This is a genomic window from Tistrella arctica (genome assembly GCF_039630945.1).
Lineage (GTDB): Bacteria > Pseudomonadota > Alphaproteobacteria > Tistrellales > Tistrellaceae > Tistrella > Tistrella bauzanensis.
Map to the genome: position 1 here is coordinate 109712 of NZ_JBBKTV010000011.1, position 56219 is coordinate 165930.

At 68.0% G+C, this 56219-nt stretch carries 54 protein-coding genes, 3 tRNA genes and 1 other RNA gene (1 of these 58 cut by a window edge); 30 read left to right on the forward strand and 28 right to left on the reverse strand.

All coding sequences use genetic code 11. The features are described 5' to 3' along the window. Positions 1-561: the 5' portion of a TetR/AcrR family transcriptional regulator gene (locus tag WG924_RS22820; RefSeq protein ID WP_345935359.1), read on the reverse strand. Its footprint begins 36 nt before the window's first position; only the first 561 of its 597 coding nucleotides appear in the window; its start codon is at positions 559-561; its stop codon lies beyond the left edge, outside the window. A 201-nt stretch (positions 562-762) separates the two neighbouring features. Here WG924_RS22820 and WG924_RS22825 point away from each other — a divergent pair, with 201 nt between their 5' ends. Both WG924_RS22825 and WG924_RS22830 read left to right on the forward strand, forming a co-directional pair. After that, positions 763-1704, forward strand: coding sequence for an enoyl-CoA hydratase/isomerase family protein (locus WG924_RS22825; RefSeq protein WP_345935360.1), 942 nt, complete (start codon positions 763-765; stop codon positions 1702-1704). A 4-nt stretch (positions 1705-1708) separates the two neighbouring features. Further along, complete coding sequence (locus WG924_RS22830) at positions 1709-2710, forward strand: alcohol dehydrogenase catalytic domain-containing protein (RefSeq protein ID WP_345935361.1); 1002 nt, start codon at positions 1709-1711, stop codon at positions 2708-2710. Between the two features lie 17 nt (positions 2711-2727). Here the strand turns inward: WG924_RS22830 and WG924_RS22835 are convergent, their stop codons facing one another. The 6 genes from WG924_RS22835 to WG924_RS22860 form a co-directional block, all read right to left on the reverse strand. Next, positions 2728-3192: a GNAT family N-acetyltransferase gene (locus WG924_RS22835; RefSeq protein WP_345935362.1), complete on the reverse strand. Its 465-nt coding sequence runs from the start codon at positions 3190-3192 to the stop codon at positions 2728-2730. Positions 3193-3419: 227 nt separating this feature from the next. After that, positions 3420-4676: a thiolase family protein gene (locus WG924_RS22840; protein ID WP_345935363.1), complete on the reverse strand. Its 1257-nt coding sequence runs from the start codon at positions 4674-4676 to the stop codon at positions 3420-3422. A gap of 66 nt (positions 4677-4742) precedes the next feature. Continuing rightward, a complete protein-coding gene (locus tag WG924_RS22845; RefSeq protein WP_345935364.1) occupies positions 4743-5774 on the reverse strand; it encodes a hypothetical protein in 1032 nt (343 codons plus the stop codon). Between the two features lie 12 nt (positions 5775-5786). Further along, the gene (locus WG924_RS22850; protein WP_345935366.1) at positions 5787-7265 is read right to left on the reverse strand and encodes an MBOAT family O-acyltransferase; all 1479 of its coding nucleotides are present in this window, start codon (positions 7263-7265) and stop codon (positions 5787-5789) included. Between the two features lie 27 nt (positions 7266-7292). Then, on the reverse strand, positions 7293-8102 hold the full coding sequence (locus tag WG924_RS22855) for an iron-containing redox enzyme family protein (RefSeq protein ID WP_345935367.1): 810 nt from the start codon (positions 8100-8102) through the stop codon (positions 7293-7295). After that, positions 8086-8943 carry a radical SAM protein gene (locus WG924_RS22860; protein WP_345935368.1) on the reverse strand — a complete coding sequence of 286 codons (858 nt, stop codon included), beginning with the start codon at positions 8941-8943 and terminating at the stop codon, positions 8086-8088. Before WG924_RS22860 ends, WG924_RS22855 begins: the two co-directional genes overlap by 17 nt. A gap of 340 nt (positions 8944-9283) precedes the next feature. Here WG924_RS22860 and WG924_RS22865 point away from each other — a divergent pair, with 340 nt between their 5' ends. Beyond that, complete coding sequence (locus WG924_RS22865; protein ID WP_345935369.1) at positions 9284-11446, forward strand: chorismate-binding protein; 2163 nt, start codon at positions 9284-9286, stop codon at positions 11444-11446. Between the two features lie 130 nt (positions 11447-11576). After that, positions 11577-12422: a universal stress protein gene (locus WG924_RS22870; RefSeq protein ID WP_345935370.1), complete on the forward strand. Its 846-nt coding sequence runs from the start codon at positions 11577-11579 to the stop codon at positions 12420-12422. A 111-nt stretch (positions 12423-12533) separates the two neighbouring features. On the opposite strand, the gene WG924_RS22875 is transcribed toward WG924_RS22870, so the two are convergent. The 9 genes from WG924_RS22875 to ssrA form a co-directional block, all read right to left on the reverse strand. After that, entirely contained in the window at positions 12534-14186 is a 1653-nt protein-coding gene (locus tag WG924_RS22875) for a GMC oxidoreductase (RefSeq protein WP_345935371.1), read from the reverse strand. Between the two features lie 234 nt (positions 14187-14420). After that, positions 14421-14497, reverse strand: a tRNA-Arg gene (locus WG924_RS22880). Positions 14498-14521: 24 nt separating this feature from the next. Further along, positions 14522-14815: an ETC complex I subunit gene (locus tag WG924_RS22885; RefSeq protein ID WP_188577115.1), complete on the reverse strand. Its 294-nt coding sequence runs from the start codon at positions 14813-14815 to the stop codon at positions 14522-14524. 71 nt (positions 14816-14886) lie between these two features. Further along, positions 14887-14963, reverse strand: a tRNA-Pro gene (locus WG924_RS22890). Between the two features lie 101 nt (positions 14964-15064). Continuing rightward, on the reverse strand, positions 15065-15403 hold the full coding sequence (locus WG924_RS22895; protein ID WP_345935372.1) for a ribbon-helix-helix domain-containing protein: 339 nt from the start codon (positions 15401-15403) through the stop codon (positions 15065-15067). Beyond that, entirely contained in the window at positions 15400-16041 is a 642-nt protein-coding gene (locus WG924_RS22900) for a LysE family translocator (protein ID WP_345935373.1), read from the reverse strand. Before WG924_RS22900 ends, WG924_RS22895 begins: the two co-directional genes overlap by 4 nt. Positions 16042-16109: 68 nt before the next feature. Further along, entirely contained in the window at positions 16110-16631 is a 522-nt protein-coding gene (locus WG924_RS22905) for a YbaK/EbsC family protein (protein WP_345935374.1), read from the reverse strand. A 90-nt stretch (positions 16632-16721) separates the two neighbouring features. Further along, on the reverse strand, positions 16722-17243 hold the full coding sequence (locus tag WG924_RS22910; RefSeq protein WP_345935375.1) for an SspB family protein: 522 nt from the start codon (positions 17241-17243) through the stop codon (positions 16722-16724). A 99-nt stretch (positions 17244-17342) separates the two neighbouring features. Continuing rightward, positions 17343-17719: a transfer-messenger RNA gene (gene ssrA, locus WG924_RS22915) on the reverse strand. A gap of 102 nt (positions 17720-17821) precedes the next feature. Here ssrA and thyX point away from each other — a divergent pair. From thyX to WG924_RS22930, 3 genes are read left to right on the forward strand one after another with little or no spacing between them, the layout of a single operon-like run. Continuing rightward, on the forward strand, positions 17822-18760 hold the full coding sequence (gene thyX / locus WG924_RS22920; RefSeq protein ID WP_345935376.1) for an FAD-dependent thymidylate synthase: 939 nt from the start codon (positions 17822-17824) through the stop codon (positions 18758-18760). A gap of 25 nt (positions 18761-18785) precedes the next feature. Continuing rightward, on the forward strand, positions 18786-19073 hold the full coding sequence (locus tag WG924_RS22925) for a YciI family protein (RefSeq protein ID WP_345935377.1): 288 nt from the start codon (positions 18786-18788) through the stop codon (positions 19071-19073). Positions 19074-19099: 26 nt separating this feature from the next. Further along, a complete protein-coding gene (locus tag WG924_RS22930; RefSeq protein ID WP_345935378.1) occupies positions 19100-20401 on the forward strand; it encodes a hypothetical protein in 1302 nt (433 codons plus the stop codon). 23 nt (positions 20402-20424) lie between these two features. On the opposite strand, the gene WG924_RS22935 is transcribed toward WG924_RS22930, so the two are convergent. Then, positions 20425-21552, reverse strand: coding sequence for an Mrp/NBP35 family ATP-binding protein (locus WG924_RS22935; RefSeq protein WP_345935379.1), 1128 nt, complete (start codon positions 21550-21552; stop codon positions 20425-20427). A 408-nt stretch (positions 21553-21960) separates the two neighbouring features. On the opposite strand from WG924_RS22935, the gene hflK reads away from it, so the two are divergent. Next, complete coding sequence (gene hflK / locus WG924_RS22940) at positions 21961-23166, forward strand: FtsH protease activity modulator HflK (RefSeq protein WP_345935380.1); 1206 nt, start codon at positions 21961-21963, stop codon at positions 23164-23166. 16 nt (positions 23167-23182) lie between these two features. After that, positions 23183-24109 carry a protease modulator HflC gene (gene hflC, locus WG924_RS22945; RefSeq protein ID WP_345935381.1) on the forward strand — a complete coding sequence of 309 codons (927 nt, stop codon included), beginning with the start codon at positions 23183-23185 and terminating at the stop codon, positions 24107-24109. Positions 24110-24213: 104 nt separating this feature from the next. Here hflC and WG924_RS22950 read toward each other — a convergent pair whose 3' ends face one another. Beyond that, a complete protein-coding gene (locus tag WG924_RS22950) occupies positions 24214-25224 on the reverse strand; it encodes an aldo/keto reductase (protein ID WP_345935382.1) in 1011 nt (336 codons plus the stop codon). Positions 25225-25441: 217 nt separating this feature from the next. On the opposite strand from WG924_RS22950, the gene WG924_RS22955 reads away from it, so the two are divergent. Then, positions 25442-25627 (forward strand): DUF2065 domain-containing protein, encoded by a 186-nt coding sequence (locus WG924_RS22955; RefSeq protein WP_345935383.1) that lies wholly within the window; start codon positions 25442-25444, stop codon positions 25625-25627. A gap of 212 nt (positions 25628-25839) precedes the next feature. Beyond that, the gene (locus WG924_RS22960) at positions 25840-27312 is read left to right on the forward strand and encodes a DegQ family serine endoprotease (protein ID WP_372045132.1); all 1473 of its coding nucleotides are present in this window, start codon (positions 25840-25842) and stop codon (positions 27310-27312) included. A gap of 96 nt (positions 27313-27408) precedes the next feature. On the opposite strand, the gene serB is transcribed toward WG924_RS22960, so the two are convergent. Continuing rightward, entirely contained in the window at positions 27409-28341 is a 933-nt protein-coding gene (gene serB / locus WG924_RS22965) for a phosphoserine phosphatase SerB (protein WP_345935385.1), read from the reverse strand. A 118-nt stretch (positions 28342-28459) separates the two neighbouring features. Here serB and miaA point away from each other — a divergent pair, with 118 nt between their 5' ends. From miaA to WG924_RS22990, 5 genes are all read left to right on the forward strand, one after another. Further along, a complete protein-coding gene (miaA, locus tag WG924_RS22970) occupies positions 28460-29404 on the forward strand; it encodes a tRNA (adenosine(37)-N6)-dimethylallyltransferase MiaA (protein WP_345935386.1) in 945 nt (314 codons plus the stop codon). Positions 29405-29678: 274 nt separating this feature from the next. Beyond that, a complete protein-coding gene (locus tag WG924_RS22975) occupies positions 29679-31430 on the forward strand; it encodes an acetolactate synthase 3 large subunit (protein ID WP_345935387.1) in 1752 nt (583 codons plus the stop codon). 104 nt (positions 31431-31534) lie between these two features. Next, positions 31535-32080 carry an acetolactate synthase small subunit gene (ilvN, locus tag WG924_RS22980; RefSeq protein ID WP_188577147.1) on the forward strand — a complete coding sequence of 182 codons (546 nt, stop codon included), beginning with the start codon at positions 31535-31537 and terminating at the stop codon, positions 32078-32080. 201 nt (positions 32081-32281) lie between these two features. Beyond that, on the forward strand, positions 32282-33298 hold the full coding sequence (ilvC, locus tag WG924_RS22985; protein WP_188577148.1) for a ketol-acid reductoisomerase: 1017 nt from the start codon (positions 32282-32284) through the stop codon (positions 33296-33298). 153 nt (positions 33299-33451) lie between these two features. Continuing rightward, positions 33452-34513 (forward strand): YihY/virulence factor BrkB family protein, encoded by a 1062-nt coding sequence (locus tag WG924_RS22990; RefSeq protein WP_345935388.1) that lies wholly within the window; start codon positions 33452-33454, stop codon positions 34511-34513. A gap of 29 nt (positions 34514-34542) precedes the next feature. On the opposite strand, the gene WG924_RS22995 is transcribed toward WG924_RS22990, so the two are convergent. Beyond that, on the reverse strand, positions 34543-35139 hold the full coding sequence (locus tag WG924_RS22995) for a DUF924 family protein (RefSeq protein ID WP_345935389.1): 597 nt from the start codon (positions 35137-35139) through the stop codon (positions 34543-34545). A gap of 752 nt (positions 35140-35891) precedes the next feature. Here WG924_RS22995 and WG924_RS23000 point away from each other — a divergent pair. The 7 genes from WG924_RS23000 (at position 35892) to WG924_RS23030 (ending at position 44002) form a co-directional block, all read left to right on the forward strand. Further along, the gene (locus tag WG924_RS23000) at positions 35892-37553 is read left to right on the forward strand and encodes a 2-isopropylmalate synthase (RefSeq protein WP_345935390.1); all 1662 of its coding nucleotides are present in this window, start codon (positions 35892-35894) and stop codon (positions 37551-37553) included. 267 nt (positions 37554-37820) lie between these two features. Beyond that, positions 37821-38861, forward strand: coding sequence for a rod shape-determining protein (locus WG924_RS23005; protein ID WP_188577151.1), 1041 nt, complete (start codon positions 37821-37823; stop codon positions 38859-38861). Positions 38862-38958: 97 nt separating this feature from the next. After that, positions 38959-39870 (forward strand): rod shape-determining protein MreC, encoded by a 912-nt coding sequence (gene mreC / locus WG924_RS23010; RefSeq protein WP_345935391.1) that lies wholly within the window; start codon positions 38959-38961, stop codon positions 39868-39870. Between the two features lie 145 nt (positions 39871-40015). Beyond that, positions 40016-40531 (forward strand): rod shape-determining protein MreD, encoded by a 516-nt coding sequence (mreD, locus tag WG924_RS23015; protein ID WP_188577153.1) that lies wholly within the window; start codon positions 40016-40018, stop codon positions 40529-40531. Between the two features lie 76 nt (positions 40532-40607). After that, positions 40608-42653: a penicillin-binding protein 2 gene (mrdA, locus tag WG924_RS23020; protein ID WP_345935392.1), complete on the forward strand. Its 2046-nt coding sequence runs from the start codon at positions 40608-40610 to the stop codon at positions 42651-42653. Next, the gene (rodA, locus tag WG924_RS23025; protein WP_345935393.1) at positions 42650-43801 is read left to right on the forward strand and encodes a rod shape-determining protein RodA; all 1152 of its coding nucleotides are present in this window, start codon (positions 42650-42652) and stop codon (positions 43799-43801) included. Before mrdA ends, rodA begins: the two co-directional genes overlap by 4 nt. 125 nt (positions 43802-43926) lie before the next feature. Next, a tRNA-Lys gene (locus tag WG924_RS23030) sits at positions 43927-44002 on the forward strand. Between the two features lie 95 nt (positions 44003-44097). Here the strand turns inward: WG924_RS23030 and WG924_RS23035 are convergent. Together WG924_RS23035 and WG924_RS23040 are read right to left on the reverse strand one after the other, a co-directional pair. Continuing rightward, complete coding sequence (locus WG924_RS23035; RefSeq protein ID WP_372045133.1) at positions 44098-45582, reverse strand: phospholipase D-like domain-containing protein; 1485 nt, start codon at positions 45580-45582, stop codon at positions 44098-44100. Positions 45583-45705: 123 nt separating this feature from the next. Continuing rightward, the gene (locus WG924_RS23040; RefSeq protein WP_345935394.1) at positions 45706-46224 is read right to left on the reverse strand and encodes a flavin reductase family protein; all 519 of its coding nucleotides are present in this window, start codon (positions 46222-46224) and stop codon (positions 45706-45708) included. A 344-nt stretch (positions 46225-46568) separates the two neighbouring features. Here WG924_RS23040 and WG924_RS23045 point away from each other — a divergent pair, with 344 nt between their 5' ends. From WG924_RS23045 to WG924_RS23055, 3 genes are read left to right on the forward strand one after another with little or no spacing between them, the layout of a single operon-like run. Further along, positions 46569-46892 carry a phage holin family protein gene (locus WG924_RS23045; RefSeq protein ID WP_188577158.1) on the forward strand — a complete coding sequence of 108 codons (324 nt, stop codon included), beginning with the start codon at positions 46569-46571 and terminating at the stop codon, positions 46890-46892. A 13-nt stretch (positions 46893-46905) separates the two neighbouring features. Beyond that, positions 46906-47511, forward strand: a complete 606-nt coding sequence (locus tag WG924_RS23050) for a glycoside hydrolase family 108 protein (protein WP_345935395.1) — start codon at positions 46906-46908, stop codon at positions 47509-47511. Next, positions 47511-48047: a hypothetical protein gene (locus tag WG924_RS23055; protein ID WP_345935396.1), complete on the forward strand. Its 537-nt coding sequence runs from the start codon at positions 47511-47513 to the stop codon at positions 48045-48047. Before WG924_RS23050 ends, WG924_RS23055 begins: the two co-directional genes overlap by 1 nt. Here the strand turns inward: WG924_RS23055 and WG924_RS23060 are convergent. Continuing rightward, positions 48038-48772 (reverse strand): XRE family transcriptional regulator, encoded by a 735-nt coding sequence (locus WG924_RS23060; RefSeq protein WP_345935397.1) that lies wholly within the window; start codon positions 48770-48772, stop codon positions 48038-48040. The two genes, WG924_RS23055 and WG924_RS23060, sit on opposite strands and share 10 nt — an antisense overlap. A gap of 139 nt (positions 48773-48911) precedes the next feature. On the opposite strand from WG924_RS23060, the gene WG924_RS23065 reads away from it, so the two are divergent. Next, positions 48912-49385 carry a DUF6362 family protein gene (locus WG924_RS23065; RefSeq protein WP_345935398.1) on the forward strand — a complete coding sequence of 158 codons (474 nt, stop codon included), beginning with the start codon at positions 48912-48914 and terminating at the stop codon, positions 49383-49385. A 130-nt stretch (positions 49386-49515) separates the two neighbouring features. Here the strand turns inward: WG924_RS23065 and WG924_RS23070 are convergent, their stop codons facing one another. The 3 genes from WG924_RS23070 to WG924_RS23080 form a co-directional block, all read right to left on the reverse strand. Continuing rightward, positions 49516-49980, reverse strand: a complete 465-nt coding sequence (locus WG924_RS23070; protein WP_345935399.1) for an anti-virulence regulator CigR family protein — start codon at positions 49978-49980, stop codon at positions 49516-49518. Between the two features lie 37 nt (positions 49981-50017). Further along, the gene (locus WG924_RS23075) at positions 50018-50365 is read right to left on the reverse strand and encodes a hypothetical protein (RefSeq protein WP_345935400.1); all 348 of its coding nucleotides are present in this window, start codon (positions 50363-50365) and stop codon (positions 50018-50020) included. 182 nt (positions 50366-50547) lie between these two features. Continuing rightward, positions 50548-51315 carry a thermonuclease family protein gene (locus tag WG924_RS23080; protein ID WP_345935401.1) on the reverse strand — a complete coding sequence of 256 codons (768 nt, stop codon included), beginning with the start codon at positions 51313-51315 and terminating at the stop codon, positions 50548-50550. Between the two features lie 314 nt (positions 51316-51629). Between WG924_RS23080 and thrS the strand changes: the two genes are divergently transcribed. Further along, positions 51630-53525 (forward strand): threonine--tRNA ligase, encoded by a 1896-nt coding sequence (gene thrS, locus WG924_RS23085; RefSeq protein ID WP_345935402.1) that lies wholly within the window; start codon positions 51630-51632, stop codon positions 53523-53525. A gap of 101 nt (positions 53526-53626) precedes the next feature. Here the strand turns inward: thrS and WG924_RS23090 are convergent, their stop codons facing one another. Together WG924_RS23090 and WG924_RS23095 are read right to left on the reverse strand one after the other, a co-directional pair. Beyond that, on the reverse strand, positions 53627-54112 hold the full coding sequence (locus WG924_RS23090) for a PaaI family thioesterase (RefSeq protein ID WP_345935403.1): 486 nt from the start codon (positions 54110-54112) through the stop codon (positions 53627-53629). A gap of 124 nt (positions 54113-54236) precedes the next feature. Next, positions 54237-54704, reverse strand: coding sequence for a MarR family winged helix-turn-helix transcriptional regulator (locus WG924_RS23095; protein ID WP_345935404.1), 468 nt, complete (start codon positions 54702-54704; stop codon positions 54237-54239). Between the two features lie 319 nt (positions 54705-55023). On the opposite strand from WG924_RS23095, the gene WG924_RS23100 reads away from it, so the two are divergent. Together WG924_RS23100 and WG924_RS23105 are read left to right on the forward strand one after the other, a co-directional pair. Next, complete coding sequence (locus tag WG924_RS23100) at positions 55024-55551, forward strand: outer membrane lipoprotein (protein ID WP_345935405.1); 528 nt, start codon at positions 55024-55026, stop codon at positions 55549-55551. A gap of 70 nt (positions 55552-55621) precedes the next feature. Continuing rightward, entirely contained in the window at positions 55622-56209 is a 588-nt protein-coding gene (locus WG924_RS23105) for a YajG family lipoprotein (protein ID WP_345935406.1), read from the forward strand. Positions 56210-56219 lie beyond the last annotated feature (10 nt).

A 56219-nucleotide genomic window follows, 5' to 3' on the forward strand; every position in this document is an offset into this window, starting at 1 on the left:
CTCGCGGCCGATCCGGGCGGGGGTTTTGTGGCCGGGGCCGGGGCGGTACCAGGTGCGGGCCCAGTTGAGCATGCCGAGCAGGCCCAGGCGGAGCATGCGGCGGTCGACATCCGGGGCCAGGGGCAGGGCGTCGACCAGGCCGGCAAATTTGCGTTCATAGGCGTCGCGCTGGGCGATCAGGCTGGCCGATGCCTGGGCGAGCTTGGTGGAATATTCAGGGGTGACCACCGAGGCGAAACCGCTATCGGCCAGCAGGGCTTCCATATGGCCGGCGGCGGCGGCTTCCAGCCGGTCCCACGGGTCGTCGATGCCGGCGATCGCCGCTTCGACCGCGTCGGTGATCTGGCGCATGCCTTCGTCATGCACCGCCACGAACAGGTCTTCCTTGGACGGGAAATGATAATAGACCGAGCCCGGCAGCATGCCGACGGCGCTGGCGATGTCGCGCATCGAGGTCGCCTCATAGCCCTGGCTTGCGAACAGATGCGCCGCCGCCTGCAACAGCTTGTCGCGCCGGTTGTTCTGCCGCTGGGCGTCGGCGGTGTCGGTATCGCTTGCCATGCCATCCCTCGCCACAGCCTTGGTCTCCTGATGGTTCGAACCGGTGTGCGGGTTCAAACACGGCTTGAACCTGTGCGGGCCTTCTGTATAGGGCGCCGGCCGCCACGGAGCAAGACGGCCGGCGGGCGGTGATCGCCCGATACTCCGGCCGGTCACGGCCTGATAGACTAGGGGGAAAGCCCATAGAGGAGATGCCCCCCGATGACAGCCGAAACCGCCACCGGCCCTGATGCCGGTTCCGTCACCGCCGCGGACGACGCGGGCCTGCCGCTGATCGAGATCGACCGGCCCGCGCGCGGCGTGGCATTGGTGCGGATCGATCCGGGGCCTGAGGGGCTGATGGATGCCGCCGCGGCCGATGCGCTGGCCGGTGCCGTCGCCGCCCTGGATGGCGATGCCGCCGTGCGGGCGGTGGTGCTGACCGGGGCGGTGGCCGGCATGTTCGTGCGCCATTACAGCCTGATCGAACTGGCCGCGACCGCCGGCAAGGTCGCGGCATCGGGCCGGCGGTTCAACGATCTGTCGCGGCCGGTGAAGCCCGCGCCGTTCAATGCCTGCCTCGATCGTATCCAGGCGAGTTCAAAGCCGTGGATCGCGGCGCTGAATGGCTGGGCGATGGGCGGCGGGTTCGAACTGGCGCTGGCCTGCGATCTGCGGATCGGCCTGGATGGCCCGTGGAAATTCGGCCTGCCGGAAGTCCGTGCCGGCCTGCTGCCCGGCGGTGGCGGCACCCAGCGCCTGACCCGGCTGCTGGGCGAGGCGCGCGCGCTCGATTTCGTGCTGCGTGGCCGCATCGTCTCTCCGGCCGAGGCCGAGCGGCTGGGCCTGCTGTCGGCGCTGGTGCCCGCGGGCGGCGATGTCGTGGCGGCGGCCGTGGCCCTGGCCGCAGATCTGGCCGCCCTGCCGGGCCTGGGTGTGGCCCATGCCAAACGGCTGGTGCGCACGGCGCTGGACGGCACGCTGGAGCAGGGGCTTGGCGCCGAGCGCACCTTGTTCGTCGACACGCTGACCGATGCCGACACCCGGGCCGTGATCGGCCGGATGGCGGCCGAAGCCGATGGCCGGATCGACGATGCGGCGCTGACCGCCGCTGCGGCCGACATCGACCTTGCGCCGCAATCGGCCGCCCCTGAAGGAGAGTGAGCCCATGCCCCGTATCGAGGTGACCGGCATCGGCCGGATCGAGGACGTCGTCAGGATCGCCGATGTCGACTACACCGCCGTGCCGGAGGCCGGCAAGGTGAGGCTGCGGCTGATCGCGGCGCCGATCAACCCGGCCGATCTGCTGACCATCGACGGCCGCTATGGCGTGATCCCGCCGCCGCCCTTCACCCCCGGATCCGAGGCCACCGCCCGCGTGGTGGCGGTGGGCGAGGGCGTCGACGGGCTGGCGGTGGGCGACGCGGTGCTGATCATGCCCGGTGGCGGCTTGTGGGCCGATCCGCTGGAACTGCCGGCCCGCCATGTGATCAGGCTGCCCGAGGGGGTCGATGCCGAACAGGCGGCGATGCTGAAGGGCACGCTGGCGACCGCCCGGCTGCTGGTTGAAGAGAGCGGCCTTGGCGCCGGCGACTGGCTGGTGCAGAACGCCGCCAATTCGGCCGTCGGCACGTCGGTCGCCCGGGTGGCGAAGCGGGCGGGCATCCGCACCCTGGGCATCGTGCGCGGCGAGGCGGCGGCCGAGGTGGCGCGCGCGGCCGGCCATGACGCGGTGCTGGTGCTGGCCAATGCCGGCGCCGATGCCGCCGGGCTGAAGGCGGCGGCCATGCCCATCCTGGGTGAGGCTGGCGCCCGGCACGCGCTGGATGCCGTGGGCGGCGGCGCCGGCGGCGCGTTGACCGGCCTGCTGGCGCCGGGCAGCCGGCTGGTGAATTACGGCCTGCTGTCGGGCAAGCCGCTGGAGGTACCGGCCGAGGCGCTGGTGTTCGGCGGGGTGACGGTGACCGGCTTCTGGCTGCTGACCTGGTTCCGGTCGCGCAGCCCGGCCGATGCCTTCGCCCTGTTCAACCGGCTGCTGAGCGATATGGCCGAGCATGGCCCGGTGCTCGATCTGGCGATCGAGGCGCGTTATCCGATCGCACAAGGGGTGGAGGCGCTGCTGCATGCGGCGCGCGAGGGCCGGTCGGGCAAGGTGCTGCTGACCGCGTGACGCTCTGATACCGGATGTCAGAGCGTCAGCTTGTAGCCGAGATGGCTGGCGGTGAAGCCCAGCCGGTCATAGAAACGATGGGCGTCCGTGCGGCTGCGGTCGGTGGTGAGCTGCACCAGCGCGCAGCCGCGGGCGCGGCAGGTCTCGATCGCCCAGCGGATCAGGGCCTCGCCCAGCCCGGTGCCGCGCGCCGATGCCGCCACGCGCACGCCCTCAACCTGGCCGCGCGTCTGGCCCATGCGCGACAGGCCGGGGATGATCGTGATCTGAAGCGTGCCGACCACGGTGCCGCCGCGTTCGGCCACGGCCTGGATCTGGTTGCCATCGGCCATCATCGCATCGAAGGCGCGGAGATAGGCTTTGGCCGGCGGCATGCCGGCATCCTCGCGCGCACGGCCCAGCACATCATCGGCCAGAAGCGCGATGATCGCCGGCAGGTCATCGGTGGTGGCGGGGCGGATGACGAAATCGGAGGACGGCATGGCGGCACCTGTGCGGGTTGGGGACGCTGACAGGCGATCCAAGCCCGGGTCTGCCCGGTGGCGCAAGCCGGAGATGCCGGTTCGTGATGAAAGAATCCGCGCAGAAAAAGCGGGGCAGCCCAAGGGGGACCGAAGGGCTGCCCCGTCAGATGGCCGCTGCTGCCAGGGACTGTGTGCGAGCGCGGCTGTAAAGCTGTGGACCTGTGGGCGATGGAGGCGGCGGCGGCTCAGGCGTCGGCGCGGGTGAGGATGGCAACCGCGCAGGCGGCTTCATCGAAACCCACCACACCGCCGCCGTTTTCGGCCAGGGCCACACGGGCATTCGCCACCTGCCGGTCGCCGGCTTCGTGGCGCAGTTGTGCCGCCAGTTCCGACACCATCGACAGGCCGGTGGCACCGACCGGATGACCCTTCGACACCAGACCGCCCGAGGTGTTGACCGGCAGCCGGCCACCCAGCCGGGTCTCGCCCGCCTCGATAAAGCGGCCGCTGGTGCCGGGTTCGCAGAAGCCCAGCATTTCCAGTTGATAAAGCTCGCAGAACGCGGTGGCGTCGTGCAGCTCCACCACATCGATATCGGCGGGGGTGAGGCCGGCGCGGGCATAGGCCTTCTGCGCCGCCACCGAACTCAGGCCCGGCTCGTCGAGGTCGCGATATTTGCCACCCGACATGGCGAGCCCGGCGATGCGGATGGCACGCGCCCGCACCGCTTCGGGCTGGCCGTCGAGATAATCTTTCGAGCAGACCAGCGCGCCGGCGGCGCCATCGCCGATCGGCGCGCACATCGACCGGGTGAGCGGGAAGCTGACCGGCCGGTCGGCCAGAACCTCGTCGGGCGACACCTCGAAACGGTACTGCGCCTTGGGGTTCATGCTGCCATGCCAATGGTTCTTCGACGCGGCGATCGCGATCTGCCGCTGCGTCGTGCCCCATCTGGCCATGTGATAGCAGGCCTGCATGGCATAGGTGTCCATGAACACCGTGCGGTCGGGGCCCATATCGAACGGCTTGTTGGCCTTCTGGCCGGCGGCGGCGTAATAGGCCTGCCATTCCTGCGGGTCGATCTGGTCGATGCCACCTTCAAAGATCTCGGCGGTGCGCGCGGCGTCGCCGGGCACGAAGGTCTTCTCGACCCCCATCGCCATGGAGAGGTCAACCTCGCCCGACGCCACGTCCTTGAAGGCGCCGGACAAGGCCATCATCGCCGAGGCGCAGCCGCCCTCGACATTGATCATCGGCACCCGTTCGGGGAACAGGCCATCCTGGACCAGCGGCGTGAAACACACCTGACCGCGGATATTGCGCTGGCCCCAACTGCCCATGCCGCAATTGCTGAACCAGCCGGTTTCGATCCCGGCGCCGGTCTCGAGCCCCGCATCGGCGAGCAGGCCCAGATAGGCTTCACGGGTGAGGCCCTTGAAGCTGGCATCGGGCTTCTTGCCGAAGGCGGTGGAGAAGGCGCCGATGATATAGACGTCGCGCATGACCGGCGGCTCCTGCGGGGGATGACGGCATGATGCCGTCTCGTTGGACAGTAACTTACCAATGGGTCATTTGTTGATCAAGCGTCGGAGCAGGGCCGGGGTGAAATGGATCGGATCGAGGAAGCCGGGGCGGCTGAGATCGTCGATCAGGCGATCGTCATCGACCGCCGCGCCAAGGTCGGTCAGGGCGACGGTGCCGCTGCGGGCAAGTCCGGACAGGTGATCGTGCCAGCGCCTGAATGCCGATCCATGGCCGGTGGCGGTGAGCGCGGCGCGTTGCACCGGATGAACCGGGGGCAGCAGCACGGCCACCGCGATGCCGCGCGCCCGTGCCACTGTCAGAACGGCATCCAGTGCAGCCATGTCCTCGGCATCCGGCAGCGCGGCGGCATCGGTCTGGCGCAGCCGTGCGGCCGGCGCCCCGGCCGCGTCCGTGCGGACGGCATCCCAGCCGCGCGCGGCGGCGGCGGCCGCGATCGACCGGCCGCGATCACCGCCCGAGCGGTTGCCGCGCGACAGGGCGCAGTCATCGGGCGAGACCAGGGCGTTGAGGCTGGCGAGGGTTGCATCTGGATGCAGCAACGCCCGCATCCAGATGGCGCCCGGCCCGGCGGGCGGTGTGGCGCCGGCGCGCCGGTCGATCCCGGCGAACATGGCATAATCCAGCCCCAGGATCAGCCGCTGCGGCGCATCGGCCCGATCGACCAGCGGGATCAGCCAGCGGGCGAGTTCGGCCATCCGCGCCCCGGCCAGACCGACGATGCGGGCCGTGCGGCCATCGGCGAGCTGGTCCAGCAGCGCCTGATCGATGCCGACCGCCACACGCGATGTGCCGGCCACCAGCACGGCCGGCGGATCCAGGCGGACCGGCAGGGTCGCGGCCACCCAGATATCGCCGCGCGGGCCTTCCGCACACAGGATCGGCGCATCCGGCCAGCGGGCATGCACGGCGCCGGTCGGATCGACCAGCGCGTTCAGGGCGGCGATGGCCACGGCCCCCGCCAGCGCGGTGGCGATGACGATACGCCAGAAACGCTGCCAGGCAGCCTCTGCTGGTCCGGACTCTGCCGCGGCCTGTTTGTCGGCGGATGACGGCAAGACCGGCCCCTTCTAGAACTGATAATAGATGAAGCGGCCGCCCTGACCGGCCAGCAGCAGACCGGCCAGCAGCAGCAGGCCGCCCGCCACGGCATGAAGCGGGGTCGGTGCCAGTTGCCAGCGCCGCGGCGCCGTCGCCGCCGGGCGCTTTGGTGCCCGGCCGCCACGCTGGTCGATCGCCCGCCAATGGCGCCCGATGATCTCGGCTGTCGACGGGCAGGCCCAGATGATCACACAGGTCGCGAGCAGGGCCAGCGCCCAGCCGGTGTTCAGCCGGTGCAGCCCGTCGAGCCCGCTGCCGTTCAATCCGATCATGCCGGCATAGACGGCCAAGGCCGCGTCGGTGTCGATGGCGCGGAACATCACGCCCATGCTGGCGGTGATGGCGAAGGTGGTCATCATCGCCGGCGCCGGCGGCAGGCGGCGGCTGCCCTTGCGGCCCCGCCACCAGTGCCCGGCCAGCATCAGCCAGGCCTGAAGCAGGCCCCAGACCAGGAAGGTCCAGCCCAGACCGTGCCACAGGCCGGACAGCAGCGTGGTCAAGGCCATGGCCAGCGGCAGCGGCAGGCGCCGCGCCAATGGCATGAACACATGCACCCGCATGAAGGACACGAACGAGATATGCCAGCGCCGATGCAGGTCGAAGCGGTCGACCGCCCGGAATGGCTTGTCGAAATTCAGCGGCAGGTCGATGCCGACCATGCGCGCGATGCCGACCGCCATATCGGCATAGCCCGAGAAATCGAAATAGAGCTGGAACTGGAAGCTGACTGCGGCTGTCCAGGCATCGAGCAGGCCGGGGGCCCGGCCGGCCGCGGCATCGGCGAAGATCGCGGTCGGCAGCGGGGCGATGCTGTCGGCCAGGATGGTCTTCTTGGCCAGACCGATGGCGAAGATCGCAAGCCCCACCGCCAGATCGGTGGCATTGAAGCCCAGAAACCGCCGGCCGCGGAACTGTGGCGCCAATTCGCGGTACTGGACGATCGGCCCCATCACCAGTTGCGGGAAGAACAGCAGGAACAGCAGGAAATCCAGCGGTCGCGGGGCCGTGAACCGCCGCCTGAGGCAATCGACCAGGAAGGCGATCAACTGGAAGGCCACGAAGGACAGGCCGAGCGGAATCAGGATCTGTGTGGCGGTGCTGAACGAGGCGGCGGAACCGTCGGCATCGGTGAACCACGGCGACAGCCGGGCCTTGTAGAAGATCAGCAGACCCAGAACGCCGGCGATCGCTGCGGCCAGGATCAGGTGTCGCCACAGTTTATGGCGGTCGTCGATCGTCAGCAGCAGCCGGCCCGCGCCATAGCTGCCGACCGCCGCCGCCAGCACCGGCACCAGATGCAGCGGGTTCCAACTGGCATAGAACAGGATCGATGCCGCCAGCAGCCACAGCATCGCCGGCACCGCGCCCAGCGGGCGGGCGATCAGATGAAAGCCCGCGACGGTCGCGGGCAGGAAGATCAGGATGAACAGCGGATCGGGAAAGATCATGCCGCCGGCGCGATCACGACGGCGTGGTCATGAGGGGCTGGTCATGGCACACCACCAGCCGGGTTGGCGGCTGGCCATGTCGGTGGCGCCGTCGCCGCCATAGCTGAGCCACCAGTCATGGGCACCCTGCATGACCGCGTCGGCGATCGCCGCCTGCCGCCGGTGGTCGCGGCCGGCAAGTCGCGCCATCAGGGCGACCGCCTGCCCGCCATGTTCCAGATCCGCCGCCAGATGGGCGGTGAAAAACACGATCCCGGCCTCATCATGGCCGCGCGCGCGCAGGCCATCGATGATCGGGCCGAAGGTGGCCGGTACCAGCGCTTCCTGCCCGACCATGAGATAGGCCATCGCCGCCAGCCAGTCGCCGGCGGCCAGATAGGCCGCGAAACGGGTGAGCCGCCGGTTGATGCCATCGGCCGATGCCATGGCCAGGGCATCGTCGACGGTCATGTCCAGGCTGTGGAGGAAGATTTCCGCCCAGCGCAGATGCACCGCCTGTGGCCGCAGGGCAAGGCCCTGGCCCGAGACGATGCGCAGGCCTTCCTCGTCGATCAGGTTCTCGATCAGCATCAGCCGGGCCTCGGGGGCGTCGGCCAGACGGATCAGCGCGGCGAGCTGGCCGGTGAAGGCGCGCGCGCCCACATAGGCGCTGACCGCCAGACGCCGTTCCAGCGCGCGCGGGCAGCGTGGCGACGCAAGCGCGCGCACCATCCGCGTCTGCCCCACCGGACAGGTTCCGACGATGTGCTGCAGCCGGGCCGCGAAGGCCGCTGTCGCATCGTCCAGGGGCTGCCTGTCGCATCCGGGGCTGTCGGCCGGATCAGTAGCGGTTCTCATTGGCCATCACATGTTCGAAGAACGGCTCGACAAACCCTTCGGGGGTGATGCGGCCGCGTTCCTCCGAGCCCAGATCCGGCCATTCCGTCAGTTGGAACTTGACGCCGTCGACGAAGAAGTCGAGATGGGAGCGGCCGCGCTCCATGCGCTGCCAGCTATCGCGGGGCCGGTCGAGTGCGGTTTCGGCAAGCCGGATCAACTCGTCCAGCCGGAAAGGGTCGGTTTCCATGAACCGGCCGATCTGGCCCACCGAGCGCAGATGGATCTCGCGCACCTGCGGGCGGCCGCGCAGATGGTTCATGAACACCGGCAGATGGCCGTCATTCACGCCCCGCACCAGGATCATGCCGGCGGTGACGAACAGGTTCTCGGCGCACATGTTGTCGAGGGCGGCAAGCTTCTTGGTGGCGCAGCGCAGATCGTCGACCGCTTCATAGAGGTCGTCGTCGAGCCCGCCATCGAAGGAGACATGCACGGTGCGCAGCCCCGACGCCTTCAGCCGCGCGACATAACGCCGGTCGGCCAGCTTCAGGGCGTTGGTCAGCAGGACCGGCAGATGACCGGTATCGCGCACCCGGGCGATCAGATCCGGCAGATCCCGGCGCATGGTCGGCTCGGCACCCACGATGCGCAGCCTGATCCGGCGCGGGAAGCGGGCGATCAGCGCGATCAACCAGTCCGCATCCAGATCGGGGACGTCGCGGTTCGGAATATAGCAATTGCGGCAGACCATGTTGCAGCGATGGGTGACATCGGCGATCACGGTCCGGAACGGGTTGTCTTCCGGGGCGAAGCGCAGGCCCGAACTCGCCAGTGCCAGTGCCGCGGCCGGATCCGACACCGTAGCAGTACCTCGGCGATGCGATGACGCCGCAGGCGCGAAGACGCGGGGCCGGGTCGCGGGGATGCCAGGGGCAGAAGCGCTCATGGGAAAGGATGCCTCATCGGCTGAACGAAGGATGCCACCGCGCGATGCGCAGACGGGGCGATACCGCAGTGCAGCGTATAGCGGATTTCACCATGGCCGGCCAGTTCCGATGCCGCCAGTGTCAGATGAGAGGCTTTTCCATGTCGCTCAGGGCCATCAATCCCTGGCCAAACCGCGCGACATGGTTATATCCAACGCGCTCTGGCCGATGCGGCCGGCGCTTCGTCCTCGACTGGCCACGGGATATCGCCGGATGCGCTGCCTGCTGATCGACAATCATGACAGCTTCACCGGCAATCTGGCCCGGCTGTGGTGGCAGGTCACCGGCGTTCTGCCGGTGATCGTGCCGCATGACGCGGCGCATTGGCGGGATCTGGCCGGCGATGGCTTCCGGGCGGTGCTGATTTCACCGGGGCCGGGGCGGCCCGATACGCCGGCCGATTTCCGGCTGGGGGCCGAGGTGCTGCGCGCGGCGCTGGTGCCCGGCAGCCGGCTTGCCGTGCTTGGCATCTGCCTGGGCCATCAGGGGCTGGCGATCGCCGCCGGTGGCGCCGTGATCCGCGCGGGCGAGCCGCGCCACGGCCGGCTGAGCCCGGTGGTTCATCACGGACACCGGCTGCTTTCAGGGCTGGCATCGCCCTTCATGGCGGTGCGCTATCATTCGCTGGTCGCGGCCGAACCGGTGCCCGATGATCTGCAGGTGCTGGCGCGGGCCGGCGATGACGGCGCGGTGATGGCGCTGGGCCACCGGACGGCGCCGGTGTTCGGCGTGCAGTTCCATCCGGAATCAATTCTGACCAATGATGGCGCGCGGCTGCTGGCGAATTTCGCCGGGATCGCGGCAGGGCACGGTGACCCGGTCTCCGCAGAGGCGGGGCAAGTCCTGCCCCCATCATCAGGCGGCGGCGTATCGTCGGCGCCGGAACACCGTGACTGGCCGGCGGGCATGCTGCCCGATCCGGGGCCGGCGGGCTGGCAGGTGCTGCGGCGGCGGGTGGGCGAGGCCGTGGATATCGAGGCGGTGGCCGATCTGGCGTGCCGCGAGGGCGGCTGGTCGCTGTGGCTGGATGCGGCCGATGGCGACCCGGCGGCGCGGCCGGTGATCCTGGCGGCCCAGGGCCCCGCCGCCCGGCGGCTGCGCTATCGGGTGGCCGCGCGGCGGCTGACCGTGGCCGATGGCGCCGGCCGCCTGCTGGGCCATGTCGACGGCCCGGTCTTCGACCTGCTGGACGACATGGCCCGCCGGATCGGCCGGGTGGCGCCGGTGGCGGGCGATGACGGCGCGCCGCTGCCCGGGCCGGGCTTCTATGGCTATCTGGGCTATGAACTGGCCGAGATCGCGACCGGCGTGCCGCATCATGCCAGCCGCCACGACGATCTGCGGCTGATTCTGGCCGACCGGCTGCTGGTGGCGGCGCCGGGGCCGGATGGCGGCCATGCGATCGAGGCGGTGATGCTGGTGCCGGCGGCCGACCCCGCCGCCATCGCTGCGGCACAGGCCTGGGCGGATGACTGGTTGGCGCGGCTGGCGGTGGCCCGCCCCCTGCCGGCTGTGGACATGACCCCGATCGCCCATCGGGTGACCGCCCGCCACGGCCCCGACAGCTATCGCCGCCGCATCCGCGCGGCGCAGCGGCTGATCCGGATGGGGCAGTCGTTCGAGATCTGCCTGACCAGACAGATGCATGTCGCCGGGCCGGTGGATGCCTGGACCAGCTATCGCCGGCTGCGGCGCATGGCGCGGGCGCCGCTGATGGCGTGGCTGGGCTTCGGCGATGTCAGCGTGCTGTCGGCCTCCCCCGAACTGTTTCTGGAGGTGGATATGAGCGGCGGCCGCGCGATCGCCCGGCCGATCAAGGGAACCATCGGCCGGGGCGCCGATCCGGCGGCCGATGCCGCGCAGATCGCCATGCTGGCCGGTAGTGAAAAGGAGCGGGCGGAAAACCTGATGATCGTGGATCTGATGCGCAACGATCTGGGCCGGATGGCACGGCCCGACGGGGTGGATGTGCCGGTGCTGTTCGGCATCGAGAGCTTTGCCACCCTGCATCAGATGGTGAGCACGGTGCGGGCCCGGCTGCGGCCCGACGCCACCGCGATCCAGGTGCTGGCGGCGTGTTTTCCCGGCGGATCGATGACCGGCGCACCCAAGCGTCGGACGCTGGAGATCATCGCCCGGCTGGAAGGCGGCCCCAGGGGGATCTATTCCGGCGCCATCGGCCGGATCGGCCTGGACGGATCGATGCGCCTGGCGATGGTGATCCGCACCGTGGTGGTGGATGAGGATGGCGCCAGCATCGGCGCCGGCGGCGCCATCACCCATCTGTCCGATCCGGACGGCGAGGTCATGGAAATGGCGCTGAAGGCAAGAGTGCCGGTGGCGGCGGTTTTTCCGCAGCGAAATGGGGTATCTTGATCCCGATCAAGGTTTCGGGCGACGCTCCGGCTAGACTTGAAACCAAGAGGACGGGCATTGCCGCTCGTCCCGGTGCGAGACGGGCCATCATGCCCGCCATCGCGGTCAGGTGCCCTCAGGAGATCCGGTCATGTCCTATAAGTCCCTGCTCGTTCATGTCGATGATCGTCCGTCGACCGAAGCCCGGCTCGACGTCGCGCGGATCCTGAAGGAGCGGTTCGACGCGCATCTGACCGCGGTGTACATGTCGGTCGACATCGTGATGCCCGGCTACATGATGGAACATGTGCCCTCCAGCGTGCTGGAGACGGCGGCGGCCGAGCGCAAGCGCCAGTCCAAGGCGCGTCTGGCCGAGATCGAGACCATGCTGAAGCGCCGCCACCTGACCGTGGAGATGCGCAGCGAAAGCGTGATCGCGACCGATTACATCGACCGCGTGGCCCTGCATGCCCGCTATGCCGACCTGACCATTCTGGGCCAGCCCGAGCCCGGCACCGACGATGCCGGCGACCTGCTGATCGAGGAGACCATGTTCGGCGCCGGTCGGCCGGTGCTGGTGGTGCCCTATATCGGCCTGCCCAAGGAGCGGACGGTGGGCGAGCATATTCTGGCCGCCTATGATGGCGGCCGCGAGGCCACCCGCGCCCTGGTCGACGCCCTGCCGATGCTGAAGGCGGCCAAGACCGTGCAGCTTCTGGTGATCAACCCCAAGCCCGGCCGCCATGGCGAGATGCCCGGCAGCGACATGGCCAGCTATCTGGCCCGCCACGGCGTGAAGGTCGAGGTGGTGGTCGAGAAGCTGTCGACCAGCGATGTCGGCATCGGCGACGCCGTGCTGAACCGGATCGCCGAGACCGGCATCGACCTGCTGGTGATGGGCGCCTATGGCCACAGCCGGCTGCGCGAACTGGTGCTGGGCGGCGTGACCCGCCACATCATGGGCCACATGACCGTGCCGGTGCTGATGTCGCACTGATCATCGGATAAGGGGCGCGCCACCCGCGCGCTGGATGTCTTGAGAGACGCAGATGGCCCGCCATGGGGAAACCCGTGGCGGGCCATCTGCGTCGATTGACGAGGCCGCCGGTCAGGTCGCCGCGACCTTGGCCGGGATCAGCGCCATGGCGCGTTCGGCCATCGCGGTGATGGTGAGCGACGGGTTGACACCGGGATTGGATGGCACGGCCGAGCCATCGACGACATAGAGCCCGTCATAGCCGAACAGGCGGTGGGCGGTGTCGATGACGCCCCGGCCGGCATCGGCGCCGATCACCGCGCCGCCCAGGATATGGGCCGTGGTCGGCTTGCCGGCCAGGGTTTCGGTGATCAGCGAGAAGGCGATGCCGTTGATCCGCCGCGCGAAGCGCCGGGCGAAGGCGCTGGCGGCCGGCACCACGGCGGTGGGCAGGGGGCCGGTGTCGGGCCGGCTGATCAGACGGCCCCGGGCGTCCAGATCCAGGCGCAGGCAGCCGCCCCCGGTCTGCATCGCCAGGATGGTGTTGCTGTGGGCGCTGCGGTCGCGGCGGAACAGGGCGCGGGCATGTGCGCGGGGGTGGCGGAGCATGCGGCCCAGAATGCCGCGCAGCCGCGCGCCGGCGGTGGCGCCTTCGCCATGGGGAAAGCTGACCGGGGCGAAGACGTTCGATCCCGGCGGATAGCGCACCAGCTCGATATGCGTGCCGTCGGCCAGGGTATAGCCGGCCGTGATCCCGATGCCGGTGGCATAGATGGTGTCGTCCAGCGACTGAACCTGGATGACCGCTTCGGAATTGGTCCGCACCGCATGCCCCAGCCTGTCGGACAAGGCCGGCAGGCTGCCCTGGCGTTTCAGACGCAGCAGCAGCGGCACGGTGCCGAGCACGCCGCCTGCAAACACCACCCGGCCGGCGGTCACCGTAGCCACCGGCAGTGGTGTCTTGCGGCCCCTGGTCGCGGTTTTCAACCCCGTGCCCGTCAGCGTGACGACATAGCCGCTGCCACCATCCCGGCTGGCGGGCAGGGGGCGGACATCGGTGACGGTGGTTTCCGCCCGGACCTCTGCACCCAGCCGCTCCGCCAGCCACAGATAGTTCCGGTCCAGCGTGTTCTTGGCCCCGTAGCGGCAGCCGAGCATGCAGGCGGCGCAGAACCGGCACGGCTGACGGTCGGGGCCGGCACCGTTGAAATACGGATCGGCGACCGCCGGCGCATCGGGGCCGGGCGGGCTGTCAGGGGCGGGCGGGCTGTCAGGTTGGGGCGGGCCGTCGCCGAAGAAGATGCCGACCTCGGTGGGGCCGGCATGATCGGCGCGGCCATCTTCCGCGGCCAGGTCATAAAGGGCGACATCGCCGGGTTCCAGGCGCGGCTGGGTGGCGACCCCCAGCATCCGGCGCGCCGTCTGGTAATGTGGTGCCAGTTCGGCCCGCCAGTCGGCGAGGCCCTGCCAGTCGCCGCCGTCATAGAAGCCGTCGCGCGGCACCGGCAGGGTGGCGCCATAGACCAGCGACCCGCCACCGACACCCACGCCCGACAGGATGGTCTGATGCTTCAGCAGGGTCATCCGGAACGGGCCGCGCCAGCCGCGCGACGGCGCCCACAGCCAGCGGCTGAGCTGGCGGTTGGTGGTGGGGAAATCGTCCGGCGCGAACCGCCGGCCCTGTTCGACCACCAGCACCCGATAGCCCTTCTCGGCCAGTCTGAGCGCCGAGACCGAGCCACCGAAGCCCGAGCCGACCACGACCACATCCCAGTCGGTCGTCATGGCTCCGGTCATTGCACCGTCAGCGGTTGTCATTGCGTCGTCCTATCCCGATCGATCTCCGGCGCCAGCGCCGGATCAACACGTGTCAGGACAGGTTATGGAGAAATAAATCGCGTGATAAGAGAATTCTGAGGGCGGCGCGGCCGTTCCGTTCGTGCCGGTTGCGCCAGGCATGGCGGCGACATGAAAACGCGCCGCAGCCGGGAATGCCCGGGCTGCGGCGCGTTTCTCATATGGCGTGCCCTGCAGGATTCGAACCTGCGACCGCCGGCTTAGAAGGCCGATGCTCTATCCGACTGAGCTAAGGGCACTTGAGGCATGGGGCCGGGGCCCGATCAGCGCACCCGGTCCCAGCGGAAACGGTCGGCATAGGCCTGGATCTTGGGCGCGCGCAGATGCGGCTCGAAGATCTCATAGGTCAGGCCCTTGCGTCTGGCGAAGGCGATGGCGGCCTCTTTGCTGTCGAAGCGCAGCACCACCTGCTGATCGGTGTCGGCCGAACTGGTCCAGCCCATCAGCGGATCGATGCGCTTCGCGGTTGCGGGTTCCATCTCCAGCACCCATTTACGGGTGTTGCCACGGCCGGACTGCATGGCGGTCTTCGCCGGCTGGTAGATGCGCGCGTCCATCGCCCTGCAAGATCCTTGATCGACCGGCCCGCGGGCGCGGGCCGTGTTGATGATCCGTGCCCGAAGAAAGATGGTCGGGGCGGCGTGATTCGAACACGCGACCCTCTGCTCCCAAAGCAGATGCGCTACCAGGCTGCGCTACGCCCCGCCCTGACGCCCCGGGGCCGGGGGCGTCACCTGTGCTTTCGGCTTTGACTTATACCACTCGGGCCCTGCTGCGCAAGCGTCGGGGCGGCGGATTGGGCGTCGTCAGCGATCACCGGGTGCGATCGCGGCCTTTTCCGGGGCCGACGGATCATGACCGGCGGCGCCGGGGGGCGCCGTGCCCCGCTCGGATTCGGCCAGCGCGAACAGGCGCAGCGCGCTCGACAGGTTCACCCGCTCCACCGCCCGCGCCGCATCGACCGCCGCGATCAGGCCGCCCAGCGACATGCCGCGGGCCCGCGCCGCCCGCTTCAGCACCTGCCAGAACGGCGTTTCCAGCGACACGCTGGTGCGGTGGCCGCGGATCGAGACCGACCGCTTTTCGACCGCCGCGTCCAGTGGCGGCAGCGCTGCCGGATTGCCGTCCGGGCCGATGCTCGTCATCCGAACAGACCTCCACCATGATCCCAGATCAGCAGCACGCCGAAGCCCATCAGGATGGCGCCGGTCAGCCGGTTGATCCAGCGTTGCACCACGGGCCGCGACAGTTGACGCCGGGCGGCTTCCGCCGCCAGCGCCACCGGCACCTGCCAGACGATGTTGATGGCCAGCAGGGCCAGGGCCAGCATCACCAGTTGCGGCGTGGCCGCGCGGGCGGGATCGACGAAACCGGGCATCAGCGCCAGAAACAGCAGGATGACCTTGGGGTTGAGCAGGTTGGTGAGCATCGCGTCGCGTAGCGCGGCCCCCGCGCCGACCGTGCGGCCGGCGGTATCGATGCGCATCAGCCCGCCGCGAAAGGATTGCAGGCCCAGCCAGCCCAGATAGCCGCCGCCGGCCAGTGCCACCAGACCGAACAGGCGTGGCGACGACGCAATCACCACCGACAGCCCCAGCGCCGCCAGCGCGGTGTGGCCCACCAGCCCCAACTGAACGCCGGCCACCGTGGCCATGCCGGTGCGGGTGCCGGAATTCAGGGTGTTGCGCAGGATCAGCAGCGTGTCCGGCCCGGGGGAGATCACGATCGCCAGGGCAACCGACAGAAAGGCCAGCAGCGTGGCCGGCGCGACGGGAAGGTCCATGATGGCCGTTCTGTGCGGGTGATGGGCGTGCGGGGGAGGCGTGCGCGGATTAGGGGCGTGCAACCAACTCAGCGGTCGGCGGCGATGGCGGCCGTGATGGCGCCGGCGATCCGCGCCAGATCGGTGGCGGTGGTCTGAAACACGGCATGCGGCGTGCCGGCGGCAGCCCAGACCGCGTCCAGCGCGAACAGCCCCTGGTCGATCACCGCAACCGGTGGCGTCGCGTGGCCGACCGGCGGCACGCCGCCGATGGCGAAGCCGGTATGGCGGCGGACGAAATCGGCATCGGCCCGCGCGACCCGGCCGCCCGCGGCCGTGGCCAGGCGGGTGGTATCGACCCGGTCGGCGCCGCCGATCAGCGCCAGCACCGGCACGTCATCATCGGCGCGGCGGAAGATCAGCGATTTCACGATCGCCTCAGGAGTGCAGCCGACAGCGGCGGCCGCCTCGGCGGCCGAGCGGGTGCTGTCGGGGAAAATGCGGATCAGCGCCGGATGGCCGGCCTGCGCCAACGCCGCCGCCACCCGGCGGCTGGCGGCGGGCAGGTCGTCTGGCATAGGGAAGGGCGCGGCGGCTTCGTGCTGGATCATCGGATCACGCTAAACCGGGGCGTGAGACAAGACAAGCCCGCACATCGGAATGCGCGGGCCTGTCTATGACGGAGAGACCGGATGTGGCGGTCAGCGCTTGCGGAAGCGGTCCAGCGCCACGACGTTGTCGCCGGCGTCGCCCTCGGCGGCGGCGGGCTTTGCCGCGGCGTCGTTGTCCTGAGCGCCGGGAAGGCGGTCTTCCAGCTCGAACAGATCGTCCTCGACATCCTCGCCGTCTTCGTCGAACACGTCGTCGGCGTCGTCGACCGCGTGGAATTGAAGGCCGAACTTGACGCTGGGGTCGGCGAAGCCGGTGATCGTGGCAAAGGGCACGACCAGCCGTTCATGACGCCCGCCAAAGGCCAGCGTCACCGCGAAGCCGTGGCTGTTGACGTCCAGGCCCCAGTACTGATGCTCGATGACGATGGTCATCTCGTCGGGATAGCGGGCGCGCAGATACTCCGGCACCTCGACACCCGGAGCCTGGGTCCGGAAGGTGAGGTAGAAATGATGACCGTCGCTGAGGCCATGTTCCGCGGCCTCTTCGAGTACCGTGCGGACCACCCCGCGCAAGGCGGTGTCGATGAGCTGGTCGTAAGCGATCTGCGGCATGCGGCGTCCGGTCTCGATGTCGGTTGCCCGGCCCGCCCCCCTGGCACTCAGGGCCCGACCCCGGGGATGGCCCCGACGACGGCAGCGGCCGGCGTATGAAGTGGGGGGCTTCTGTTGCCCGGTGCCCCCCGGACCGCGCTTACCGATTAGGCAGCGAGGGCAAAACGATTATCGTTCGCACCTGTTTTGTTGACCCGATAACGGCGGTATCATGCCGGGCGAAGACCAAACCTTTACCTCGCACGTCGATCCTGGCTCGCCCCCACAAAACACCGGCCCGGAAGCCGGTGGTCGTTCGCCGGCCCGAAGACCGGAGATCTGACCGCCGGCCCGAAAGCCGGTGGTCTGAAGCTGGTGGAGGCGCCGGGCACTGCCCCCGGGTCCGATACGATTATTCCGAGAGGCCCTGTATCGCCATAGCCGACCTTGCGGCCGGCACCTCATATATAGGCGGTCGATCGCCACATGCAAAGCCCAAGCTGCGGCAATGCGTCCTGATACCGCGCCCTACTTGCGCATCCGTGGCCCCGCGGGGTATCCAGTGGCCACCGTAGCAATGCCCCGAGGAGGCTGACCCCATGACCGTAACCCCTGAGCAGCAGGCGGAAATCGACGCTCTGCGCGCGGAGGCGGTGCCGACCCTGCGCGTGGTGGCGCCCGGCATGGAAAGCGTGCTGCACACGGCGTTTCCCGTGCTCGATCATGGCTTCATCCGCGTGGTCGATTATATGGGCGACGACGCGGCGGTGGTGCAGGCGGCGCGGGTTTCGTATGGCCGCGGCACCCGCCGGGTCAATGAAGATCGCGGGCTGATCAACTATCTGATGCGCCACCGCCACACCACACCGTTCGAGATGTGCGAGATCAAGCTGCATGTGAAGCTGCCGATCTTCGTGGCGCGGCAGTGGATCCGCCATCGCACGGCGAATGTGAATGAATATTCCGCCCGCTATTCGATCCTCGATCGGGAATTCTATGTCCCGGCGCCGGATCAGGTGGCGGCACAGTCGACCAGCAACCGCCAGGGCCGCGACCAGGTGCTGCCACCCGATCAGGCCGGTCAGGTGCTGGACATGCTGCGCGACGACGCCCGGCGGGTGTACGACAATTATCGCCACATGCTGAACGAGGCCGATGACGGCACGCCGGTGGACCCCGCCCGCGACGGGCTGGCGCGTGAACTGGCGCGGATGAACCTGACGCTGAATTACTACACGCAGTGGTACTGGAAGACCGATCTGCACAATCTGCTGCATTTCCTGTCGCTGCGCGCCGATCCGCATGCCCAGTACGAGATCCGGGTCTATGCCGATGCGATGATGGATGTTGTGCATCGCTGGGTGCCGCTGGTGGCGGCGGCCTTCGAGGAATATCGCCTGGGCGGGGCGCATCTGTCGCGTTCCGCACTGCATGTGGTGCGCCGGATGCTGGCGGGTGAGCGGCTTCTGCGCGAAGATAGCGGCATGAGCGCGCGAGAGTGGCGCGAGTTGATGGACCTGCTGGGCCGCGAGGCCTGAGCGGTCGACCACGAGGACATATCCGATGCAGTTTCTGGTCATCGCCCGTGACGGCACCGATGCCGAGGCCCTGAACCGCCGGATGGCCGCCCGGCCGGCGCATTTCGAGAATGCCCGCCGGATGAAGGCCTGCGGGCAACTGATCACCGGCGGCGCCATGCTCGACGCCGAGGGCCGGATGATCGGATCGATGATGCTGGCCGAGTTCCCCGATCAGGCGGCATTGGAGGCGGCGATCGCCGCCGACCCTTATGTCGAGGGTCAGGTGTGGCAGGATATCGAGATCAAGCCGTTCCGGGTCGCGCCGCTTTGAACTGGCGGCGATTGACGGGGGTTGTGGTGGTTGCCACCTCGCTTGGGGCCGCATCGACCGCATCTGTCGCCGCCGGCACGGCGGCGCCGGGGGGCGAGCCGCCGAGCGTGCGGTCACTGTGCCAGGTGCTGGCCGGGCGGATGGATGCGATCAACAAGGGCCAGGGCCCGGCCTTTCTGCGCAGTTGGGACAATGCGGCCGGCGAAGGCCCGCATGACGATCCGGCGCTGGCCGGCGCCGCCTTCGCCTATGACAACGCCCTGGCGGTGCAGGCTCTGATCGCCTGCGGCCGCCATGATGCCGCGGGCCGGATCGCGGCCGCCCTGGCCGATGCGGTGCTGACCGGCGCCCGCAGCCTGCCCGATGCCGATCGCAACCGGGTGCGCAACGCTTATCGCGCCGGCGCCCAGACCGAAAGCCCGCCACCGCCGAACGGCTGGTGGGATGGCAGCGCCGGCCGCTGGGTGGAAGATCCCTATCAGGTCGGCACGGCGACCGGCAATGCCGCCTGGGTGGCGCTGGCGCTGTTGAGCGTGGCCGAGCGTGGCGCCCGTGGCGCGAATGACAGCCCGCCGCCATTCAACGCCATGCTGCGCGACGAGGCCCGCAATGCCGCCCGGCTGATCGGCCGCTGGGTGATCAACGCCACGGCCGACGGCGATGATGACAACGGGCCGGGCGGCTATACCGGCGGCATCGCCGGCGCCGGCGAGGGCCGGCAGGCGATCGGCTGGAAATCGACCGAACATCACGCCGATCTGGCGGCGATGTTCACCCGGCTGGCCGCGATCGACCCCGACCAGCCCGACTGGCCGAAGGCCGCGGCGCGGGCACGGGCGTTTCTGGATGCGATGTGGGCGGCGGGCAAGGGGGATCATTTTCCCACCGGCACCCTGCCGGATGGCCGGACGGTCAACACCGCGACATCGGGGCTGGATGCCCAGCTATGGCCGTTGTTGCTGGCCGACGCGCCGGATGACTGGCGCGCGGCCTTCGCCTATGCCGAGGCAGCCCACGGCGTGGATGGCGGCTTCGATTTCAACGATGACCGCGACGGCATCTGGATCGAGGGCACGGCCCAGGCAGCCCTGGTGCTGCGGGTGCTGGACCGGCCCGACGAGGCGCGGGTGATGCTGGAGGGCCTGCTGGCCGATCAGTCGCCCGGCGGCTATCTGTTCGCGACCCGCGCGCCTTCCATCACCACCGGCCTGGCCATCGGCCCCGACAGCACAACCGATGATTTCAGGTATCACCGGTGGCCGCATCTGGGGGCGACCGCCTGGGCGGTGCTGGCGGGGCTGGGATTCAATCCGTTCATCGGGCGTTGATCGCCGTCCATGGTTGCGTGGGATCAGTCCTCGATCATGATGCGCGGCGGCTCGCGATGGGCCTTGGCGATGCTGTCGACCACGCCGGCGGCGATGGCGTGATAGGGGGCAGCCGCCTCACTGTCGGGGGCAACCGCGACCACGGGGCGACCTTCATCCGACATGATCCGCACCTCAAGGTCGAGTGGCACGGCGCCAAGGAACGGCAGGCCCAGCTTCAGCGCCTCGTCGCGGGCGCCGCCATGACCGAAGATGTCGGAGCGGCCACCGCAATGCGGGCAGGTGAACCAGCTCATATTCTCGACCAGCCCCAGGATCGGCACCTCGACCCGGCGGAACATGGCAAGGCCCTTGCGCGCATCCAGCAGGGCGATGTCCTGCGGCGTCGAGACGATCACGGCGCCGGCCAGCGGCACGCGCTGGGCGATGGAGAGTTGAACGTCGCCGGTGCCGGGCGGCATGTCGAGCACCAGGATATCGAGCGGCGCCCAGTCGGTTTCGCGCAGGAACTGGTCGAGCGCGCCCTGCACCATCGGCCCGCGCCAGATCAGCGGCGTATCCTCCTCGACCATCAGGCCGATCGACATGGCCTTCAGGCCCCAGCCGACCTTAGGGGTGATCCGCTTGCCGTCGGGGCTGTCGGGGCGCCCCGACAGGCCCAGCATCCGCGGGATCGACGGACCGTAGACATCGGCGTCCAGCAACCCCACCTTCAGGCCACGCGCCTGGAGCGCCAATGCCAGATTGACCGCCAGAGTCGACTTGCCGACACCGCCCTTGCCCGAGGCGACCGCGATGACCGCTTTCACGCCGGGCAGGGTGGGGGCCGCCGGGCGCGGCCGGCCGGCGGCTGGCCCGGGGGCGGCTGACGTGGGGGCGGCTGGCGGCCGCTGGGCGGGGCCGCGTTCGGCCGTCAGCACCGCCGAGGCGCGCTTCACGCCGCGCACGGATGCGGCGGCGGCTTCAACCGCCCGGCGCAGCGGTTCGGTGGCGCCGGCGCGTTCGGGCGTCGTCTCGACCATGATCCGCGCGACACCATCTTCGACGGCGACACCCGATATCCGGCCCGATGCGACCACGTCGCGACCACGTTCCGGATCGGCTATCCCGGCGAGCGCTGACAGAATCTGGTCGCGAACGGTCCGTGACATGGTTGAAAACTCCGGGTTCATTGCGATATAGCCCGAGGATCGGGCATTTGGACGACCGATGCCGGGCGGTCCGATATGGAGCGGCCGGCACCGGTGGACACCGCCGGGAAACCGGCGGGGCCGGCCGAAAGGCTGGCGGTGGCAGTGATATAAGCGCAACGTCGCGCCATGCACCATATGGACTTGCATCATATGGTGGGGGTGCGACGGTGTGGCACCATGTGGTGCCGGGCCCCGGCCGCGCAAGCGGCGGGCCGTGCCGATATCTCGACACCGGCCGATGATGGGGCTATGCGGCTGTGGTATCGCATGGCTCCGAGACGCCGGCGGCGGTGCGACCGATGGTCGCAAACAACCGTCCGTCGCGCGACGGGTTCGACCACGACACGAAGCGGGGATCAATCGAGCATGCCGTGGAACACGCCGGGCGGTGGACAGGGAGGCGGCCCTCAGGGGCCATGGGGGCGCGGGCCCAGCGGACCGCAGCCGCCAGACCTGGATGAACTGCTGCGCAAGAGCCAGGAACGCATGCGTCGCGTGCTGCCGGGCGGAGGTGGCGCCGGCAGCGGGCGCCTGATCGCCGTGGTGGCGGCTGTCGGTCTGGCCATCTGGCTGGGCACCGGGTTCTATCGCGTGCAGCCCGACGAGCAGGGCGTCGAACTGGTGTTCGGCCGCTGGGTCAACACCACGACGCCGGGCCTGCACTATAACTGGCCGACACCGATCGGCGAGGTCTACAAGCCCGCGGTCACCAAGGTGAACCGGGTGGAGATCGGCTATCGGTCGGGCACCGATTTCGGGCGCGCCGCCGGCGTGCGCGAGGTCAATGCCGAAAGCCTGATGCTGACCGGCGACGAGAACATCATCGATATCGACGTGACGGTGTTCTGGCGGATCAAGGATGCCGGCGCCTATCTGTTCGAGATTCAGCGCCCCGACACCACCATCAAATCGGTGGCGGAAAGTGCTATGCGCGAGACCGTGGGCCAGACGCCGTTGCAGTTCGTGCTGACCGAGGGCCGCGCGCGGATCGAGCAGCAGACCCGCGATCTGATGCAGTCGGTGCTGGACACGTATAAATCCGGCGTCGAGGTCACCCAGGTGCAGTTGCAGAAGGTCGATCCGCCGCAGCAGGTCATCGATGCCTTCCGCGATGTCCAGGCGGCCCGTGCCGACCAGGAGCGGGCGCAGAACGAGGCGGAAGCCTATCGTAACGGCATCCTGCCCCGCGCCCGTGGTGAAGCGGAACGGCTGGTCCAGGAAGCCCAGGCCTATCGCGAGCAGGTGGTTGCGGATGCCGAAGGCTCGGCCGATCGCTTCACCTCGATCCTGACCGCCTATAACAACGCCAAGGACATCACCGCCCGTCGTCTGTATCTGGAGACGATGGAGGATGTGCTGGGCGGGATGAGCAAGATCATCATCGAGCCGGGCGTGTCGGGCAATGGCGCGGGCGGCGGCCAGTCGGTCGTGCCGTACCTGCCGCTCGACCGACTGATCCGCGAGCCGCAGCCCGCGGCACGCGACGGGGCCGAGGCCGCAGGGACGTCGGGCTATTCCAGCCCGGCGGCGCCGGCATCGGCGCCGGTGCCCAACAGCAACCAGCCGCGTTGAGCGAGGAGACGACGAGATGAGAAAAGGTCTTCTCACCATCGCCGGCATCGCTGCGGTGGCCGTTGCCATCGTCGGCATCTCGGCGACCTATGTGGTCCACCAGACCGAACAGGCCCTGGTCCTGCAGCTTGGTGAGCCGCGCAAGGTGGTCAAGGAACCGGGGCTGCATTTCAAGCTGCCCTTCATCCAGAACGTGGTTTTCTATGACAATCGCGTGCTGGATTTCGACGCGGACGTGCAGGAACTGATCGCCTCCGACCAGAAGCGGCTGGTGGTCGACAGTTTCGCCCGCTTCCGCATCGTCGATCCGCTGCGCTTCTATCAGGCGGTGGGGTCGGAAGCGGTGGTGCGCGCCCGGCTGGACAGCATCGTGAACGCCAGCCTGCGTAACGTGCTGGGCTCGGTGCCGCTGGCAACCGTGCTGACCAGCCAGCGCGCCGAACTGATGGCCCAGACCGCCCAGATCGTGAATGGCGAGGCCAAGAGCTTCGGCATCGAGGTGCTGGACGTGCGCATGCGCCGCGTGGATCTGCCGGAAGCCAACAGCCAGGCGATCTTCAGCCGGATGCGCACCGAGCGTGAACGCGAGGCGACCGAGCTGCGTGCCCAGGGCGCCGAGCTTGCCCAGCGTATCCGGTCGCGGGCCGATCGCGAGCGGACCGTGCTTCTGGCCGAGGCCCGCCGGGAAGCGCAGATCGCCCGTGGTGAAGGCGATGCGACCGCCAGTAAGATCTTTGCCGACAGCTTCGGCCAGGATGCGGCGTTCTTCGACTTCTATCGCAGTCTGCAGGCCTATCGGGTGGCGTTGGGCAATTCCGACACCACCATGCTGCTGAGCCCGAATGGCGAGTTCTTCCGCTATTTCGGATCGGACGGCACGCTGAACCTGCCGGGTGGCAATGGCGCGGCGCCCGCGGCCCCGGCTCCCGCTCCGGCCGGCTGATCGCATCCGCCCGGATCACCATCGGTCCGGATCAATGGATAACGGCCGCCCGGGCAGACCGGGCGGCCGTTTCCATGTCCCGATGCCCCCCGTGGTGGAGCCGGTCAGATCACCGGGTTGGGCATCTCGCGGTGCACGGCATCGATCGCGTCGCGCAGATCGGCGGACAGATCGAGACCGGCGGCGGCCAGGATGGCATCCAACTGGTTATCGGCCGAGACCCCGGGCAGGGCCGAGGTGACGCCGGGCCGGCCGGCGGTCCAGGCAACCGCCATGGTGGTGGGGTCCAGACCGAAATCATGGGCCAGCGCCACATAACGGCCGGCGGCGGCGAGGGCGCGCGGGTGCAGATAGCGGCCGGCGAAGCGAGGCGGGAAGGTATAGAGCCGCGAGGCCGGTGGCGCGTCCTGGCCGGTGCCGTATTTTCCGGTCAGCAACCCCATGGCGAGCGGCGAGAAGGCGAGCATGCCGACGCCCTCGTTCCGGCAGACTTCCATCATGCCGTCGTCATAGACCCGCTTCAGCATGTGATAGACATTCTGGACCGACACGATCGGGGCTGTGCCCTGCGCCTCTGCCGTGGCGGCCAGCCGGGTCAGCCCCCATGGGGTTTCGTTGCTGACGCCCGCATAGCGGACCTTGCCGGCCTGAACCAGCCGGTCCAGCGCATCGAGCTGTTCGGCCATCGGCACCACCCGGTCGGGCCAGTGGGTCTGATAGAGATCGATGACGTCGGTGCCGAGCCGGCGGAGGCTGGCATCCACCGCCCGTTCGATGTGGAAGCGGTCGATGGCCGACAGGCCGCCGCGCATATGGGCGGTGATCCCCGAAAGCGGCCCCTCGCCCGGGCCGTTGACCTTGGTGGCGACGATCACCCGGTCGCGCGGCACGGTTTTGAGAAAGGCGCCGAGGATGCGCTCGCTGGCACCCTGGGTCTCGGGCGTCTGGGGGACGGCGTACATTTCGGCGGTGTCGAACAGATTGACCCCGGCGTCGTAGGCGCGGGACATGATCCGGACCGCCTCGGCTTCCGGCACCTGACCGCCGAAGGTCATGGTGCCAAGCGAGATTTCGGACACGAGCAGGCCGCTCCGGCCCAGTCGGCGGTAACGCATGGTGAGGCAGCCTCTCGACGTCTGAAGATGGGCATGGCCGGCCTGGCAGCAGGGCCGCCGCAGCGACGCCCCTGGCCAGCGCCGTTGCCGGGCGGGCGCAAGCTTGCTACAGGTGGTGGGGACTGTCCACCGCGCGTCCGCCGACCGGCTCCAACCGTCACGGCTGCCGTCTCCGTGGTCCTCAACCCGCCCGCATATCCGCCTTGAGGAGCCCGGCATGAACGACCTGCTGACCGCCATCGGCCTGGTGCTGGTGTTCGAAGGCGCGATCTATGCGTTGTTTCCGCGCGGCATGAAGCGGATGATCGTCGCCGTGCTGGCCGAACCGGAAGACCGCTTGCGGGTCGGCGGGGCGGTGATCGCCGCCATCGGCGTCGCCATCGTGTGGTGGCTGCGCAGTTGACCGTTCAAGAGCCTCAGCCATGCCAGTCCGGGGGGCACCCATGGGCCACCCCAGGGCGATCCGCGCTTGATCCGCGAGGGAGCGCCGACTACATCGACTTCCGTAGCATGCCGGCAACGTATCAGGGAGACAAACACGTGCCAGGTTCCCTTCCGCCCTCGGCGCGCATCCGGCGACCGGTCGCAGCCGTCGCGCGCGACCGTACCAGCGCCATGACCGATCCGGTCATGCGCCGCCTTTTCGCCGCGCTGATGGCCTTGACCCTTGCCGCATGTCTGGCACTGGCGGCCGGGCAGGCCCATGCCCGGCCCGCGCCCGAGAGCTTCGCCGACCTGGTCGAGAAGCTGACCCCGGCGGTGGTCAACATCTCGACCACGCAGAGCGTCGAGGTTCAGGGCCCGCAGATCCCGATGCCGCAATTCCCGCCCGGATCGCCGTTCGAAGACCTGTTCCGCGACTTCTTCGGCGATCGCGGCGGCCAGCCGGGCGCCACCCGCAAGGTTCAGGCGCTGGGGTCCGGCTTCATCATCAGTGCCGAAGGCCTGGTGGTGACCAACAATCACGTCATCAAGGATGCCGATGAAATCTCGGTGATCCTGACCGACAACACCACCCTGCCGGCCGAAGTGGTCGGGACCGACCCCAAGACCGATCTGGCGGTGCTGCGGGTGAAATCGACCAAGCCGCTGCCCTTCGTCTCGTGGGGCGACAGCGCCACCTCGCGGGTCGGCGACTGGGTGATCGCGGTCGGCAATCCGTTCGGTCTGGGCGGTTCGGTGACCGCCGGCATCATCTCGGCGCGCGCCCGCGACATCAATGTCGGGCCGTTCGACGACTTCCTGCAGACCGACGCCGCCATCAACCGCGGCAATTCCGGCGGCCCGATGTTCAACATGGCCGGCGAGGTGATCGGCATCAACACCGCGATCTTCTCGCCCACCGGCGGCTCGGTCGGCATCGGCTTTGCCGTGCCGTCGATGCTGGCGCGGCCGGTGATCGAGCAGCTTGTGGAATATGGCCGCACCCGTCGCGGCTGGCTGGGCGTGCAGATCCAGCCGGTCACCGACGACATCGCCGAAAGCCTGGGCCTGGATCGCGCCCATGGCGCGCTGGTCGCCAGGGTGATGCCCGACAGCCCCGCCGCCACCGCCGGTATCGAGGTGGGTGATGTGGTGCTGCGCTTCGACGGCAAGGATGTGGCCGAGATGCGCGAACTGCCCCGGATCGTGGCCGAAACCGAGATCAACCGCTCGGTGCCGGTGGAGATCTGGCGCGACAACCGCAAGGTCGACCTGAAGGTGACGGTCGGCGAGCTGGACGAGGCGGATGTCGCCGAGGCGGCACCCGATGCCGGCGGCGCGCCGCCCGAGCAGCAGGCCGGCACCAGCCTGGCGGGATTGGGCCTGACCGTGGCCCAGGCCGACGGCGCGATCCGTGACCGGTACGGGCTTGGCCCAGACGTCACCGGTGTCGTGATCACCGAGATCGACGCCAACGGACCCGCCGGCGACAAGCCGATCCGGGTTGGCGACGTGATCGTCGATGTCGGCCAGCGCAAGGTGGACCGGGTGGCGGATATCGAGACCGCGATCAAGGAAGCCCGTGACGCTGGCCGTAAATCGGTGCTGATGCTGGTACGGACCGGCGATGACAGCCGCTTCGTGGCCCTGCGCCTGAAGGACTGACCCGCCATTGGTCGGCCTGAACGACCAAACCCCGCACGGAGCGATCCGGGCGGGGTTTGTGTTTGATCCGGCGGCCGCGCGGCCAGTGCGGGGATGTCAGTCTTCGGCGGCGATGAAGGTGTCGCGGTGATAGCCCTGCAGATAGAGCAGGGCTGTGAGGTCGCCATGGTTGATCCGCACCGGTGCCGCCGTCGCGACCTTGGGCTTGGCGTGATAGGCGACGCCAAGCCCGGCCCTCAGGATCATCGGCAGATCGTTGGCGCCATCGCCCACCGCCAGCGCACCGCCGGTGCCGCCCGACCACAGCCCGGCATAATGGTCGAGCGCCGCGACCTTGGCATCGGCGCCCAGGATCGGTGGAATGACCTGGCCGGTCAGGCGGTGGCCCGCCACCTCCAGCCGGTTGGCGCGGTTGTCGTCGAAGCCGCACAGCGCCGCCACCCGGGCGGTGAAATAGGTGAAGCCGCCCGACACCAGAACCGCGCGCGCATCATGGGCGCGCATGGTGGCCACCAGCGTGCGCGCGCCCGGCATCAGCCGCACCCGCTCACTGAAGGCCCGCGCCAGAACGCCTTCGGGCAGGCCGGCGAGGGTGGCGACGCGGGCGATCAGCGCCGCGGCGAAATCGAGGTCGCCACGCATCGCCCGCTCGGTCACCGCGGCGACCTCGGCCTTGACCCCGGCATAATCGGCCAGCTCGTCGATGCATTCGCAGGTGATGATGGTGCTGTCCATATCGGATACCAGCAGCCGGCGGCGGCGGTCGGGACCATCCGGCTGGGCGGCCGCATCGACGGGGAGCCCGGCATCGGCCAGGGCCGCCTCGGCGGTATCGCGCACGCCCGCCACGTCGCTGCCGGCAACCGCGATATCGGCGGCGACGCCGTCCTGCAGGATGGTGACGTCGCCCACGGTGTGGCCTGCCGCATCGAGCGCCTGGCGCACCACATCGATCGCGCCCGCTCTGGTCACCGCCGCCGCGCCGTCAGCCTTGACCGGAGCACCGATCAGCGTCAACACCGTTCCCATGGATCGTCCCTTCATCCATCGACAAGCGACCCGCTGCATCGGGTCGGGTACATATATCGGGTCGGCCGCATTAAAAGCGCGAGATCGCGCGGGAGCAAGCATGGAGCCGGGCAAACCGATGCCGGGGATGCCACTGATCGTGATCACCGGCCCCACCGCCTCGGGCAAGTCGGCGCTGGCGCTGGCGCTGGCGCTGGCGCGCGACGGTGTGGTGATCAACGCCGATGCGATGCAGGTCTATGACGATCTGCGGATCGTGACCGCCCGGCCGACAGCGGCCGATGAAGCGGCGGCCCCCCACCGGCTGTATGGCGTGCGGCCGGCCGAGGCGGTGTGTTCCGCCGCCGCCTGGGCGGCACTCGCCCGCGCCGAGATTGCAGCCGCCCAGGCCGCCGGTCGGCTGCCGATCCTGACCGGCGGCACCGGCCTGTATATCCGGGCGCTGGTCGAGGGGCTGTCGGATCTGCCGGCGATCCCCGCAGACCTGCGTGACGCCGTGCGGACGATCGGCACCGAAGGCGGAGTGGCTGCGCTGAAGGCGGCCCTGCTGCCGCATGATCCGGCGGCGGCGGCGCGGCTGGCCGATCCGCAGCGCCTGGCGCGGGCCTTGGAGGTGGTGCGCGCCACCGGCAGGACACTGGCCGACTGGCAGCACGCCCATCCGCCGACGGGGGGGCATGACGGGCCGGTGTTCACCATCGCGCTGATGCCCGATCGCGCGGTGCTGGACCAGCGGATCGCCGGCCGCTTCCAGGCCATGCTGGCGGCAGGGGCGGCGGCGGAGGTGGAGGCATTGCTGGCACGCGTGCTGGACCCGGATGCCATACCGCTGATGAAGGCCGTGGGGGTGCCGGAAATCGCGCGGCTGGTGCGCGGGCAGGCGGGGCTGGCCCAGACGATTGAGCGCGGCCGCATCGCGACACGCCAATACGCCAAGCGCCAGATGACCTGGATACGTCACCAGGGCCTGATCAACCTGACCGTTTCAGAGCAATATTCGGAATGTTTGCATCCGAGAATCTTTTTGGAAATTGACGAGTTCCTGTTGACCGCGGGTCATTGAGCCGGTAGGGTCCACAAGCTCGGATCAAGAGACCGGATCGCGTCCGCCAATGCAAGGCGGATAACAACGCTTCGGGCCCCGCGAACCCGCGCCCCGCCTTCGCAGCCGCGATGGCGGGCAGGGGGCCAAGGGGCGGAACCCGCCGACGGAGTTGTCCGCCGGCGGTTCTTTTTCGGTGAGGCCTGCATGGCGCAGGCCCCGCGATCCGGGCGAAGGGCAGGGGCGCAGATGTAGCGCGGACACCCGAACCAGATACTCGCGGAGCGACCGAACGATGCAGTTCACCGGTGCGGAAATCCTGATGAAGGCCCTGGCAGACCAGGGTGTCGAGGTCATTTTCGGCTATCCCGGTGGCGCGGTACTTCCGATCTATGACGCGCTCTACAAGCAGAACCGGGTGCGTCATTACCTGGTCCGCCATGAACAGGCGGCGGTCCATGCGGCGGAGGGGTATGCGCGCTCGACCGGCAAGGTCGGCGTGGTGCTCGTAACCTCGGGCCCCGGCGCCACCAATGCGGTGACCGGCCTGACCGACGCGCTGATGGACAGCATCCCGATCGTCTGCCTGACCGGTCAGGTGCCGACGCATATGATCGGCAACGATGCCTTCCAGGAAGCCGATACCGTCGGCATCACCCGGCCATGCACCAAGCACAACTATCTGATCCGGGATGTCGAGGTGCTGGCGGGCAAGGTCCATGAGGCCTTCCATGTCGCGCGGTCGGGGCGTCCCGGCCCGGTGGTCATCGATCTGCCCAAGGACATCCTGAACACCCCGGGCACCTATCGCGCGCCCGAAGAGCTGCCACGCCCGACCTATCGCCCGCAGGTGACCCCCGAACAGAGCGGGATCGAGCGGGCGATCGAGTTGATGCTGAAGGCGGAGCGGCCGGTGTTCTATGTCGGCGGCGGCGTGATCAATGCCGGGCCCGAGGCCTGCGCCGGCCTGACCCGGCTGGTGCGTGCCACCGGTTTCCCCGTCACGATGACCCTGATGGGGCTTGGCGCCTATCCGGCCAGCGACCGCCAGTCGCTGGGGATGCTGGGCATGCATGGCACGCTGGAAGCCAATCTGGCGATGCATGACTGCGACCTGATGATCAATATCGGCGCGCGGTTCGACGACCGGGTGACCGGGCGGCTCGACGGCTTCTCGCCCGACAGCATCAAAATCCATGTCGATATCGATCCGTCCTCGATCAACAAGAACGTCCGCGTCGACCTGCCGATCATCGGCGATGCCGGATCGGCGATCGCGGCGCTGCTGGCGGCCTGGAGCCGGCGGCAGGGCGAGCACGATGCCGCGCGCATCGGCGCCTGGTGGGAGCGGGTCGCCGGCTGGCGGGCGCAGAACTCGCTGGGCTTCCAGAACAGCAGCCAGATCATCAAGCCCCAATACGCCATCCGGCGGCTGTGGGAGATGACCCATGAGCGCGAGCCCTATATCACCACCGAGGTCGGCCAGCACCAGATGTGGGCGGCCCAGCATTTCAACTTCGACACCCCCAATCACTGGATGACCTCGGGCGGGCTCGGCACCATGGGCTATGGTCTGCCGGCGGCGATGGGCGTGCAGGTGGCGCATCCCGACGCCCTGGTGATCGACATCGCGGGCGAGGCCTCGACGATGATGAACATCCAGGAGCTGTCGAGCCTGATGCAGCACCGGCTGCCGGTGAAGGTGTTCATCCTGAACAATGAATGGATGGGCATGGTCCGCCAGTGGCAGGAGCTGTTCCATGGCGGGCGCTATTCCGAAAGCTATTCGGCGGCGCTGCCCGATTTCGTGAAGCTGGCCGAAGCCTTCGGCGCCAAGGGTCTGCGCGCCCACACCCCCGACGATCTGGACGGGGTGATCCGCGAGATGCTGGCCTATGACGGCCCGGTGGTGGTGGATGTGCGCGTCGACAAGGGCGAGAACGTCTATCCGATGATCCCGGCCGGCGCCGCCCATCACGAGATCATCCTTGGCCCCGGCCAGGAACTCGATGCCTGCAAGAGCGAGGAAGGGATGGTACTGGTCTGACCCGCGCCGCCCGCGCGATCAGCCTGCCGCCCCCGGGCCGGCCCGGGCACCATGTCCCGCCGGCCCGTTCCCGACGTCTGCACCAAATCCGACGGCGAGTTTCCATGGTCATCCAGAACGAACAGATCACCCAGCACACCATGTCGGTGCTGGTCGACAATGAAAGCGGCGTGCTGGCCCGGGTCATCGGCCTGTTTTCCGGCCGCGGCTATAACATCGACAGCCTGACGGTCGCCGAGGTGGACGAGGGCCGCACCCGGTCGCGGATCACCATCGTCACCTCGGGCACGCCGATGATCATCGAGCAGATCAAGGCGCAGTTGACCCGGCTGGTGCCGATCCACACCGTCACCGACCTGACCCAGAGCGGGCCGTTCGTCGGTCGCGAACTGGCGCTGGTCAAGGTGGCCTCGACCGGCGAGCGGCGGGTCGAGTCGCTGCGCATCGCCGATATCTTCCGCGCCCGCGTGGTCGACAGCACCCATGAGAGCTTCATCTTCGAGATGACCGGTTCGACCGAGAAGATCGAGGCGTTCATCAACCTGATGCGGCCGCTGGGGCTGGTGGACGTTGCCCGCACCGGCATCGCCGCCCTGTCGCGCGGCGCCGAGCCGCTGTCGTCGGAACGGGGCAATTACGAGCCGGCCTGACGCATACGAGCCGGCCTGACGCGGCCGGCGCACCGCCTGGCGACCATCGGGTCTGCCCGCTGGTCCATATCACGACACCACTGGTCCATATGACGTCGCTTGCGGTCGATCTTCAGCGCGAGGCATGCGACGACAGGGTCAAGGGCGGCAGAGAACAGCTTGCGGACCGCCCGCGACATCAACAGAGGAAACAACAGAACCATGCGCGTCTACTACGATCGCGATGCCGACCTGAACCTGATCAAGACCAAGACGGTCGCGATCATCGGCTATGGCAGCCAGGGCCACGCCCATGCCGCTAACCTGCGTGACAGCGGCGTCAACGTGATCGTGGGCCTGCGTGCAGGGTCGGCGACCGTTGCCAAGGCCGAGGGCGCGGGCTTCACCGTCATGACCCCCGACAAGGCCGCCCAGACCGCCGATCTGGTCATGGTGCTGACCCCGGACGAGCTTCATGCCGATCTGTATGAGCAGGATCTGCGCGACAATCTGAAGGAAGGCGCCGCCCTGGCGGTCGCCCATGGCCTGTCGATCCATTTCGGGCTGATCGAGCCCCGCAAGGACATCGACGTGTTCATGATCGCGCCCAAGGGCCCCGGCCACACGGTGCGCAGCGAATACGTCAAGGGCGGCGGCGTGCCGAGCCTGGTGGCCGTGGCGCAGGACGTGTCGGGCAATGCGCTTGAAATCGCGCTGTCCTATGCCTGCGGCCTTGGTGCCGGCCGCGCCGGCATCATCGAGACCAGCTTCAAGGAAGAGTGCGAGACCGACCTGTTCGGCGAGCAGGCCGTGCTGTGCGGCGGCGTGACCCATCTGATCACCGCCGGCTTCGAAACCCTGGTCGAGGCGGGCTATGCCCCCGAGATGGCCTATTTCGAATGCCTGCACGAGATGAAGCTGATCGTCGACCTGATGTATGAGGGCGGCATCGCCAACATGCGCTACTCGATCTCGAACACCGCCGAATTCGGCGACTACGTGTCGGGCCCGCGGGTCATCACCCCCGAGGTGAAGGCCGAGATGAAGAAGATCCTTGAAGACATTCAGGGCGGCCGCTTCACCCGCGACTGGGTGCTTGAGAATGCCGCCCGCCAGTCGAGCTTCAAGGCCATGCGCCGTGGCCATGCCACCCATCAGATCGAAGAGGTCGGCGAGAAGCTGCGCGCGATGATGCCGTGGATCTCGGCCAACCGGCTGGTCGACAAGACCAAGAACTGATCTGCCGCCGCAATCGCGGCCGGTATCAGGGGCGGCGCTTCCCGAGAGGGGGGCGCCGCCCTTGATCGTTCGGGCGGGCGGATGCGGAACCAGCACTGCCGCCCTCATGTTGAGCCATCGGCCATGGCGCGACAGGAGAGCGGACCGGCAGGCATGACAGATGCAGACAGGCGACCCGAGCAGATCCCCGACGCCCGCCGGGCACCGAATGCGGGCCGGCTGCGGGATGAGGCCGAAACCCGGCTGGACCCGGATGGCAGCCCCACCGAACACGCGGCCCGCGGCCGGCAGGCGACCAGCCCGCTTCACATGCCGATCCGCGGCTGGAAGGACATCATCTGGCGCACCGCCCTGCAGGTGATCGACGATCGGGTGGAGGCGGTGGCGGCTGGTGTCGCCTTCTACACCCTGCTGGCGATCTTTCCCGGCATCACCGCGCTGATCTCGATCTATGGCCTGTTTTCGGACCCCTCGGCGGTGGTCGAGCATATCAGGGTGCTGGGCGGCATTCTGCCCGACAGCGCCGTGCAACTGATGGGCGACCAGATGCGGCGGGTGGCGGCACAGCCCCAGGACCGTCTGAGTTTCGGCCTCGCCTTCAGCCTGGGCTTCGCCCTGTGGAGCGCCAATCTGGGTATGAAGGCCATGTTCGGCGCGCTCGATGTCGCCTATGGCGAGCGCGAGGACCGGTCGTTCGTGGTGTTCACCCTGGTGACGCTGGGCTTCACGCTGGTGGCCATTCTGTTCACCGCCCTGATGCTGGCCGCGCTGGCGCTGCTGCCGGTGGCGCTGGATCTTCTCAATCTCGGCCTCGTCGCCGAACAGTTGATCAGCCTGGGGCGCTGGCCGCTGCTGATGGTGCTGGTGGCTCTGGGCACCAGCATTCTTTATCGCTATGCGCCGAGCCGTCGGTCGGCGAAATGGCGCTGGGTCACCCCCGGCGGCTGTCTGGCCACGCTGGTCTGGCTGGCGGGGTCGCTGGGATTTTCCTGGTATGTCAGCAACATCGCCGCCTATGACCGCACCTATGGCTCGCTGGGCGCGGTGGTGGTGTTCATGACCTGGATCTGGATTTCCGTGATGATCGTGCTGGTCGGCGCCGAACTGAACGCCGAGTTGGAACACCAGACCGCCTGCGACAGCACCGACGATCCGCAGAAGCCGATGGGCCGGCGCGATGCCTATGTCGCCGACACGCTGGGCCGGCTGCCCTGAACGGTGCCGTCACCGGCGGTGGCGGCCGCTCAGAACCCCGATCCGGGCTCGGTCAGGAAGCGGGCCTCGTCGGGGGTGGTATTGCGGCCCAGCACCGCGTTGCGATGCGGATAGCGGCCGAAGCGCCGCAGGATGTCGCGGTGCCTGTGTTCGAAATCCAGCGCGTTGGCGTCGCCCAGCGCTTCGTACAGCGCCACCGCCTGATCGTGGACCAGCAGACTTTCGGAATGCATGAACGGCAGATAGACGAACTGGCGGTGCAGGGGCGGCAGGCGCTGATCATGGCCGCGCGCCACGGCTTCCTGCGCCAGGGCCAGCGCCATCGGGTCGGCGGCGAAAGCCCGGGGTGTGCCACGGTGTATATGGCGCGAGAACTGGTCCAGCAGCAGAATCTCGGCCAGCCGGCCATAGGGCTCGACCCGCCAGCCGGCGCAGACCCCCCTGATGGCCCCGGCATGGACGCGGGCGAAGCGGTCATGGATCGTCTGATCCAGCGCATCGCCGGCGCCGAACCAGTTGTCGGGGCCAAGCTCGCCGAACCAGAAATCGACCACGCGGCCGGCGGCGCCGGGATCGGCGGCCGCGACGTCCTCGGCGTGCAGGGCGGCGGCAATGTCGGTGATCATGTCAGCTCTCCGGGTCGGCAGACGGGGCAGGGGGCTGGTGGGATAGGGATCTGCCATCCTGACGGGGTGACCGGGTGGAAATCCAGTGGACAATCGCGGGACATGCGCCTGATCCGGTGCCCGCCGCCCGAGGAATGCTCCCAAACAAGGACAAGAATATTGCCCTAACCGGGGCGGAAGTGATTGGAAAATGTCTCATATGCGGTTTTTGCACTGGACACTCCCCTGCCTTGTCTGTAATCGTTCCAATCACGGTGTTATCCATTCGGGTCGCATCGTGTGCCGGATACCCGGTCGACATGCGTGTCGATGTCGGCCATGATGTGGTGAGCGGACGAAGATGCCGCCACCGCATGCCATGCAGCCACTGGCAAATCCACCACGCCTGAACATCCAGAACCGGACATCATGTCTCACCAGCCGCACAGCACAGCCACCATCGCACGCCGCCGCGCATCTGCGCGGGCCGTGGATGTTGCGCGTGCCGAGGCTCTGCGGGCCGACATGATGGCCGCCGACATGATGGTTCTGGCCTCTGGCGGATTTGTTCTCATCCTTCTCGGCCTTGCGCTTTCGCTTCGACTTATCGGCCCCTGAGCGCCGTACCGTCAGCCGCGCGATCGATCGCCGGTGACACACGCTCAGGGGAGAAGAGACAGAACCACATGTCTGGCGACATGATCGCCATGCATGTACTGGCGTTCGGACCCGCTTGACCGGGTCCGCCTCTTATCCGAAGCAAGGCTCCTGCCATGACCACCCAGACCAATAGCCCCGCCCAGGCCGCCAGTCCCGACCGCCCTGGCGCCACCGCCCACCAGGCCGTGGACACCACCAATGCCGCCGCCGTCAATGCCGGTGACCGGGTGGTGATCTTCGACACCACGCTGCGCGACGGCGAGCAGTGCCCTGGCGCATCGATGACGCTGGACGAGAAGCTGCGCGTGGCCGAGATGCTGGAGCGGCTGGGTGTCGACGTGATCGAGGCCGGCTTCGCCATCGCATCGAACGGCGATTTCGAGTCGGTCTACAAGGTTGCCGAGCGGTCGCGTGAGGCGGTGATCTGCAGCCTGGCGCGCGCGAAACATGCCGATATCGAACGGGCGGCCGAGGCGCTGAAGCCCGCGCGCCGCAAGCGCATCCACACCTTCATCTCCACCAGCCCGCTGCATCGCAAGTTCAAGCTGAACATGGACGAGGCGCAGGTTCTGGAGGCGATCGCCGACAGCGTATCCTTCGCCCGCCGCTTCACCGACGATGTGGAATGGTCATGCGAGGACGGCACCCGCACCGAACCCGAATTTCTGTTCAAGGCGATCGATGTGGCGATCGCGAGCGGCGCCACCACGATCAACGTCCCCGACACGGTGGGCTATACCGTGCCTGAGGAATACATCGCGCTGATCCGGGCGATCCGCAACAACGTCGCCAATATCGACAAGGCGATCCTGTCGGCCCATTGCCACAACGATCTGGGCCTGGCGGTGGCGAATTCGCTGGCGGCGGTCGCGGCCGGTGCCCGGCAGGTGGAATGTACCGTCAACGGCATCGGCGAGCGCGCGGGCAACGCGGCGCTGGAAGAGATCGTGATGGCGCTGCGCACCCGCGCCGACATCATGGGCGTGCGCACCGGCATCGACACCAGCACCATCACCCAGGCGTCGCAGCTTGTGTCGGCGGTGACCGGCTTCCCGATCCAGTACAACAAGGCGATCGTGGGCCGGAACGCCTTCGCGCATGAAAGCGGCATCCATCAGGACGGGATGCTGAAGAATGCCCAGACCTACGAGATCATGACCCCTGAATCGGTGGGCGTGAACAAGTCGTCGCTGGTAATGGGCAAGCATTCCGGCCGTCATGCCTTCAAGACCAAACTGAAGGAGCTGGGCTTCGAACTGGGCGACAACGCGGTTGAAGATGCGTTCCGCCGGTTCAAGGATCTGGCCGACCGCAAGAAGACCGTGTTCGACGATGATCTGGTCGCCCTGGTCAGCGACGAGGTGGGCCATGAGGGCGAAAGCCTGAAGCTGGTCGCGCTGTCGGTCGCCTGCGGCATCGGCGTGGACCACACCGCCACCGTCACCATCGAGCAGCACGGCACATCCCATTCGGCGAGCGCCGGCGGCAACGGCCCGATCGATGCGGTGTTCGATGCCATCCGCAAGGCGATCCCGCACGAGGCGGTGCTGCAACTGTATCAGGTGCACGCGGTCACCGAGGGAACCGATGCCCAGGCGCGGGTGACCGTGCGCCTGAAGGCCCGCGGCCGCAGCCATGGCGGCACCGGGTCCGATCCCGATACCGTGGTCGCATCGGCCAGCGCCTATGTGAATGCCCTGGCCAAGCTGCTGGAGAAGGCGGCCGATGCGCCTGAAGAGGCGGCCGATCCGGCAATTCGCAGCGCCGCGATCTGACCGCCTGATCCGGCCTTCCCGTTTCGGCACCCCCGCCGGACGGACGGCGCCCGCGGACCGGCCCCCCGCCCGGTCCGCGGGCGCCGACGCGTTTGATGCCAAGACACTGAATTGGCGGTTTCAATGCGGGACAGAATGTGGCGTAATCTCGCCGCGTTCGCCCGCCCGCTCGTCAGACGAGTTGCGAGGGCGCCAGCTTCGACGCCGTCGGCCACGTCATCCGGTCGGACGACAGACAGACCAGATCCAGCGAGCAAAGCCAGCTACATGTTCTCGAGCCTCCTCGGCATCCTCTCGGCCGATATGGCCATCGACCTCGGCACTGCCAACACGCTCGTTTATGTGAAGGGCCGCGGCATCGTGCTCAATGAGCCGTCGGTGGTCGCCATCATGAACATCAAGGGCAAGAAGCAGGTTCTCGCCGTCGGCGAGGAGGCCAAGCTGATGCTTGGCCGCACGCCCGGCAATATCGAGGCGATCCGCCCGCTTCGCGACGGCGTCATCGCCGATTTCGAAGTTGCCGAAGAGATGATCAAGCACTTCATCCGCAAGGTGCACAACCGTCGCACCTTCGCGAGCCCGCAGATCATCGTCTGCGTCCCCTCCGGCTCGACCGCCGTCGAGCGCCGTGCGATCCAGGAATCGGCCGAAAGCGCCGGTGCCCGCCGGGTGTTCCTGATCGAGGAACCGATGGCGGCGGCGATCGGCGCCGGCCTGCCGGTGACCGAACCGACCGGGTCGATGGTCGTCGATATCGGCGGCGGCACCACCGAGGTGGCGGTGCTGTCGCTGGGCGGCATCGTCTATTCGCGGTCGGTGCGTGTGGGTGGCGACAAGATGGACGAGGCGATCATCGCCTATATCCGTCGCAACCATAACCTGCTGATCGGCGAGTCGAGCGCCGAGCGGATCAAGACCGAGATCGGGTCGGCCTGCCCGCCGGCCGACGGCGATGGCAAGGTGCTGCAGATCAAGGGTCGCGACCTGATGCACGGCGTGCCGCGCGAGATCGTGATCACCGAGCGCCAGATCGCCGAAAGCCTGACCGAGCCCGTGGGCGCGATCGTCGAGTCGGTGAAGGTGGCGCTGGAGCATACCGCCCCCGAACTGGCGGCCGACATCGTCGACAAGGGGATCGTGCTGACCGGTGGCGGCGCACTGCTGGGCAACCTGGACCTGGTGCTGCGCAACGCGACCGGCCTGCCGGTCTCGATCGCCGACGATCCGCTGTCCTGCGTGGCGCTGGGCACCGGCCGGGCGCTGGAAGAGATGAAAAAGCTGAAACACGTTCTGTACGAGCAGTACTGACCGCACAGAATGCTCACGCGGCCGGCCGGTGGTATATCGGCCGGTCTCGTGTCATGCTTGATAGCGAGACGAACCCCTGCTTTGGGGAGATCGGACCGTGAAGCCCTTCGGATATGGCCGCGCCGTGGCCCAGCCGCTTCGCCAGTTGGCGCACCGTTTTGCCTTCGGTGCGCTGATGATCGGGGCCGTGGGGTTGATGATCGCGACCCGTTTCGATGTCGTGCCGGCAACCCAGCTGCGCACCACGATCGCCGACGCCGCAGCCCCGGCGCTGGAGCTGTTCTCGCGCCCGGTGGCCAGCCTGACCGGCCTGACCGACCGCATCGACGACCTGACCAATCTGGCCGCCGAGAACACCCGGCTGATCGAGCAGAACGAACGCCTGCGCCATTGGGAGCAGGTTGCCCTGCGGCTGGCGGCCGAGAACACCGCGCTCCGGCGCCAGTTGGGTGTGGTGCCGGATCCGGAGCAGCGCTTCCTGTCGGCCCGCATTCTGGCCGATACCGGCGGCCCCTTCGTGCGCACCCTGCTGATTTCGGCCGGCGCCCGCGACGGCATGACCCGTGACGGTATCGCCGTCACCTCGGCCGGGCTGGTCGGGCGGGTGATCCAGGTGGGCGAAACCTCGTCGCGGCTGCTGCTGCTGTCGGACCTGAACAGCCGCGTGCCGGTGACGGTTGAAACCGCCGACGGCACCGGACAGCGGGCAATTCTGGCCGGCGACAATTCGTCGCGCCCGGCGCTGGCCTATCTGCCGGCCCATGCCCTGCCGCAGGTCGGCGCACGCGTCGTGACATCGGGCGAGGGCGGTGTGTTCCCGCCGGGACTGGCCGTCGGCCGGGTGATGGCTATCGATGACGGCATGGCCCGGGTCGAGCCGTTCGTGGATTGGCGGCGGCTCGATTTCGTGCGCATCCTGCTCGGCACCGAATTCGAGCCGGTGGGGGTTCCGGAACCGTCTCCGGCCCTGCCTGTGCCGCCCGCCCCGGCCCCGACCTCCGCGCGCTGAGGATGACGTGCCTGTGACTGTGCCAGCCTCGACGACTAAGATGGCCCCATGAAGGTGACGTCAGAGTGACCTTGTGCCTCGGTGGCGGTGATGCCGCAGAGACCGGCGGGCTCTGCCGCCGTGGCGGCATGGCGGGCGGGCGGCGATGAACGAGACCTTGCTTCAGAAACTCGACCACTGGGTGCGCGCGGCGGTGCCGTTTCTGGTCAGCCTGGCGCTGGTGCTGATGGCCGCCGCCCCCTGGTATCGGCTGGGCGGCACCGCGATGATGCCCTGGGCGGCCTTGATCGCGGTGACATATTGGAGCATCTATCGTCCTGACCGGCTGCCTTACTGGGCGGTGTTCATTCTGGGGCTGGTCGAGGACGCCATCGGCTGGGGTCCGCTTGGACAGACGGCGCTGGTGCTGCTGGTGGTGCGCGGCATGCTGGTCAGCCAGCGCAAGGTGTTCCGCGGCAAATCGTTCCTGCTGATCTGGGCGGCGTTTGCGGCGGTGGCCTTCGTTGCCTGCGGCCTCGTCTGGCTGACCACCATGATCTATGCCTGGACGGCGCTGTCGCCGGCCCCGGCGATCGCCCAGTGGGCGGCGAGCGTTGCGGCCTATCCGCCGGCAGCCTGGCTGCTGGGCCAGATCCACGCGCTGGCGCTGCGCCGGCGCTGATATCCCCTGACGTCGCCATGGCGTGCCGGCCTCCTGGGCCCGTGGCTTGTGATCCCGGCATGATGCGGAAGCCCCGATGCGCGAAGAACAGAACCGACACAGGCTGATCACCCGCCGCACCCTGCTTCTGGGCGGCGCGCAGGTGCTGCTGACCGGCGTGCTGGGTGCCCGCATGTGGTATCTGCAGGTGGCCGAGGCTGCCCGCTATCGCACGCTGGCCGACGATAACCGGATCAGCCTGCGCCTGCTGGCGCCGCCGCGCGGCCGGATCTTCGACCGCGACGGCCGGGTGCTGGCCCTGAACCGCGAGAATTACCGCCTGCTGGTGGTGCCCGAACAGGCGACCGATCTGCAACAGGTGCTGACCAGCCTGTCGGAACTGGTTGACCTGCCCGAGGAGATGCAGGCCCGGGTGCTTCGGGATGCCGAGCGCCGTCGCCGCTTTGCCGCCCTGCCGGTGCGCGACAATCTGACCTGGGACGAGGTCGCCAAGGTGGAGGTCAACGGTCCCGATCTGGCCGGCGTGATGATCGATGTCGGGCTGGCGCGCGAATACCCGATGGGGTCGACCATGGCCCATATCGTGGGCTATGTCGGCGCGCCGTCGGAGAAGGATCTCGATGGCGATCCGCTGCTGGAACTGCCCGATTTCCGGATCGGCAAATCGGGCGTCGAGCGGGCATCGGACCTGCGGCTGCGCGGCCGGGCGGGCAATATCCGGGTGGAGGTGAACGCCTTCGGCCGCGAGATCCGCGAGCTGGACCGTGGCGAGGGCGTGGCGGGCAACGATGTTCAACTGACGCTGGATGCCGATCTTCAGACCTTCACCACCGCACGGCTGGCGTTCGACAGCGCGGCGGCGGTGGTGATGGACATCCATTCCGGCGACATTCTGGCGCTGGCCTCGGTGCCGACATTCGATCCCACCCTGTTCGACCGCGGCATTTCGATCGCCCAATGGACCGAGTTGATCTCGAACCCGCGGGCACCGCTGATCAACAAGGCGATGGGCGGCCAGTATCCTCCCGGATCGACCTTCAAGATGGTGGTGGCGCTGGCGGCGCTGGAATCGGGCGTCATCTCGCGCGATCACACCGTGTTCTGCCCCGGCCATCTGGATATGGGCGACAACCGCTTTCATTGCTGGCGGCGTGGCGGCCATGGCGAGGTCGGGCTGGTTGAAGCCATCGCCCAGTCCTGTGACGTGTTCTTCTATGACATCGCACGCCGGGTGGGGATCGATGCGATCGCGGCCATGGGCCAGCGTTTCGGCATGGGCCACCGGTTGCAGATCGGCCTGCCGGGCGAACAGTCGGGCCTGATGCCGACCAAGGACTGGAAGCAGGCGGCGCGCGGGCGTGGCTGGACGCAGGGCGAGACCCTGATCGCCGGCATCGGCCAGGGTTATGTGTTGAGCACGCCGCTGCAACTGGCGGTGATGACGGCGCGCCTGGCCAATGGCGGCCGGGCGGTGGTGCCGCGGCTGTATCGCGAGATCGACGATGCCCGCGCGGCAGGGGCGAGCCTGTGGAACGCCGCAGTGCCGGTGGCTGATGACGGCGGCGTTGGCGATACGCCGCTGCCGATGCCCGAAAGCGGCTTGCAGATGGCGGATGCGATCGGCGTCGACCGCACCAATCTGGAACTGGTGCTGGAAGGCATGCGGCGGGTGATCAACCATCGCCGCGGCACGGCGCACAAGGCCCGGATCGAGGATCCGGCCTATGCCTTCGCCGGCAAGACCGGCACGGCACAGGTCCGCCGGATCACCCGGGCGGAGCGCGAGAGCGGCCGCTATAAATCCGAAGACGTGCCCTGGCTGGAACGCGACCACGCCCTGTTCGTGGGCTTCGCCCCGCTGCATGCGCCCCGTTATGCCTGTTCCTGCATCATCGAGCATGGCGGCAGCGGCAGCGGCGTGGCGGCGCCGGTGGTGGCCGATATCCTGCGCGCAACCATAGCGCTTGGCGCCGAGCGTGACCGGCGCCGCGGTGCCCCCGCCAATCCGCCCCCTGCCAATCCGCTACCATCCGGCCCGCCACTGTCCAGCCCGGGCGGCCGGGTGGCCGGCCGGGCGGATGGCGGCGGCCATGACGGAACCACGGGGGGAGACAGGACATGAGCCTGCATGACGCCACGGCGCCGGCCCGCCTGACATTGGTACAACGCATCCGGTCGTTCGGCTGGGGGTTGCTGGTGCTGCTGTCGCTGGTGGCCGGCACCGGCTTCCTGATCCTGTATTCGGCGGCGAATGGCAGCCTGAGCCCTTGGGCCAATGCTCAGATGATCCGCTTCGCGATCGGCGGCGTGCTGATGATCGTGATCGGGCTGACTGATCTGAAACTATGGCTGAAACTTGCCTATCCACTGTATGGCATGGCCTTCCTGCTGCTGCTGGCGGTGGAGATCATGGGCGATATCGGCATGGGCGCGCAGCGCTGGATCGACCTCGGCTTCTTCCAGATTCAGCCGTCGGAGGTGATGAAGATCGCCATCGTACTGGCGCTGGCCCGCTATTTTCACGGCCGCACCGCCGAGGATGTCGGCCGACCGGTGACCCTGCTGCCGCCGCTGGTGATGGTGCTGCTGCCAGCCCTGCTGGTGCTGCGCCAGCCCGACCTTGGAACCACCGGCATGCTTATCCTGGGGGCCGGCGCCATGTTCTTCGCGGCGGGGGTGCGGGCGTGGAAGTTCATCGTGGTGCTGGCGCTGTTCGGCGCAATGGTGCCGGTTGGCTGGACGATGCTGCATGAATATCAGCGCCAGCGCGTGCTGACCTTCATGGACCCGTCGCGCGACCCGCTGGGCGCCGGCTATCACATCACCCAGTCCAAGATCGCGCTGGGGTCGGGCGGGGTGACAGGCAAGGGCTTCATGCAGGGCACCCAGAGCCATCTGTCGTTCCTGCCCGAGAAGCAGACCGATTTCATCTTCACCATGTATGCCGAGGAGTTCGGCCTGATCGGCGGTATCGCCCTGCTGATCCTGTTCATTTCGGTGGTGATGTATGCGCTCAGCGTGTCGTTGCGGGCGCGCACCGTGTTCGGCCGGCTGGTCGCCGTGGGGGTGGGGTCGACCTTCTTCCTGTATTACTTCATCAACATCGCGATGGTGATGGGGCTGATCCCGGTGGTCGGGGTGCCGCTGCCGCTGGTGTCTTATGGCGGCACCGCCATGTTGACCCTGATGATCGCCTTCGGGCTGCTGGCCTGCGTGAACACCCATCGCGATGTCCAACTGCGCCGCCAGCCGGGGCTGGAAGGCTATTAGTCGCGGCAGATCAGGGTGTTGGATGGACAGGCCCAACGGCTTGTCAAAAAAACGTCGCAAGCTGCCACGAAAACCTCTTGGCAGCCCCGCCATCGCTTGCTATAAGCCGCCCACCGCAGCACTGCGGGCGCATAGCTCAGTTGGTAGAGCAGCTGACTCTTAATCAGCGGGTCCAAGGTTCGAGCCCTTGTGCGCCCACCAAATTAGAACAAGGGGTTACGCCAGATATGGCGTAACCCCTTTTCTGTGTTTTGCAGGCCGGGTCATCGGCGATTTGCAGATCCATGACGCCGGCCTTACCGCACCCGCCGGCGCCTCAGGCGGCGGGGCAGGTGCCAGTTGCGGAACAGGCCGCGTTTGTGCAGCGGCTCGAAGATCGCATCGGGGCCTTCCGGGTCCAGGATCTCGTTATCGGCCAGCCAGATCTCGGTGGCCGAAAGCTCAGGCAGTTCATAGGGCCGCAGGCTGCGGCCATCGCCGCGCAGATCCTCGATGGTGGCGATCATCGAGCCCAGGGCGTCGTGGCGCGCGGCGACCACCTCGGGCGTGGTGCCAAGATGCTCGGCCAGCAGGTCGTTGCGGATATCGGCGATGCTGGCCTGAAGCCCGGCATTGGCGGGAAGATCGGTGTCGATCACCACGTCGCATTCGGTATCCAGTCGCATCGACCGGTTGTTGAAGTTCGACGAGCCGATCCGCAGATAGTGGTTGTCGACGATGGTGATCTTGGCGTGGACATAGATAGGCGCGCCGCCCCGGGTGTGGGGATGATAGACCTTCAGCCGGCCATGCCGGTCGATCCGGCGCAGCGCCTCGATCAGCCGGGCGCGGGCGGTGTCCATCGCCACCGGTTCCAGCCAGCCATCGGCGGTGACCGGGTTGATGATGATGATTTCGGGCCCGTCATCCTCCACCAGCCGGGCAGCGATGGCGCGGGCCACGCGGCGTGAGGCGAAATACTGGCTTTCGGCATAGATCAGGTGCCGGGCCCGCGCGATCAGATCCAGATACAGCGCCTCGATCTCGTGCTGCGGCTCCACGCCCTCCATCTTCGGCCGGGTGCGGGCGATGGCGATGTCGACATTGCGGAAACCGGGCTGCATCGGGGCTGGCCAGCAGTCGACACCATCGCTGACCGGCTGCAGGATTTCGCCCGTGGCCGCCAGCCAGCGATCGCGCGCCAGTTCGGCCAGCGCCGCCGCAGCGGGACCGTCGAGCACGCTGGTGGCATCGTGCCAGGGGCCGCGCGGGCGGCCGTCGGGGCCCAGGCGGTTGGGATCGTGATCGTCATGGGCGCGCCGGTCCCAGCGATCGCCGGTCATGTCGATGCCGCCGCAGAACGCCAGGCGGTCGTCGATCACCACGATCTTCTGGTGATGGGAACTGGCGAAGGGATGCGCGCCATCCAGCTTCAGCGTGATGCGCGGATGGATCTTCCAGCGCAGCAGGCTGTAGATGGTGTCGCCCCGGAACAGCGCCTTGAACGCCCCGGTGTCCCAGCGCAGAAGCCGGATCTCCAGCCCGGGCGTGCGCCGGGCCAGCCACAGGATGAAATCGCCGAGCGTCACCGGGCCGTCGGTCGCGGTGGGGCCAAGCTTGATGCGGGCGTCGAAATCCCAGCCGATCAGCAGAATGCTGCGCCTGGCCGACATCATCGCCAGCCTGGCGGCGGTGAAATAGTCGTCGGCGTCGATGATCAGGGCGAAACGATCGGCACGCTCCACCCGCCAGCAATTGCGTCCGACGTCGAGCAGCGCCGTTTCCGGAGACGCATCCGCCATGTCGGCCATCTTGTGATTGTCCACCCCGTCCGAGATCGCTGTCATCCGCGCATCCCAGCAGATCGGCAGGCCGCGACCAAGTGATGACTGCGTGGCATGAATGGGCAGGGACCGGCGCCCGGATCAGTCGATCGGCGTGAGCCCCGCAAAGCAGCCGTCGTGATAGATCAGCGCGGTCGCGGCATCACGGGCCTTCACGTCGACCACGGCGCCGACCAGCAGCGTGTGGCTTTCAAAGCCCAGGCTGTCGACCAGCCGGCAATCCAGGCTGGCTGCGGCCGGCGCCAGCAACGGCGCGCCGGTCAGGCCGGTCGTCCACAAGCTGTCGTCGAACCGGGCCTCACCCATGCGCGACGGGTCGCCGCCGGCGAACAGCCGGGCAAGGTGGCCATGATCGGCCGCCAGCAGATTGATGGTGAAGCGGCGCTGACCCAGGATCAGGTCGTGGGCGCCGGCATTGCGGTTGATGGCGACCGCCAGCCGGGGCGGCTCGGCGGTCAGCGACATCACGGCGGTTGCCGTCAACCCGGCACGGGCGCCATGGCTGCCGGTGGCGATGATGGTCACGCCGCCCGCCAGGCGCCGCAGCCCGGCCCGGAACATGGCCGGCGCCACAGGGGCTGTCTGGGTGGCGTCATCCATGGCGGTAACCTTTCCGGGTGTCGGCTGGGCAGGGGGGGCGGGGGGCAGGGCGGCCGAGCCGGGCGAAGATCGCGCCTGCGCCGTGACCTTCCGCAAAGATAGGGTGCACCGGGCCGGCTGTCGACAGTGCCGGCGCTCGATGCCAGGCAGCCCCCGCCGCGCAGACCACTCTTCGGTTTGTTTCGCAATCAAAAGATGATTTGTCTTCGAGTTGATGCCGCAAGTTGCCGCATATCAACGCATGCGGCTTCGGTGTTCGGACGGCATGCTGGGGACACAAGGCGCCGTGTCGCAACCCGCGGTCAGGGCGGCCTTGATCGCCAATCAACCGGGACACACGCGATATGCCGGATTTTCTTCAGGGCCTGTGGTCGGGCATCCGGGAAACCGCCGACCTCATCGGCCTCACCGTTCTTGCCGCCTATCTGGGCCGGCTGCTCGTCCATGTGGGCGAGGTTCAGCGCGGCCGCCGGCGGTTTTTTTCCAAACATCTCTGGTGGGAACTGGTCGCCGCGGTCGCCATAGGGATGATCGCCGATGGCATGGCCCATCAACTGGGCCTGACCGGCCCGCCCCGCACCGCGGCCATCGTCACCATCGCCTATCTCGGGCCACGCGGCCTTGAGGAACTGATCGTGCGCCTGATCGCCACACGTCGTGGCGGATAGGGGAGGTGCGATCATGACCACAACCTCATTCGACTCCGGTGCCATCATTGGCGCCCCTGTGCCGGGGCGGCTGTTTCCGGCGGCACTCGGCATCGTGCTGGCCTGGGAAGGCGGCGGTCAGGTGACCGACGACCCGCTGGACCCGGGCGGCATCACCCGCTGGGGCATCAGCCTGGCGTTTCTGCGTCGGGTCGATCCGCAGGCGAACCCTGCCCAGATCCGCAAGCTGACCCGCGACGATGCGGCGGCGCTGTATGCCGCACAGTTCTGGCAGCCCTTGCGCGCCGACCTGCTGCCACCGGCGCTGGCGCTGTTTGCCTTCGACACGGCGGTCAATCTGGGCGTGCCCAGGGCCGCACGGCTGTTGCAGCAGGCGGTGGGCACCGCCCCCGACGGCGTGATCGGCCCACGCAGCCTGAGTGCCGCCGCCGCGGTGGCCGAACGACCGCAGCGTCTGATCGACGCTTTGGGCGACATGGCCGTGGGGCGCATGCAGATCTATGTCACCCGCCCGGGATTTCCGCGCTTTGGCCGCGGCTGGATGCGGCGGGTGTTCGACCTTCACGCCCGCGCGCTGGTCTTGACCGGCCCGCGCGGGGTTGAGCGGGAGGCGGTGTGATGACCTGCCGGAGATGGACGACCCTCGCCACCATGGCCATGGTGGCCGGGCTCTCGCCGTTTATGGCCGCATCGGCCATGGCGGCCACCAGTCTCGACCTGACCACTGCCGAGGCCACTGGTGTCGACATGCTGGTCACCGTGGCGGCCGGCCTGCTGGCCGATCGTCTGGGCGGTGCCGTCGGTGAACTTGCCGGTGCCGCGGTGATGGTGGCGGGCGCCTGGGCGCTGGGCCGGATTGCAAGCTGGGCGGGTGTCGCCCGCGACGACCGGGTGCGCGCCTATCTTGAGACGGCGCTGGAACGTGCGGTCGATCGGGCGCTGGGTCAGCCGGGCGTGATGCCGGGCGCAGGGCCGGCCGGGGGCGACATCGCGGACGCGGCGGCAACTTATCTGCGGGCGACGGTACCGGATGCCCTGCGCCGGCTGAAGATCGGCCCCGATGCCGTGGAGCGGATGGTCGAGGCGCGACTTGCGCGCCGCCTGACGGCCGGCGGTCAGCCGTCAGGCACGGCGGGTGCCGGCGATCAGCCGTAATCGCTGGCACCGACGATGCGATGCACGGTCAGCACACTGGCCAGATCGTGATCCAGATCGGCGCGCGGATTGAACTGGCGCAGGCACAGCCGCGACGCCGTGCGGCGAATGAACTGCTTGATCAGGCCGCGCGTCGGCATGTGCGGGTCGCCGGTGCGGATCTGAACCACCACGAAACAGCCGGTGGTGATGGGCCGGTTGGGGTTCACATGCACCAGTTCGCCGGCAAAATAGCGCGGTTCCATGCTCTCGCCCTGAACATAGACCGCATAGCCGTTGGCAACACCGGCCAGGATCGGGGGGCGGGCGACATATTCGTTGACGGCACCGTTGAAATCGAAGGCGCCGTCATCGCCGCCCACCGCCGCGCCGAACACCGGCAGGTCGCGTGGCGCGGCCCCGGTCAGGGTGACCGCATCGGCCGGCACATCATGGCCGGCGGCAGCGCGGCCGGCCCCCGATGCCGTATGGCCGGCGGCGGCATAGCCGGCGGGCGGCGCCAGGGGCGATGGCGGCGGCGGCGCTTCGCCAAGTTCCGCGGCCGATCCGGCCGGGTCAGGCATCAACAGGTCGGCGGGCGCACAATCCAGCGCCCGGGCAAGCCTGCCCATCCATTCGGCTGTCAACCGACGGTTGCCTTTTTCCAGCTTGTTGATCTGTGACGCCTCGGTGCCGACGCGCTGACCAAGCTCCGCCATGGTCAAGCCGCGGCGTTCACGCCACATGCGAATGCGGTTATCCATGGCCAGAAAGTGGTCGATGTGGCCGCAAATTGCAATGGCCAAAACGGACATATTTCGCTTGATCAGAGGGCTATCCGTGGTCAATCTGAAGCGACGCAACTGAAACGGGAGGCACTGTCCAATGACCCACAGCTTTGACACCAAGGGCACGATCCATGATATGGAGCGCGACGCCCGATACGCGCCTGGCGCGCAGGACCTGCTCGCGCCGGTCAAGGCGCTGTTCGATGAAGCCATTCACACGTTGCGCCGTCTGCCGCCGGCCGAGCGGCCGATGCGGGCGCGGGTGTCGTGGGATGACCTGGGGCTGGGGGTCGACCGGCCAGCCGGCAGGGGCGTGGCCGCCAGCCGGGGGCTGGTGCCGGGTGCCGCCGAGATATCGCGTCTGGACCTGGCGCTGGAGATCAGCCTGAAGCTGGACCCGCTGCATCGCCGGATCATCTGGGCCCGGGCCGAAGGCCGGCTGTGGAAGGTGATCGCGGGCGATCTGAACCTCGACCGCACGACATGCTGGCGTCACTGGCAGAGGGCACTGGCGCAGGCGGCTCTGGTCCATGCGCTGATCGTGGAGACCGGGCGTTCCGCCCGTATGTGACTGCCCGCATGTGAGCGGGATATATGGTGTGGCTTCCTGCCCTGGCGCCTGCCGCATGGCGCGGATACCGTTGCAGGCCGCATAAGCAAGCCGCATGCCAGGGCAGGAGGTCACATGGCGGCCGTCATCGTCAGTCTATGGCATCGTTCAGTATGTCGACGATGATGCCGGTCGCCGCGGCCAGAAGCACGATGTCAGAGCCGACCTGCCGCCATTCATAGCCATCGCGCTGCGGCAGCCGGCCAAGCAACGGCCCCGGCAACTGCTTCTTCGCAATGCCGGGCGGCAGCGGTTTGCCGCGGGCGTAATTGCGCGCGATCCCCGGTGGCAGCGGCGCGGGCCTGAACATTGCGTCGTGGCGATTGATATAGTCGTAAATGATCCGGCGCTCGTCGGTGGTGATGACGTTGAGTGTGATCAGCGAAGACGGGGCAGACGACCCGCCGCGGTCATGACCGTGGTCCTTGATGTCGGGGCCGCCCCGGCCGGCCTTGCCATTGCCGTGCGCCGCCGACTCCGGGCCGCCGGCCCCATGGCCGCCTTTCGCATGGCCGGGAGGCTGAGCGAGTGCAGCACTTGCGGCCAGAATGGCCATGGCGGCAATCATGGCCGCAAAAGACCGTGACCTGTGGTCAGTCATCATCATCATTCCCATCGAAGCGGTCGAACGGACGCGACAGGCGGTCGCCGTCGTCATCGTCGTCGTGATCGCCGTAATAGCGGTCGCGGTGGCCGTTCAACCGGCTGGGATGCCCGCTTGCGGCCGGAATGACCAGGCTGACCTCCAGTCCCGGGATTGCCGCAATCACCCGCCGGCCTGCCGGCTGATCGTGATCGTCATCGGCAAAGGCGGGGTTGCCACCCAGCATCGCCGCCAGCGCCGTGCCGGCTGCGGCGGTCACGATGATCCGCCGGCGCCGGGTCGGGTAACGCCCGGTCGCGCGGCTGTCGCGGGCTCGTGGGTGGTGAGGGTCGTCCATCTGTCTGTCCCGTTCCATCTAGCTCCGGCCGCAGATCTCGGATATGCGGCGTGATCCGATGATCATGCCGCATCCCCGCTACCGGCGGCTGTGTTCAGCCGATGAACAGGTTGTGACCTTGCCTCGTACAGAGGGTGTCGCACGGGCCGGGGGCGGACGGGGGCTGGGCGGATTCAGGGCGTTCAGCCGCCCGCCTTCGTCCAGCCGGCGGCCCGTGCATCGGCTTCGGTGCAGAACCAGCGTTCGCCATCGCTCTCGTTGATCCGGGTCTGCTCGTAAGACCGCCCACCGGGCAGGTGATACAGCTTGCGGCCATCGCTGGAGATGTTGCCCTTGATCTTGCAGCCGGCGGCGGACCCGGCCGCAGGGGTGGCGGGGGCGGGTGATGCCGGCTTGCGGCCGGGGGGTGCTGCCTGCCCGGCCGGTGGCGGCGACAGCTTCACGCCTTTGCGATGATCCCATGGCATGACGAACCGGCCGGACCACAACCCGCGCCGGGCTGTCCGCGCCTCGGCCTCGTCGGGCGCATAGTCGCGGCCATAGGCGGTGTAGGCGACGGCCAGCCCCTCGGCGACCATCCGCCGGTTCATATCCTCGCCACCCACGGCGCAGCGCGCGACCACGCGGCCATAGCGGTCGCGGTCGACCGTGGTGCAGGCGACGGTGCGGCCGGACAGCAGCCGGTCGAGCAGCAGGGCCGCGTCGCGCCCGCACCGCCAGGCGCGGTTGTCGGCATCGGCGCAGATCTGCGAACTTTCCGGCGCATCGATGGCATAGAGCCGGATGCGTTGTCCCTGAATCTCGATGGTGTCGCCATCGATCACGCTGGCGCGCCCGGTGATGTCGGCGGCCCGGGCCGGCCCCGACAGGGCAAGGGCAAGGACGCACAGGGTCAGGATGGTGCGGGTGGCTGAAAGAGCGGGACGGGCGGTCGAAACGGCGGCGGACACGATGGCGGGCTCCGGGTCGGGCTGCGGGAGGGGCAGCAACTGAACCGGGAGGTTATACGGATCACTGTACTTGTGGTAGCAACCGTCCCGCGAAAATTCAGCAGGAGCCATCGTTCCACGTGCAGACTTTGGTGTGTATTCGGAGTGAAGGCGCGTCCTGGCTGAGAAATGGTCGGCCTGTGGCCGCATGCGCAGCCTTGACCATGGCGGCGTGGCGCCACTATACCCTTTGGCGTTGGAAAGGCGCGTTCATGACCCAATCCGTGTCGTATGCGGGTGCGGCTGGCGCGTCTCGCGAAAGTGAGGACACCCCGATGGCGAATGACATCGCGCCGGACGTCTATGCCATGCGCCATTCCTGCGCGCATCTGATGGCAGCGGCGGTACGGGAATTATACCCGGAAGCCAAGTTCGGTGTGGGGCCGCCGACGACCACCGGCTTCTATTATGACATCGACCTGCCCGAGCCGCTGAAGCTTGAAGATCTGCAGAAGATCGAGCAGGCGATGCGTAAGCTGCGCAAGAAGAAGCTGCGCTTCGATCGCCGCGAACTGCCGATCGAGGATGCGATCGGCTTCATGCGCGAGCATCACCAGGACTACAAGGTCGAATTGCTGGAACTGCTGCGCGATCGCGGCACCACGGCGATCGCCAAGGAAACCGGCGACGACACCGCGGTCGATGGCGAGGCATCGGGCGTCGACAGCGTCTCGTTCTATACCACCGGCAATTTCGTCGATCTCTGCCGGGGACCGCATGTCGAGAACACCGGCCAGTGCGGCGAGTTCAAGCTGATCAACATCGCCGGCGCCTATTGGCGCGGCAACAGCGATGGCCCGCAGTTGCAGCGGATCTATGGTCTGTGCTTCCCGACCAAGGAAGAGCTGGAACACTGCATCTGGCAGATGGAACAGGCCAAGCTGCGCGATCATCGCAAGATCGGCCGCGAGTTGAAGCTGTACCGGTTCTCGCCCGAGGTCGGCGCCGGCCTGCCGCTATGGCTGCCGCGCGGCACGGCATTGCGTGACGAGCTGGAATTCCTGGCCCAGAAGGAAGAGCGGCGCGACGGCTACCTGCGGGTGGTGACGCCGCATATCACCAAGCAGGAGCTTTATTACCGCTCGCGACATCTGCCCTATTATGCGGAAGACATGTACAAGCCGTTCGAGATCGACGGTGAGCATTTCTATCTGCGGCCGATGAACTGCCCGCATCACCATCAGGTCTATCTGGCCGAGAAGCACAGCTATCGCGACCTGCCGGTCCGGCTGTCGGAATATGGCCAGGTCTATCGGTACGAGGCGAGCGGCGCTCTGTCGGGGCTGATGCGGGTGCGCGGCTTCTGCCAGAACGACGCCCATCTCTATTGCCGCTATGACCAGGCCAAGGACGAGTTCCTGAAAGTCATGCGGCTGCATGCGCGCTATTATGATCTGTTCGGGATCAAGGACTATTACATGCGGCTGTCGCTGCCGGATCTCGACAAGCTCGACAAATATGTCGACGAACCCGAGAAGTGGCTGGCGGCGCTGGAGATCATCCGCGAGGCGATGATCGAGTCGGGCTATCCGTACAAGGAAGTCGAAGGCGAGGCCGCGTTCTATGGCCCCAAGGTCGACTTCATGATCAAGTCGGTGATCGGCACGGAATACGCCATCTCGACCAATCAGCTCGATTTCCTGGCCACCCAGACCTTCGACCTGACCTATATTGGCGAGGATGGCAAGGAACACCCGGTCTATGTCATCCACCGGGCGCCGCTGGGCAGCCATGAGCGCTTCGTGGCCTTCCTGATCGAGCATTATGCCGGCAACTTCCCGACCTGGCTGGCGCCGGTGCAGGCGATGGTGGTGCCGATCGCGGATCGTCATAACGACTATGCCGCCGAGGTCCGCAGCCTGCTGTTCGATGCCGATGTGCCGACCGGCACCGGTGGGCTCCGGGTGGAGGTGGATACCAGCACCGAGCGGATGCAGAAGAAGATCCGCAACGCCCAGTTGGAAAAGATCCCCTACATCCTGGTGGTGGGTGACAAGGAAGCCGAGACCCGCACGGTCGCGGTGCGGCTGCGCAATGGCACCGACCTTGGCGCCATGCCGATCGCCGATGTCATTGCCCGTATCCGTGACGAGGTGATGAACCGCCGCGACATCGTCCCCACCGCCGATGAAGCGGTGGCGGCGCCGGAGGCACCGGTTCAGGTTCACTGACCGGGCGCCGGCAGGTACTATGCGACGCGGGAAAGGGCCGTCGGACAGTTTTGTCCGGCGGCCCTTTCCCGCGTTCGGCATTGGCACAGGGCCGAAGGTTCTCAGGCCTGTCCCGCCGGCAGGATCATGCAGGTCGCCGTGGCATGGGCGCAGAGCCGGCCCTCGTGGTCGGTCAGCCGGGCTTCGGTGGCGGCGATGCGCCGGCCCATATGGATCACCCGGCCCTCGGCGCTGACGGGCCCTGATGCGCTGGTCATGGCTCGCAGATAGGTCACCTTCAGGTCGACCGTGGTATAGCCGGTGCCGGCCGGCAGCAGGGTGTGCACCGCCAGCGCGATCGCACCGTCGAGCATGGTTGCGGCATAGCCGCCGTGAACGGTGCCCAGCGGATTGTAATGATCTTCGGTCGGGGAGCCTTGCAGCACCACCACGCCGGCATCGGCGCTGGTGCCGGTCAGGCCAAGCGTGCGTCCGATGCCGCGGGCGAAGCCGCCGGCGGCAAAGGCGGCGCGGACCGCCTCCAGGCCCGAGGCGGTGTCGCTGCCGCCGGGCTGCGGGCGGGGTGCCTGATCTGTCTGGTCGGTCATCGGTCGGTCGCTCCTGCGGTGCCGGCGCATGCCGCCGGCTTCAAGGCCGATGATCCGGCGCGTGCACTCTCAAGTCAATAAAATTGACCTGAAGGCATAATCAGGCAGTGGCAGACCGGACCGGTCAGGCATAGCGGCCCAGGGACGCCATGACCGCGGCCCAGGCATCGCGTGCCGCCGGACCGGCATCGGCAAAGGCCTGTTCCATTCGTCGTCGTTCATGCCCCGAGGCCTGATCTTCGACGGATTGCCCCATGACCGTCAGGTGCAGGCGCTTATAGCGATGATGGGCGGGGTCGCGGCTGGTGGTGATCAGCCCGCCATCCTGCAGGTGTTTCATTGGCCGGTGCAGTGCCTGCTTGGTGATCCGCAGCACGGCCAGCAGGTCGCTGACGGTCAGGCCGTCGCGGCGGGCGATGGTGTACAGGATCCGGTGGTGGACCCGCGACAGGCCCAGCGTCGCCAGATAGGCATCTGCCTCGCGGGTCATGCCGCGCCAGCCGTAATACATCAGCGCCAGCGCATCATCCAGCGGGTGCAGTGCCGTCAGATCGTCGAGGTCGACGGAGTGGGGGGGGCGGTCGGTGGTCATCGCGGACTCGCTTGCGGGGCAGTGCGGGACAGAGGATGGATATGGGGCAGTCCGTGGAGCAGGTACAGCGCCCCACCGCTGTCTGGCGGCTCCTCTGCGTTGTATGGCGATGCCAAGTGAACTGCAGCAGGTTGAATGTGGCCGGCAATTTCCACGCATGTCTGCATGTGATTGCATTTGGCATGTATGCGCGATACCGTCACGTCGGAATCAGGGACGCGGAGGCGGCATGTTCAGGGCCGGCCGTGACGCCGCGGGAACGACCGGGCGATTGAGGTCCGGTCGCCACATCATCAGGATTCGGTGCGTGAAGGATGCCATGAACATTCAGCGGAGCCGGCTGGTGCTGGCGGGGGTCGGCTTGGGCATTCTGGCCATGATGCCGGGATGTGCCACCCAGGGACAGAGCCGATACAGCCATCAGGAGGTCGGCCGGGCATCCCAGGTCGCGTTCGGCACGGTTCTGGCTGCACGCCAGGTCGATATCACCGGCGAGAATACGGGGGCCGGTGGTCTGGTCGGCGCCACCGCCGGTGGGCTTGCCATGTCCAATGTCGGGTCCGGCAACGGCAATATCGCTGCCATTCTCGGCGGCGTCGTCGTGGGGGCCGTGGCCGGCGCGGTGGCGGAGCAGGCATTGTCTGATCGCGTCGGGCTGGAATACGTCATCACCCTCGCCAATGGCAAGACGATCACCATCGTGCAGGAACAGGCGGCCACCGATCAGGTGTTCGGCCCGGGGGATGCGGTGATGGTGCAGACCAGCGGAACTTATCAGCGGGTGCTGTCGGCCACTCATCTGCCCGAGGAAATCACCCGCCCCAAGGAAGTGCGGATCGTCGATTGACGATGCCCCCGACATATGCCGACGCCCGCAGCCGGCACGACCTGCCGGCATGACCTGAAGGACATCACCGATGAAGAAACTGGTGTTGGCAGTGTTCGCGCTGCTGATAGTATCTGCCTGCGCCTTCACCGAGGACGCAGTGACCGTGCGCTATACGGCACCGGCCAATCTGGCGGTGGTGCCGGGGGCCGAGGCGGTATCGGTGGCGGTGACGCCTGTCGACGGGCGGGTCGCGAACCGGGACCGGGTGTCGAGCAAGAAGAATGGTTACGGCATGGAGACCGCCCGGATCGTCGCGACCAATGATGTGGTGGGTGAGGTCGCGGAGGCGATCAAGGCCGAACTGGCGTCGCTTGGCTTCACGATCGGTGATGGCGGGGTCGCCATCGTGGTCGAGACCCAGACTTTCTATAACGACTTCAAGCTGGGCTTCTGGAGCAGCGAGGCCGTCGCCGAAGTGGCCTTCATGCTCACCGCGCGCAAGCCCGATGGCACGCTGATCTACAGCCGGGCCTATCGGGCGGTGGGGATGAACAAGGAGATCATGTTGATGACCGGAGAGGCAGCCGAACCGGCCCTGGACGAGGCCTTGCGCAACGCGGTGCTGCAGGTGGCAAATGATACCGACCTGCAGACGGCTCTGATGGCAGCCCGCTGAATGCCGTGGC

Coding starts and splice junctions, on each gene's coding strand:
- WG924_RS23060 (WP_345935397.1), bottom strand. CDS start 48,772: ATGTGGCGTGAACGCCGCGGCTTGACCATGGCGGAGCTTGGTCAGCGC.
- WG924_RS22855 (WP_345935367.1), bottom strand. CDS start 8,102: ATGAGAACCGCTACTGATCCGGCCGACAGCCCCGGATGCGACAGGCAG.
- WG924_RS23065 (WP_345935398.1), top strand. CDS start 48,912: ATGACCCACAGCTTTGACACCAAGGGCACGATCCATGATATGGAGCGC.
- WG924_RS22830 (WP_345935361.1), top strand. CDS start 1,709: ATGCCCCGTATCGAGGTGACCGGCATCGGCCGGATCGAGGACGTCGTC.
- WG924_RS22955 (WP_345935383.1), top strand. CDS start 25,442: ATGAACGACCTGCTGACCGCCATCGGCCTGGTGCTGGTGTTCGAAGGC.
- rodA (WP_345935393.1), top strand. CDS start 42,650: ATGAGCCTGCATGACGCCACGGCGCCGGCCCGCCTGACATTGGTACAA.
- mrdA (WP_345935392.1), top strand. CDS start 40,608: ATGCGCGAAGAACAGAACCGACACAGGCTGATCACCCGCCGCACCCTG.
- miaA (WP_345935386.1), top strand. CDS start 28,460: ATGCCGGGGATGCCACTGATCGTGATCACCGGCCCCACCGCCTCGGGC.
- WG924_RS22835 (WP_345935362.1), bottom strand. CDS start 3,192: ATGCCGTCCTCCGATTTCGTCATCCGCCCCGCCACCACCGATGACCTG.
- ilvN (WP_188577147.1), top strand. CDS start 31,535: ATGGTCATCCAGAACGAACAGATCACCCAGCACACCATGTCGGTGCTG.
- WG924_RS22935 (WP_345935379.1), bottom strand. CDS start 21,552: ATGTCACGGACCGTTCGCGACCAGATTCTGTCAGCGCTCGCCGGGATA.
- WG924_RS23075 (WP_345935400.1), bottom strand. CDS start 50,365: ATGGACGACCCTCACCACCCACGAGCCCGCGACAGCCGCGCGACCGGG.
- hflK (WP_345935380.1), top strand. CDS start 21,961: ATGCCGTGGAACACGCCGGGCGGTGGACAGGGAGGCGGCCCTCAGGGG.
- WG924_RS23105 (WP_345935406.1), top strand. CDS start 55,622: ATGAAGAAACTGGTGTTGGCAGTGTTCGCGCTGCTGATAGTATCTGCC.
- WG924_RS23070 (WP_345935399.1), bottom strand. CDS start 49,980: ATGGCCATTCTGGCCGCAAGTGCTGCACTCGCTCAGCCTCCCGGCCAT.
- WG924_RS22905 (WP_345935374.1), bottom strand. CDS start 16,631: ATGATCCAGCACGAAGCCGCCGCGCCCTTCCCTATGCCAGACGACCTG.
- WG924_RS22995 (WP_345935389.1), bottom strand. CDS start 35,139: ATGATCACCGACATTGCCGCCGCCCTGCACGCCGAGGACGTCGCGGCC.
- WG924_RS23050 (WP_345935395.1), top strand. CDS start 46,906: ATGACCACAACCTCATTCGACTCCGGTGCCATCATTGGCGCCCCTGTG.
- WG924_RS23000 (WP_345935390.1), top strand. CDS start 35,892: ATGACCACCCAGACCAATAGCCCCGCCCAGGCCGCCAGTCCCGACCGC.
- WG924_RS22870 (WP_345935370.1), top strand. CDS start 11,577: ATGTCCTATAAGTCCCTGCTCGTTCATGTCGATGATCGTCCGTCGACC.
- thyX (WP_345935376.1), top strand. CDS start 17,822: ATGACCGTAACCCCTGAGCAGCAGGCGGAAATCGACGCTCTGCGCGCG.
- WG924_RS22960 (WP_372045132.1), top strand. CDS start 25,840: ATGACCGATCCGGTCATGCGCCGCCTTTTCGCCGCGCTGATGGCCTTG.
- WG924_RS22885 (WP_188577115.1), bottom strand. CDS start 14,815: ATGGACGCGCGCATCTACCAGCCGGCGAAGACCGCCATGCAGTCCGGC.
- WG924_RS22900 (WP_345935373.1), bottom strand. CDS start 16,041: ATGGACCTTCCCGTCGCGCCGGCCACGCTGCTGGCCTTTCTGTCGGTT.
- WG924_RS23035 (WP_372045133.1), bottom strand. CDS start 45,582: ATGGCGGATGCGTCTCCGGAAACGGCGCTGCTCGACGTCGGACGCAAT.
- WG924_RS23055 (WP_345935396.1), top strand. CDS start 47,511: ATGACCTGCCGGAGATGGACGACCCTCGCCACCATGGCCATGGTGGCC.
- WG924_RS22950 (WP_345935382.1), bottom strand. CDS start 25,224: ATGCGTTACCGCCGACTGGGCCGGAGCGGCCTGCTCGTGTCCGAAATC.
- mreD (WP_188577153.1), top strand. CDS start 40,016: ATGAACGAGACCTTGCTTCAGAAACTCGACCACTGGGTGCGCGCGGCG.
- WG924_RS22910 (WP_345935375.1), bottom strand. CDS start 17,243: ATGCCGCAGATCGCTTACGACCAGCTCATCGACACCGCCTTGCGCGGG.
- thrS (WP_345935402.1), top strand. CDS start 51,630: ATGGCGAATGACATCGCGCCGGACGTCTATGCCATGCGCCATTCCTGC.
- WG924_RS22840 (WP_345935363.1), bottom strand. CDS start 4,676: ATGCGCGACGTCTATATCATCGGCGCCTTCTCCACCGCCTTCGGCAAG.
- hflC (WP_345935381.1), top strand. CDS start 23,183: ATGAGAAAAGGTCTTCTCACCATCGCCGGCATCGCTGCGGTGGCCGTT.
- WG924_RS22925 (WP_345935377.1), top strand. CDS start 18,786: ATGCAGTTTCTGGTCATCGCCCGTGACGGCACCGATGCCGAGGCCCTG.
- WG924_RS23040 (WP_345935394.1), bottom strand. CDS start 46,224: ATGGATGACGCCACCCAGACAGCCCCTGTGGCGCCGGCCATGTTCCGG.
- WG924_RS22875 (WP_345935371.1), bottom strand. CDS start 14,186: ATGACGACCGACTGGGATGTGGTCGTGGTCGGCTCGGGCTTCGGTGGC.
- WG924_RS23100 (WP_345935405.1), top strand. CDS start 55,024: ATGAACATTCAGCGGAGCCGGCTGGTGCTGGCGGGGGTCGGCTTGGGC.
- serB (WP_345935385.1), bottom strand. CDS start 28,341: ATGGGAACGGTGTTGACGCTGATCGGTGCTCCGGTCAAGGCTGACGGC.
- WG924_RS22990 (WP_345935388.1), top strand. CDS start 33,452: ATGACAGATGCAGACAGGCGACCCGAGCAGATCCCCGACGCCCGCCGG.
- WG924_RS22975 (WP_345935387.1), top strand. CDS start 29,679: ATGCAGTTCACCGGTGCGGAAATCCTGATGAAGGCCCTGGCAGACCAG.
- WG924_RS22825 (WP_345935360.1), top strand. CDS start 763: ATGACAGCCGAAACCGCCACCGGCCCTGATGCCGGTTCCGTCACCGCC.
- WG924_RS22895 (WP_345935372.1), bottom strand. CDS start 15,403: ATGACGAGCATCGGCCCGGACGGCAATCCGGCAGCGCTGCCGCCACTG.
- WG924_RS22850 (WP_345935366.1), bottom strand. CDS start 7,265: ATGATCTTTCCCGATCCGCTGTTCATCCTGATCTTCCTGCCCGCGACC.
- WG924_RS23005 (WP_188577151.1), top strand. CDS start 37,821: ATGTTCTCGAGCCTCCTCGGCATCCTCTCGGCCGATATGGCCATCGAC.
- WG924_RS23095 (WP_345935404.1), bottom strand. CDS start 54,704: ATGACCACCGACCGCCCCCCCCACTCCGTCGACCTCGACGATCTGACG.
- WG924_RS23045 (WP_188577158.1), top strand. CDS start 46,569: ATGCCGGATTTTCTTCAGGGCCTGTGGTCGGGCATCCGGGAAACCGCC.
- WG924_RS23090 (WP_345935403.1), bottom strand. CDS start 54,112: ATGACCGACCAGACAGATCAGGCACCCCGCCCGCAGCCCGGCGGCAGC.
- ilvC (WP_188577148.1), top strand. CDS start 32,282: ATGCGCGTCTACTACGATCGCGATGCCGACCTGAACCTGATCAAGACC.
- WG924_RS22865 (WP_345935369.1), top strand. CDS start 9,284: ATGCGCTGCCTGCTGATCGACAATCATGACAGCTTCACCGGCAATCTG.